This window comes from Caballeronia sp. LZ035, from assembly GCF_031451175.1.
Lineage (GTDB): Bacteria > Pseudomonadota > Gammaproteobacteria > Burkholderiales > Burkholderiaceae > Caballeronia.
This window is the reverse complement of the sequence record NZ_JARUXS010000004.1, coordinates 744,979-800,698: the sequence shown is the minus strand read 5'-3', so window position 1 is coordinate 800,698 and position 55,720 is coordinate 744,979. Positions and strand designations below refer to the sequence as shown.

Here is a 55,720-nt window from a genome sequence, read left to right as displayed (position 1 = left end):
GACACCCTGCCCGCCGTGCTGCGCGAGGAACTGAAGGCGCCCGCGCGACGTCTCGCCACGCATCTGACCGGCTGGCTCGAACGCTCGAAGCTGCCCATCGCGACGCATTTCTTCGTGCCGATGGCGCGGCATGCCGGCATCGGCTCGGCGGGCGAGAACGCGCGGCTGATCGACCGGATCATGGAAAGCGAGGCCTGATGCCGTGCTCGTCGTCATCGACATGCAGGCGCGGTTGCTGCCGCATCTCGACGGCGGCGAGCAGCTGACCGGCCGCGTCGCGACGCTCATGCGCGCGGCGCAGTTGCTCAATGTGCCGGTGCTGGTCACGGAACAGAATCCGCGTGGCATCGGCGGGACGGCGGATGCCTTGCTGGCGCATTGCAGTGCGGGCCGCCGGATCGAGAAACAGACCTTCGACGCCACGCTCGAACCCGCTTTCGTCGACGCGCTCCCGCCCGCGCCCGGGCCGCTGTGGGTCGCGGGCGCCGAAGCGCATGTCTGCGTGCTGCTGACCGTGCTGGGATTGCTGCGGCGGGGTTATTGCGTGGAGTATGTGGCGGATGCCGTGGCGTCGCGCCGTAACGCCGATCGCGCCATCGCACTGGCGCGCGCGCAGCAGGAAGGCGCGCGGCTCACGACGGTCGAAACCACGCTGTTCGGCTGGCTCGGCACCTACGCGCATCCACGCTTCAGGGAGACCCTCGCGCTCATCAAGTGACCGTGCGACCATGGCGTTCTGCTGCTCGCCTGGCCGTTGCACAAAGTCGAAGGAGCGCGCCATGAAGTTCCTGATCCGCCCGGCCTTGTGTGCCGGCTGCCTGCTTGCCGTCCACGCTGCGGCACAGACCCAAGACGGCGCGCCGCCGCAGCCGCAGATGCAAACGCCACCCCAAACCCAAATGCAGACGCAGCCGGAGGTCACGCCTCCGAGCGCCCCGCTCACTCGGGCGCAAGTCCGCGCGGCGCTCGCCCAGGCCCGTGCCGACGGCAGCATTCCTCGTTACGGCAACCCGCCCGGACGTTGAGCGTCACTGACGAAACTGGCAATTTCGCCATCTTCCAGATGATGTGATGTGCCGGATTTACCGGTGCGTGCAGCAATTACGCGCCTCGATTGGCGGCTTCGTACGGTAGGTCCGTAACGGATCGCATGGCACCGTACTTGCTGATTGCGAGCCGTCGCGGAGTCGAACGTTCGATCACGGACGAACGGGCGCACGCCCCGCGCAACCCAATGCACCGCACAGCACTCGAGCACCCGGCGCACGATGTCGCGTTTCGCCGTGGGCGAATGCCTTCACGAAGACCGGGGACTGTGCAGGCATCCTTCCGAACGAGCGAGGAGCATCGAATCGCCATGTCCCCAGCCAATACCCCGTCCCACGACGCCAGCGACACCGCGCAGCAGCCATCGCGGCGGCGCTTCCTGCAGTCGGCCGCTGCGGCCGCCGCCGTCAGCGCCGCGCCGCTCGCACACGCCCAGCAACAGGCCGCCGCACCGGCTCCGGCGCCCCTGCCGCCCGCCGCCGTGCCGACGATGCCCGTCACGCTGACCATCAATGGTCATCCCTACGAACTGCAAGTCGAGGCACGCACCACGCTGCTCGATGCCTTGCGCGAATACGCCGGCCTCACCGGCACGAAGAAGGGCTGCGACCGCGGCCAGTGCGGCGCCTGCACGGTGATGGTTGCGGGCCGGCGCATCAACTCGTGCCTGACGCTCGCGGTGATGCACGACGGCGAGTCCGTCACCACCGTCGAAGGACTCGCGCCCGACGGCGATACGCTCGCGCCAATCCAGCGCGCGTTCATCGAGAAGGACGCCTTTCAGTGCGGCTACTGTACGCCCGGGCAGCTGTGCTCGGCGACGGCGCTGATCGCCGAATACCGCGCGGGCGATGCCAGCGCGGTCACGGCCGACGTCCGCTTCCGCCCCGCGCAACTGTCCGACGACGAGATCCGCGAGCGCATGAGCGGCAACATCTGCCGCTGCGGCGCGTATCCGAACATCGTTGCGGCGGTGAAGTCGGTCGCGTCCGGCAACGCCTGAGGAGACGCACATGGACGCGATCTCCTATCAACGCGCCGCCGACATCGGCACGGCGCTGCAGGCGGCGAGCCAGCCCGGCACGATGTTCATCGGCGGCGGCACCAACCTGCTCGACCTCATGAAAGGCGGCGTGATGCGGCCGATGAAGCTCGTCGACATCACGCACATCGCCGCGCTCGACGGCGTCAGCACGCTGCCCGACGGCGGCCTGCGCATCGGCGCGCTCGTGCGCAACAGCGACGCCGCGAATCACGCGTGGGTGCGCGAGCGCTATCCGCTGCTGTCGCAGGCGTTGCTTGCGGGCGCCTCGGCGCAGTTGCGCAACATGGCGACGGTCGGCGGCAACCTGATGCAGCGCACGCGCTGTTCGTATTTCTATGACCCCGGCTTTCCCCAGTGCAACAAGCGCGCGCCCGGCAGCGGCTGCGCGGCGCTCGACGGCCATAACCGCATGCACGCGATTCTCGGCGCGAGCCGTCAGTGCATCGCGACGAATCCCTCCGACATGAACGTCGCGCTCGCCGCGCTGGACGCCGTCGTGCACGTCACGGGTCCGAACGGCGAGCGGGCCATTCCGTTCGCGGAGTTTCATCGGCTGCCGGGCGAGCGGCCCGATCTCGACACGACCTTGCAGCCCGGCGAACTGATCACTTCGGTCGATCTGCCGCCGCCGCTGTTTGCCGGGCATTCGAAGTATCTGAAGGTGCGGGACCGCGCGAGCTACGCGTTTGCTTTGGTGTCCGTCGCGGCGGCGTTGCAGATGGACGGCAACACGATCCGCCAGGCGCGCATCGCGCTGGGCGGTGTCGCGCACAAGCCTTGGCGCGCCAGCGCGGCCGAACAGGCGCTCGCCGGCAAGCCGCTCGACCCGGCCACGCTGCAAGCGGCCGCCGCGCTCGCCGTGCAGGGCGCACAGACGCAGCGCGACAACGCGTTCAAGGTCGCGCTCGCGCAACGCGCGATCGTGCGCGCCGTTCAACAGGCCGGAGGTGTCGCATGACTGTTATTGGAAAACCGCTCGACCGCACCGACGGCGTACTCAAGGTCACCGGCCAGGCCCGCTACAGCGCCGACAACACCGACGCCAAGCTCGCCCATGCCGTGCTCGTCACGAGCACGGTGGCGCACGGACGTATCGCGTCAATCGATACGAATCGCGCGCAGTCGATGCCCGGCGTGCTGCTCGTGATGACGTATCAGAACGCGATGCGCTTGCCCAACAGCGGCGTCCCCGATGCACAGCCGCCCGCCGTGCGCAAGCTCACGCTGTTGCAAACCAACGAAGTGCGCTACAGCAACGAGCCGGTGGCGGTGGTTGTCGCGGATTCGCTGGAGCATGCACAGGACGCGGCGCGTTACGTCGACGTGCGCTACGAGGCCGCCATGCCCAATGCCGATTTCGGGCGTGCGAAGTCCCAGGCCTATCAGCCGGAGAAAATGATGGGCCGCGCGATCACAACACAGCGCGGCGACGTTGAAGCGGGTCTGCGACAAGGCCCGACCCGTCTGAACGCCGTCTACACGACGCCCTACGAACATCACAATCCGATGGAGCCGCACGCCACGCTCGCCCGCTGGGACGGCCCGAAGCTCACGCTCTACGACGCGACCCAGGGCGTGTCCGGCGCGCGCAGCGCGGTCGCGAAGTTCTTCGGCATCGCCGATGACAACGTGCGCGTGATCTGTCCGTTCGTCGGCGGCGGTTTTGGCTGCAAGGGCTCGGTCTGGTCGCATGTCGTGCTGGCCGCGATGGCATCGAAGCAGACCGGGCGGCCGGTGAAGCTCGTGCTCACGCGGCCGCAGATGTTCGGCATGATCGGCAACCGGCCCTTCACCGAGCAGCGCATCCAGATCAGCGCACGCGACGACGGCGTCATGACCGGCATGCGTCACGACGTGATCTCCACCACCTCGACCTTCGAGGACTGGACCGAAAGCTCGGCGATCGTCACGCGCATGCTGTACGCGGTGCCGAACCAGTCGACCTCGCACAAGCTGGTGAAGCTCGATATCGGCACGCCGACCTTCATGCGCGCGCCGGGCGAGACAAGCGGCTCGTTCGCGCTCGAAACGGCCATCGACGAGATGGCGTATCAGCTGAAGATGGACCCGCTCGCGTTCCGCGTGAAGAACCACGCGAACATGGAGCCGCAGGAGAAGAAGCCGTGGTCGGAGAAGTCGCTGCTGGAGTGCTATCAGCGCGGCGCCGATACCTTCGGCTGGGCACGCCGCCAGAGCGCGCCGCGTTCGATGCGCGAAGGCAATACGCTGATCGGCTGGGGCGTGGCCACGGCGACGTATCCGGCAAACCGCAGCGAGGCGTCGGCGGTCGCGCGCATCCTGCCAGACGGCACCGCGATGGTCGCCTCCGGCACGCAGGATCTCGGCACCGGTACCTACACGGTCATGACGCAGGTGGCCGCCGACGCGCTTGGCTTTCCGCCCGATTACGTGCGCTTCGCACTCGGCGATTCCTCCCTGCCGAAAGCGCCGGTGTCGGGCGGCTCGCAATCGGCGGCGAGCGTGTCGCCGGCGGTGCGGGCGGCGTCGTTGCAGGCGCGCGACCAGCTCATCGCGATGGCGCTCGCGGATCGCGGCTCGCCCGTCGCCGGTCTGGCGCGCGAGGATGTCACGGTGAATAACGGCTGGGTCGTGAGCCTCGCGGATCCCGAGCGGCGCGATCCGGCGGCGGCGGTCATCGCGCGCAACGGCGGCAAGGCCATCGAGGCGATGGCCACGACGCGCCCCGGCGACGAGAAAAAACAATATGCGTTCCACTCCTTCGGCGCGGTATTCGCGGAAGTGCATGTCGATGCCGAACTGGGCATCATCCGCGTGCCGCGCATAGTCGGCGTGTATGACGTTGGCACGCTGCTCAACCAGAAGACTGCGCACAGCCAACTGATGGGCGGCATCGTGTGGGGCGTCGGCTCGGCGCTGATGGAAAAGGGCGAGCTCGATGCACGCTATGGCCGCTATACGAACGCCAATCTCGCGGAGTATCACGTGCCGGTGAACGCGGATATCGGTACGCTCGACATTGCCTTCGTCGAGCATCCCGATCCGCTGATCAATCCGCTCGGCGTGCGCGGCATCGGGGAAATCGGCATTACGGGCGTGGCGGGCGCGCTCGGCAACGCGGTGTATCACGCAACGGGCGTGCGCGTGCGCGACCTGCCGATCACGCTCGATACGCTCCTGCCGTCGACGCAGGCGTGATGGTGTAACGAAATGCGCGGCGGCACCTCGAGCCGCCGCGCATTTTTTGTGCTTGCGGCGCACTTCCATGCGCCGCACAATCGCCGTTCATTTCTCTGAGAGCAGCCGCGATGACCTATTCGTCGAGCGCGACCGGCATCCTGCTGGCGGCGGGACTGGGCACCCGCTTCGATCCCTCCGGCCTTCACAACAAGCTGCTCGCGCCGCTGTCCGACGGCACGCCGGTGGTGTTCCAGTCGGCACGACGGCTGCTGGCGGTGACAGCGGAAGTCATCGCCGTCGTGCGGCCCGGCGCGGAGAAACTGGCCGACGTGCTGAACGAAGCAGGCTGCGGCGTCATCTTCAGCGTCGACGCCGAACGCGGCATGGGCGCCACGCTCGCCGCAGCCGTGCGCGCTACCTCGGCATCCGACGGCTGGCTCGTCGCGCTGGGCGACATGCCGTGGATCGAAGCCGCGACTTACGAAGCCGTCGCCCGCGCGCTCGACGGCGGCGAGCAGTTGGTCGCGCCCGGTTATCGTGGCCAGCGTGGTCATCCGGTGGGCTTCGGTCTGGCGCATCGGGACGCGCTCATGGCGCTCGACGGCGATGCCGGCGCGCGTGGACTCTTCGCCCTGCACGAGCCTTTCATCGTGGAGTCCGACGACCCGAACGTGCTGCGCGACATCGATGTGCCCGGCGACCTCGGAGCCGTCTGAAGCGATGCTGCGCCGAGGTGTGTGCACCCTCTGTCGGGTTGTCTGAAAAGCGCTTGTCCATTCGGCTGAATTGATTCGGACCGTTTATCAAATGGTAGGATCAATTTCAATCGCGCGGCATTCCGGCGGCGCGGCGCACACCTTCATGGAAGGGAGCATCACATGACAATCCGGCGCGAAATGCGGCGCGTGGCAAACGCGTTCGCCTCCGTTTTTTCCATTTATCCGCGTACCGATTACCTGGCCAACCGTCCGCGCAAGTCGCCGGCCGAGATGATGGACGACGCGTGGCAGAGAACCATGTCGGACTTCGACAGAACCTTGAACGGCTATGGTCAGCGTCAGCGAAACCGCTGAGGAGACGCGCATTCGTTACGTCGCGCAAGCGGCTCGGAGCGAGAGGGCTGAGCCGGTGTCTGGACCGGGGCTCGAGTCAGGGCAGATGTCGAGCCCGGCCTCGGTCATGGTCGCGGTCCAGGCACATTCATTTCGCGGCCCGATGCCCTCGCCCGAGTATCTGGCGCAGTATGACCGGATCGTGCCGGGCGCGGGTCGAATGATCGTCGAGGAGTTTCAGATGAACGGTCAGCACACGCGGCACCTGGAGTCCATGAACGCGCGAGGCGCCATCCGCAAGGACGCGCGCGCGCAGTTCATCGCGGGCATCCTCGTGCTGATCGGGTTCGGTCTCGTCTACAAGCTCGCCCAGGAAGCGCATGACGGCGTCGCCATCGCGGTGGCGGTCACGCTGCTCGTCAGCGTGCTCACGGCGTTCCTCACCGGTACGGTCATGAGGGACAAGCATCAAGCGGCCTTCAGCGCGAAACCTGAAGATCAGGCGGTGCAGGTTCCTCAAGCGGCAATCGCAGCGGCATCGTTTGAGTCGCCTGCATCGGACGCCGCCGGCAGATAGCGCTTGCTGACCTCGAGCAAGGTCGCACCAAAGCCTTTTTGCGCACGAAAGTCCAGTCTTGCGCTCGTCACCACGCGCGGCATCGCGCTCCATTCAATCTTTGCGCCGCTCGCCATCAGCGCTTCCACCAGCGCCACGTCCTCGCTCGATTCCAGCGGCGGAAAACCGCCCGCGTGCAGATAAGCCTGTGCCGATACGCCCAGATTTGCGCCATGGACATGCCGATGCCCATCCGCATCCATGTAGGTGCGCCCGAAATGTTCCCGCACGGCGTGGATATGCGGCGACCAGTCGTGTACGCCGATCACGCCGCAGACCGCATCGGCGTGACAGTCGAGCTGCCGCACGAGCCAGTCTTCCGCGACCGTCGTGTCGGCATCCGTGAAGGCCAGCCAGCGCGCGCCCAGGTCGAGCGCAAGCGCCGCACCGTGAGCGCGCGCCCGGCCGACATTACGGGCGTCGATCGCGGTCACCTGCGCACCGTGTGCGAGGGCGATGTCGCCGGTCTGGTCAGTGCAGCTGTCGAGCACGACGATCACGCGCACCGGCTCGCCGGACAGTTGATGACACGTCGCGGCGCGGCATGCGGCCGCCACGCTGGCGCCGATATGCGCAGCTTCGTTGTGGGCAGGAATGATGATGGCCAGCATGACGGCTCCATGGGTTGATCGATGGCGCGACGCTCCAGGCGTCGAATAAAAACAATCGAACGCCGCGACAGATCAATTTCAGCAATGACCGTACCCATGGTTCCTGCCGGTCTGGGCGCGGAGTCGGCAAAGGGCACGATCGTCCCGAGATAGTTGCCATAAGCCAATGGTCATCGCTAGAATACTGTATGGATATACAGTGTTTCTCCGACCCCGTTCGCCGATGAAAAGCGTCACCCTCGATCCGTCGTTTGCCGCGTGGCGCACCGAAGCACGCAATCTCCTCACGGAAGGTCTGCGTCCCGAGGAGGTGCTCTGGTGCGAATCGGACGCGTCGGCCACGGTGTTCGGCACGATTCAGTCGTCGCCCGGCGCCACGGATCCGGACGCGAAGCAGCCGGTCAGGATCGCCCGCGAATTCCTGGCCATGCTGGAGACGGCCGCGTGCTATCGCGTGCCGGATCGCTGGCCGTTCCTGTACAAGGCGCTGTGGCGCTGGACCCAGGGCGACCGCGCCATCGCGTCCCGGGAGGATGCCGACGGCCTGCGCCTGCACCGGATGATCGAAGCGGTCGAGGCCGAGGAAAACACCATGCGCCGCGTGCTGCGCTTCAGGCATCGCGATTCGTCGCTCGGGCCGCCGGAGTTCATCAGCTGGTTCGAGCCCGTGCACGATCTGCTGGAGCATGCCGCCATGCATTTCGCCACCCGCATGGGCAGCGCCACCTGGATGATCGCCACGCCGCACGGCGCCGCCTTCTGGGACGGCGCGCTGCTGCGCGTCGACCGCACGAGCGAGCCGGAAGAAAAGCCGATGGACTTCGGCGACACTGCCATGAGCGGCGAGGCGGTCAGCGGCGACGCCATCGAGGCGCTCTGGCTCGCGTATTACGAGAGCACCTTCGCGCCGGCCCAGGCGAATGCCGCCGAAATGGCCTCGCACATGCCGGTGCGCTACTGGAAAAGTCCGTCGAACGAACGCGCCGACCCCGCGCTGATTGCCCGCGCCGATCCGTACTCGCGGCGCGACGAGCATCCGCGCAACGTGCCGTCCGACATGGAAGTGGCGCTCAATACGGACCGGGAGCCGGTGAAGGGCACGATCCTGACCGCGCCGCCGTCGCTCGACGCCTGCCGGCGCTGCGCGCTCTGGCGCAACGCCACGCAGCCGGTGCCGGGCATCGGGCCGGCCGGCGCGCGCGTGATGCTGGTGGGCGAACAGCCGGGCGACCAGGAGGACCGCGAGGGCAAGCCGTTTGTCGGCCCGTCGGGCAAGCTGCTCGACGAAGCGATCGCCGAGGCGTCGCTCGCGCGCGAGTCGCTCTATCTGACCAACGCGGTCAAGCACTTCAAGTGGGAAGCGCACGGCGACGAACGCGCGCACGTCGCGCCCGCCCAGCGTGAGCGCGAAGCCTGCCGCTTCTGGCTCGACGAGGAACTGGCGCGCATCGAGCCGAAAGTCGTCGTCGCGCTGGGCGCCACCGCGCTGAAGGCGCTCACCGGGCATCGCACGGCGCTGTCGGAGTATCTCGGCAAGACCATCGAGCACAAGGGACGCATCATCGTGCCGACCTATCATCCGTCGTATCTGCTGCGCCTGACCGACGAGAAAGTGCGCGCGGAAGTGCTCGGGACGATTGTCGAGGCGCTGGTGTTCGCGCAGCAGATCGCCGACGGCACCGCGACCATCCGCACGCCGGTCAAGGAACGCGGGCGCTGACACTGCACCCGTTGCGCGAACTCCGGACGCTCAAGTGCAACAGGAAGCAACAGGAGAAACAAGACGAAAGAGCCGTCAACGATCCTGTAAGCCGCGCGTTAATATCGGTGTCGCGTCGCTCCCGGCGCTCACCAGATGGTTACGACCACAACTTACATGGCCGCTCTCCCGCTCCAGGAACTCCACCGTCAACAATCGCTGCTGGCGCTCGTGCCGAAATCGGCCGGGCAGTTGAAGACCGAGCGCGAACGCCTCGTCATCCGCGCGCAGTGGCTGTTGAATCTCACCATCGCCGTGGCGCTTGCCGGTGCGGCGCTCATCGCGTGGCTGCCGTTCTCGCCGGTGCCGCATGAATTCCGCTTCGGCGTGCAGGAAGTGCTTGGGGTCGCCGTGTTCGCGTCCTGCCTGTTCATCCTGCATGAGCGCGCCGAACTCTCGCTGGGCCTCTACGACTACGAACCGGTCGAGCAGACGACCCAGGGCGAGTTGCGCGCGTTGCTGCACCGCGTGCCCGAAGGCACGTCGTACCAGGAAGCACTCGCCGCCGACAACCGCACCTTCGTGACCGGCGAAATAGAAGGCATCCGCCGCCGCGCCGAAGCGTTCATGCCGAAAACCCTGCCCGCCGACGACAGCAACGCCGAAACCTGATTCCGCGCCTCCGCCGCGCAACGCCATTCTGAAAGCCGCCGCCTCGTCATGACGAGGCGGCGGCTTTTTCACGACTGACGCCCGCCTTGACGAGCAACGCGCCTTGACGCGCGCCGTCGCTGCTCCTTCAATACCTGTCAGAACCGCGCCCTCGACGGCCAGACTGTCACGCGCGCCGTTGCACTCCGTACACGTCGCGGCGCGCTTGCATCGGCATTGGCATACGCCGGCCGCACGTACCGGCCCGGGCATGGACGGTGCTTGCCCCGCTCCCGCCACCGCGTCATTGCGGACGATCCAACCAGGCCACGCCACTTGCAGGAGCCAGGATGCGAGCCAATCCCCTTTCCATCATGAGCGACGAACTCATCCCGAGCTTGATGCCCGACACGCCGGGCGCGCCGCACATCAGTTCCCGCGCGGACGTTGCGGCGCTCCCGCCCGACACCGAATACGATGAACTCGCCGCGTTCCATGGCATCGAGGAGAAGCGTCTGGTGTTGCTCCATCCGGGCAGTCACGGCGCGCCGCCGGCCTGGCCCGCCGAGCGTTACGCCGCGCTCGCCGACCAGCTCGCCGCCGATGGCTGGCAAATCGCGATCGTCGGCGATGCGCCCGAGCCCGTGCGCACGGGCGGCGTGCTGGGCGCGATGCAGACAGCCGCGCTGTTCCTGACGGGCGCGGTCGCGCCGCGTGTGCTGCCGCGCCTGATCGCCCATGCGCGCCTGCTGGTGGCGGACGACGCTGCGCTGGCTGCTTCGTCGGCCGCGGCGCCGGTCGCCACGGCCCGCGCGCTCGGCACGCCGCACATCGTGCTGGCGGAGCATCCGCGCGACGCGACCAGCGACACCATCACGGCGCACGCCCGCGCCCTCCTCTCCGACGCGGGGGGCGCGCATCCGGGCGCGCCTTTCACGCTGCACATGCCGGCCGCACCCCAATCCGCGTGACGAAGCCGTCCGCGCGCCGAACCGTCTTTCGAGGCACATCATGAAAATCGACCTGCAGACCAATCCCGTTCCGGATCCTGTCGCGGACCCGAACCGCGATCCGGAAGCCGATCCGCTGACGCCGCCGTCGCCGGGACATCGTCCGGACGAGCCGCAGCATCCGGACGCGCCGCCGGACAAGGACCCGATCCGCCGCTTCTGAACGCGCCGGAGCGTTCCTGGCGTTCCCGGCACGCGGGAACCCGCGGGTTTTCCCCGCCCTCATGACGCCGCCGCGCCTGCCGTAAAGCGGGCATGCGGCGGCATGCGCCGTCGCAACCGACAATACCAAGAGGCGGCAGGCGCACCTATGAACAGAATGACGTTGAACAGGAAGCTCGGCTCGATGATCGCCGTGCTGTGGATCGGCTTGATCGCGATCGGGATCATCGGGGCGTGGCAGAACCGGTCGTCGATGATCGAGGACCGCAAGGAACAGTTGAAGACCCTCGTCAACGAGGCGCATGCCATCACCGCGCACTACGCCGCGCTCGCGGCCGACAAGTCCCTCCCCGAGGAAGAAGCCAAAAAGCGTGCGCTGGACGTGATCGGCGCCATTCGCTACGGCGCGGACGGCTATCTCTCGATCAACGATTCGCATCCGAAGATGGTGATGCATCCGATCAAGCCCGCGATGAACGGACAGGACCTGTCCAGCTACACCGACCCGGCGGGCAACCGTCTGTTCGTCGATATCGTCAAGGCCGGCGATCAGCCCGGCGGCGGCTTCATCAGCTACCTGTGGCCGAAGCCGGGCAACGACAAGCCGGTCGGCAAGATGTCCTACTCGCAACGTTTCGCGCCGTGGGACTGGTACATCGTCACCGGCATGTACATGGACGACGTGCAAAGCGCCTTCTGGGCAAGCGCGCTGCGCTGGCTCGCGATCACGGCCGTTCTCGGCGGCATCGCGACGGCCGCGATGCTGATCGTCCTGCGCAGCATCCGGCGCAACCTCGGCGGCGAACTGGAACTCGCGGTCGGCGCCGCGCACCGCATTGCGCGGGGCGACCTGACGAGCGCCGTCGACGTGCACCCGGACGACACCACCAGCCTGCTGCACGCACTCGGCACCATGCAGCGCGGGCTCGTCGAAACCGTCTCGCGCGTGCGCAACGGCACCGAGAACATCAACGTCGGCGCCTCCGAGATCGCGGCGGGCAACACGGATCTGTCGCAACGCACCGAAGAACAGGCGGCCGCCCTCGTGCAGACGGCGTCGAGCATGGACGAGATGACCGCCAACGTGAAGAACAACGCCGAAAGCGCCGCGCAGGCCGCGCGCCTCGCCGAGCAGGCAGCGGACGTGGCGACGCGCGGCAGCGGCGTCGTCGACGACGTGATCGACACCATGACGCGCATCACCGCCAGCTCGCGGCAGATTGGCGACATCATCGGCGTGATCGACGGCATCGCGTTCCAGACCAATATCCTCGCGCTCAACGCGGCCGTGGAAGCGGCGCGTGCGGGCGAACAGGGCCGTGGCTTCGCGGTCGTCGCGGCGGAAGTGCGCAGCCTCGCGCAGCGTTCGGCCACGGCCGCCAAGGAAATCAAGGCGCTGATCGAGACCTCGACGCAGACGGTCGAACGCGGCGCCTCGCTGGTGTCGAACGCGGGCGCCACGATGGGCGAGATCGTCCAGTCGGTGCGTCGCGTGAACGAGATTCTCGATGAGATCAGCGACGCGTCGCGCGAGCAGAGCGCGGGCATCGAGCAAGTGAACCGCGCGGTGGTCGAGATGGATCAGGTGACGCAGCAGAACGCCGCGCTGGTCGAACAGGCGGCCGCCGCCGCGCATTCGCTGAAGGATCAGGCGGATGTGCTGCGCGAGGCGATCGGCAGTTTCAGGCTGCCTGCCTGAGGCGAATCAAAGGTGTGAAAGGCGCACGACATGTCGTGCGCTTTTTTTTTGCGCCTGACGCGCGGCGCTTGCCCGTGAAAACGCGCTCGAACGCCGCGACGGCGTTCAACGCAAAAACCGGTCGATCACGCTCGCGAGGACATCGAACGCCGGCGCGATGTCTTCATCCGGCACGCACGCATAGCCGATCAGCAGGCCCGATTCCGCCTCCGGCCGATGCGCGTAATACCCCGACAGCGGCCGCACCACGATATTCGCGGCCAGCGCCGCCGCGGCCACCGCGCGATCGTCGACGTCCTTCGGCAGCCTGAGCACCAGATGCAATCCGGCATCGCCACCGGCGATGGCAAGCCTCTCGCCATAACGCGCGGCGATCGTGGCGAGCATCACGTCGCGGCGCTGCCCGTAGAGCACGCGCATGCGCCGGATATGCGACGTGAAGTGTCCCTGCTCGATGAACTCGGCCAGCACCGCCTGCTGCAAAAGCTGTCCCTCGCGATACAGCTCGGCGCTCGCGGTCGCGAAACTCTCTGCGAGCGCTTCCGGCACCACGACGTAACCGACGCGCAATCCCGGAAACAGGGTCTTGCCGAAGCTGCCGACATAGATCACCTGCCCGCCCGTGTCCATGCCCTGCAGCGAGGCGAGCGGACGGCTGCCGTAGCGGAACTCGCTGTCGTAATCGTCCTCGATGATCCAGCAGCGATGCTGGCGCGCATATTCCAGCAGCATGCGGCGGCGCGCGAGGCTCATCACCATGCCGAGCGGATACTGGTGCGACGGCGTGACGAGCATCAGACGCGGCGGCGCGGCGAGATCGGAGGGCGTCGGCGCGATGCCTTCCGCATCGACCGGAATCGCCTTCAGGTCGAGCCCGGACACCTGCAACACGCTGCGCACGCCCCAGTAGCACGGGTCTTCGGTCCAGATGGTGTCGCCGGCGTCGGCGAGCAGGCGCGTGGCGAGATCGATCGACTGATGAATGCCGGTCGTCACCACAATCTGTTCCGGCGTGCAGCGCACCGACCGCGACGTGCGCAAATAGTCCGCGAGCGCATGGCGCAGACCGGCGTGGCCGCCGCCGGGCGCATACGTCAGCAGATCGGGCTGCGGGCGACGCCAGTATTTGGCGTGCAGCCGGTTCCACACGCGCGACGGAAAGCGCGACACGTCCGGTACGCCCGGCATGAACGCGCCGCCTTGCCGCTTCGAGACGCCCGCGCCCGCAATCAGCTGCGCACCGCGTGTTGAAAGCGCCTGCTGTTCGGGCAGGATGACAGACGGCATGGCGGCGGGCGGCGTGTCGTCGAAGAGGATTTCATCGGGCGCGCCGTCGGTGACGAAGGTGCCGCGCCCCGTCGCCGACGAAACGTAACCCTCGATGGCGAGTTGCTCGTAGACCTGCGTCACCGTATTGCGCCCGATGCCCAGCTCCGCCGCCAGCAGCCGTGAAGACGGCACCTTCGCGCCTGCCGCGAGTTCGCGCGTGAGGATGGCCTGCTGGAGCAGCCGGTGCAATTGCCGGTAGACCGGCTGACCATTGCCCCGCTCGATGCGCTGGGCCAGCCAGTCCGACAGCACGCTGGCACGATTCGACATCCGATTGGCCCCTATAGATTTATTGAAATGGCTCTGAACTTAAGGGCCAAATCTTACTATAGTCGTCGCATCATCCCGTAGGCCATCTGGCCTGCCGGACCTTTCCCCTCGCAGCCGAAGCGCCCCATCCGTCCAAGGAGACCCTCGTGAGCACCCCCGTCAAGAACGCAGACCTGCAAGCCCGCAAGAACGCCGCAACCCCGCGCGGCGTCGGCGTCATGTGCGATTTCTACGCGGCGCGCGCCGAGAACGCGGAACTGTGGGACGTCGAGGGCCGCCGCTTCATCGACTTCGCGGCGGGCATCGCCGTCTGCAACACCGGGCATCGTCATCCGAAGATCGTCGAGGCGATCCGCGCCCAGCTCGACTGCTTCACCCATACCGCGTATCAGATCGTGCCTTACGAGTCGTATGTGTCGCTCGCCGAGAAGATCGCCGCCCGCGCGCCCGGCGCCTATCCGAAGAAGACCGCGTTCTTCACGACGGGCGCGGAAGCCGTCGAGAACGCCGTGAAGATCGCGCGCGCCGCGACCGGCCGTCCGGGCGTGATCGCCTTCACCGGTGGCTTCCACGGTCGCACGCTGATGGGCATGGCGCTCACCGGCAAGGTCGCCCCGTACAAGATCGGCTTCGGGCCGTTCCCGTCGGACGTGTTCCACGCGCCATTCCCGAATCCGCTGCACGGCGTCTCGGTGGAAGACTCGCTGCGCGCCATCGAACATCTTTTCAAGGCCGACATCGAAGCCGCGCGCGTCGCCGCGATCATCTTCGAACCCGTGCAGGGCGAAGGCGGTTTCTATCAGGCGCCAGTGGAATTCGTGCGCGCCCTGCGCCGCCTCTGCGACGAACACGGCATCCTGCTCATCGCCGATGAAGTGCAGACCGGCTTCGCGCGCACCGGCAAGCTGTTTGCGATGGAGCACTACGGCGTCGCGCCGGATCTGATGACCATCGCGAAGTCGCTCGCGGGCGGCATGCCGTTGTCGGGCGTGGTCGGCCGCGCGGAGATCATGGACGCAGCCGCGCCGGGCGGTCTCGGCGGCACGTATGCGGGCAATCCGCTAGCGGTGGCGGCGGCGCACGCGGTGCTCGACATCATCGACGGCGAACAGCTGTGCGAACGGGGCGCTGCGCTCGGCGACAAGCTGAAGGCCAGGCTCGAGGCGCTCAAGGCCGACGTCCCGCAGATCGCGGACGTGCGCGGCCCGGGCGCGATGGTGGCCGTGGAGTTCTGCAAACCCGGCACGCATGACGCCGACGCCGCCTTCGCCAAGCACGTGCAGACGCGCGCGCTGGAGCGTGGCTTGCTGCTGCTGGTGTGTGGCGTGTATTCGAACGTGGTGCGTTTCCTGTTCCCGCTCACGATCCAGAACGAAGTGTTCGACGAAGCGCTGGGCATCCTGGAAGACGTGCTGACGGAAACCGCCGGCGCCACGGTTTGACGATCGAAGGCAAAATCGACGTGTACTCCCGATCAACCGAAAAGGATTCGCAGAAATGAGCTTGAAAGATCAACTGAAGGACCCGACGCTGCTGCGTCACGCAGCCTACATCGATGGTGAATGGCAGCAAGCCGACAACGGCGCGACCTTCGATGTGGTGAACCCCGCGACGGGTGAATCGCTCGGCGCCGTGCCGAAGATGGGCACGACTGAAACGCGTCGCGCAATCGACGCAGCAAACGCCGCCTGGCCAGCATGGCGCAAGAAGACCGCGAAGGAACGCGCGGCCCTCATGCGTCGCTGGTTCGACCTGATGACGGAAAACGCCGACGATCTCGCGCTGATCCTCACCACCGAACAGGGCAAGCCGCTTGCCGAAGCCAAAGGTGAAATCGGCTACGCGGCGTCGTTTATCGAATGGTTCGCGGAAGAAGGCAAGCGCGTAGCCGGTGACACCCTCGCCACGCCGGCAGCGGACAAACGCATTGTCGTGACGAAGGAACCGATCGGCGTATGCGCGGCGATTACGCCGTGGAATTTCCCCGCAGCGATGATCACCCGCAAGGTCGGCCCGGCGCTCGCAGCCGGTTGCCCGATCGTCGTGAAGCCAGCCGAAGCCACGCCGTTCTCGGCCTTCGCGATGGCCGTGCTGGCCGAACGCGCCGGCATTCCGAAGGGCGTGCTGAGCATCCTGACCGGCGACCCGAAAGCCATCGGCGAGGAAATGACGGGCAATCCGATCGTGCGCAAGCTCTCATTCACGGGCTCGACCGCCGTGGGCCGCCTGCTGATGGCGCAAAGCGCACCGACCGTCAAGAAGGTCACACTGGAACTCGGCGGCAACGCGCCCTTCATCGTGTTCGAAGACGCCGATGTCGATGCCGCAGTCGAAGGCGCTGTAGCCTCGAAGTATCGCAACAGCGGCCAGACCTGCGTCTGCACGAACCGCTTCTATGTACACGAAAAAGTCTACGACGCGTTCGCGCAGAAACTCGCCGCCGCAGTCGGCAAGATGAAAGTCGGCAATGGCACCGAAAGCGGCGTCGCGCTCGGACCGCTGATCAACGAAGCGGCCGTGAAGAAGGTCGAATCGCACATCGAGGATGCGCTCTCGAAAGGCGCGTCGCTGGTGTCCGGCGGCAAGCGTCATGCGCTCGGCCACGGCTTCTTCGAGCCGACCGTGCTCACCAACGTCACGCCGGACATGAAGGTATCGAAAGAAGAAACCTTCGGCCCGCTCGCGCCGGTGTTCAAGTTCAGCTCCGACGAAGAAGTCGTGCGCATGGCCAACGACACCGAGTTCGGTCTCGCCGCGTACTTCTACAGCCGTGACATCGGCCGCGTATGGCGCGTGGCCGAAGCGCTCGAATACGGCATGGTAGGCATCAACACCGGGCTGATTTCGAACGAAGTCGCACCGTTCGGCGGGGTGAAGCAATCCGGCCTCGGCCGCGAAGGCTCGCATTACGGCATCGATGATTACGTCGTCATCAAGTATCTGTGCATGGCGGTCTGAACCGCACACTGATCAACTCGATGCAGGCAAAGCCTCGGCATTCCCGTGCCGAGGCTTTTTTCTTTGCACGGCCCACAAGTCGCGTCCCGCCGTGCCGCACGGCGTCCCGCGCACTGGCACGGTAGAATCGGTTCCCTATCCCGCACGGGCACTCGTGCCCAACGGCACGGGCATCCAAAGCCCGGGCCCGCTTCATCGATCTTCCAGGGGCGCTATGCGACGCTCGGCTTTCTTCATCCGCTTTATCGGTATCGGCATTCTGTTTCACATCTATGTCGGCGTGCGGCTCATCCCGGACGCGCCGGTCGGCCTGCCGCTCAAAGTGCTGGCTGTGACGCTGCTGGTCGCGTCCGTGATCCTGATTCCCATCGGCATGTCCGCGCGCTCGCTCGAAACCCAGCCGCTCGCCGATCGTCTCGCCTGGTTCGGCCTGACCGCCCTCGGCTTCTTCTCCTCGCTGCTGCTGCTGACGTTCGCGCGCGACGTCATGTTGTTCTGCGTCCACCTCGTCGACTGGCTGCGCGGCGTGCCGGTCGGCTCGCCCACGCTCGTGGCCCGCAGCGCGCTGATCGTTCCGCTGCTGGCCGTGCTGTCTTCGGCGATCGGCTTCTACAATGCGCGCCGTCGCGCGCCGGTCGTCGACGTGGACGTGCCCATCGAGAATCTCCCCGCCGCGCTCGATGGCTTCACCATCGTGCAGATCAGCGACATCCACGTCGGGCCGACGATCAAGAAGCACTACGTCGAGCGCATCGTCGCCGCCGTGAACGGACTCGAGCCCGATCTGATTGCGGTGACGGGAGACGTGGTGGATGGCTCGGTGCCCCATCTCGCCGACCACACCCGCCCCCTGGCCAAATTGAGCGCGCGTCACGGCGCGTTCCTCGTCACCGGTAATCACGAGTACTACTCCGGCGCCGACAAATGGATTGCCGAGTTCCGCCGCCTCGGCCTCAAGGTGCTGCTCAACCAGCATGTGGTGCTGGACCACGACGGCGCCCAGGCCGTGGTGGCGGGCGTGACGGACTTCGGCGCGGGCAGCTTCGACCCCGCGCATCGCAGCGATCCGGCCCAGGCGATCAGCGGCGCACCGGCCTCAGCCGCCGTGCGCGTGCTGCTGGCGCATCAGCCGCGCAGCGCACCGGCCGCCGCCGACGCGGGTTTCACGCTGCAACTGTCCGGGCACACGCACGGTGGTCAATTCCTGCCGTGGAACTTCTTCGTGCGCTTGCAGCAGCCCTTCGTTGCCGGGCTGGTGAAGTTCAACGGACTGTGGGTCTATACGAGCCGCGGAACCGGCTACTGGGGACCGCCGAAGCGCCTGGGCGCACCTTCGGAAATCACGCGGATACGACTGGTTCCCTCGTCAGCGACGTGATCGCTTGACGCTCGGAACGACGTAGAGAGTTAAACAATGGAAAGGTGGACACGCGCCGCAATGTGCGACGCGCGTCCTGCGCTCGGGGAAAGCGCTGCATTCGAACAGGGGTAGAACGAATGCGCCCGACTGACAGGCGGGGTCCCGTCAACCGGTTATGGCAAGTTACGGGAACGTCGAAGTCAGGGCCATACGACTAATCCTAAAAACACGGGCCAAGACCCTTTCTTCCCAGCCGCCGTTCAGGCCAGCGCCGCCAGCACCTGCTGCGTCGAGCGAATCCGGCCAATGCGCGGAAAGATGAAACGACAGGTTGATTCATGCGTCGCGGCGTTGAGATCGCTCATGGCGTCTTCGGCGAAGATCTGCTGATAGCCGCGTTCATGTGCGCCGCGGGCAGTCGAATCCACGCCGATGGCCGTCGCGATCCCGCCCAGCACGATCGTCTCGATGCCGCGCCGCCGCAGATGCGAATCGAGATCGGTGTCGTAGAAGGCGCCCCACTGCCGCTTGGTCACGATGATGTCGGACGGCTGCACGGCGAGTTCCGCGCACAGCTCGCTCCAGCCGGCCGGCTCGGGCGCTTCCTGCGCCTGGCCCGCATCGGTGATCGGCCGCAGGCCGCCCGGCCCGTTCGGAAACGCCACCTTGACGAGCACCACCGGCGCGCCGAGCGCGCGAAAGCGCTCCGCGAGCGCGCGCGCATTGGCCAGCACGCTGGCGGCATCGTGCGGCTGCACGGGCAAGGCAGCGATGCCCGCCTGGAGATCGATCAGCACGAGCGCGGTTTTCGCGGGGGCAAGCTTGAGTTCGGGTGCGTTCATGAAAGGTAGCAAGAAGGAAGGAGGGATTGCACCCGCGAGTTCAGGCGTCTTCCTGCCTGAAATCCAGCGCGGCGCCGTTCAGGCAATAGCGCAGCCCGGTAGGTTTCGGGCCGTCGTCGAATACATGGCCGAGGTGGCCGCCGCAGCGCCGGCAATGCACTTCGTTGCGCATGTGGCCGGCGGCGTCGGCGTGCGTCGCGACCGAGCCGTCGAGCGGTTTCCAGAAACTCGGCCAGCCGGTGCCGCTGTCGAACTTGGTCGCGGATGAGAAGAGTTCGAGCGCGCAGCCCGCGCACCGGTAGGTGCCCTCGCGCCGCTCCTTGAGCAGCGGGCTGGCGAACGGCGCTTCGGTGCCGCCGCGCCGCAGCACACGGAATTGCTCGGGGGAAAGACGGCGGCGCCAGCCTGATGTGCTGTGATCGATCTCGTAGGCCAGCGCGGGCGCGGACCGCGCTGCGCCGCTCGCGAAGAAGCCTGTCATCGCGCCCAGCACATGCCGCTTCGTGCGTTTCATGATTTTCATCCGATGAACGCCCTCTTTTTTGGCGACCTCGTGCCGGCCACGACCGTCGCCCGGTCAGGTCTTGATCCGGTAGCCCGTCTTGAAGATCCACGCGACGATCGCGATGAACACCGCAAGGAATACCAGCGTCATGCCAAAACTCACGCCGACCTGGACGTCGGCGAGTCCGTAGAAGCTCCAGCGAAAGCCGCTGATCAGATACACGACCGGATTGAACAACGCCACGGTCTTCCAGAACGGCGGCAGGATGTTGATCGAGTAGAAGCTGCCGCCAAGGAACGTAAGCGGCGTGACGATGAGCAGCGGAATGATCTGCAGCTTCTCGAAGCCGTCCGCCCAGATGCCGATGATGAAGCCCAGCAGGCTGAAGGTCACCGACGTCAGCAGCAGGAACACGATCATCCAGAACGGATGGTCGATCCTGAGCGGCACGAACAGGCGCGCGGTCAGCAGGATGATGAGGCCCAGGATGATGGACTTGGTCGCCGCCGCGCCCACGTAGCTCAAGACCAGTTCGAAGTACGAGACCGGCGCGGACAACAGTTCGTAAATGGTGCCGGTGAACTTCGGGAAGTAGATGCCGAAGGACGCATTCGCGATGCTCTGCGTCAGCAGCGACAGCATCACGAGACCCGGCACGATGAACGCGCCGTAGCTGATGCCGTCCACTTCCGGGATGCGCGAGCCAATGGCCGCGCCGAACACGACGAAGTAAAGCGAGGTGGAGATCACCGGCGACACGATGCTCTGCATCAGCGTGCGTCCGGCGCGCGCCATCTCGAAACGGTAGATTGCGCGAACGGCATGAAGATTCATTTGGGTTCCCTGACGAGGCTCACGAAGATGTCTTCGAGCGAGCTTTGCGTCGTTTGCAAATCCTTGAAACGTACGCCGGCTTCGTCCACATGACGCAGCAGCGCGATGATGCGGCCCGGTTCGTCGTGGGCGTCGTAGGTGTAGGTGAGTTCGCTGCCGTCCGCCGAGCGCGCGAGACCGTACGGCGCGAGCGGTGCGGGAATGGCGTCGAGCGGGGTTTCGAGTTGCAGCGTGAGCTTCTTCTGGCCGAGCTTGCGCATGAGTTCGCGCTTCTCCTCCACCAGCACGATCTCGCCGCGGTTGATGACGCCGATGCGGTCCGCCATCTCTTCCGCTTCCTCGATGTAGTGCGTCGTCAGGATGATCGTGACGCCGTTCTGCTGCAACTCGCGCACGAGATTCCACATGTCGCGGCGCAGTTCGACGTCGACGCCCGCGGTGGGTTCGTCGAGAAACAGGATCTCGGGTTCGTGCGCCAGCGCCTTGGCAATCAGGACCCGCCGCTTCATGCCGCCCGAGAGCGTCATGATCTTGTTGTCCTTCTTCGCCCACAGCGACAGCGACTTCAACACCTTCTCGACATACGCCGGATTCTTGGGCCGGCCGAACAGCCCGCGGCTGAACGACACGGTAGCCCACACGGTTTCGAACGCGTCCGTGGTGAGCTCCTGCGGCACGAGGCCGATCATGGCGCGGGCCGCGCGGTAGTCCGTGACGATGTCGTGACCGGCCACGGTCACCTGACCTTCACTTGGATTCGCAATGCCGCAGACCGTGCTGATGAGCGTGGTCTTGCCGGCGCCATTGGGCCCGAGCAGCGCGAAGATCTCGCCGCGCCGGATCTCGAGATTGACGTTCTTGAGCGCGCGAAAGCCCGACCCGTAGGTCTTGGACAGATTGGAAACGGTGATGATGGTTGGCATGGCACGGACGATAGCAGATCGTGCGCGATCCGGCTTGGTCGGCCGGGGTCGTCCGTTCGGCCGATGTTCAGCGGCAGTTGCACTGCCTACAATGCACTGCTGATTGCACGGAGCCGACATCATGCTGTTCGAACAGATCCACACCACCTGCCTCAATGAAACGGACGTGCCCTGGGTGCCGTTCACGCCCTACAGTGAGCGCGTGCTGGTCAAGTACTTCAAACTCGACCCGGTTCGCGGCGAGGTCATCGCGCTGATGAAGGCGCCGCCCCGGGGCGAGATGCCGCGGCATCGCCATACCGGTACGGTGATCGTCTATACGGTGCAGGGGCGCTGGAAGTATCGCGAGCACGACTGGGTCGCGGCGCCGGGCAGCATCGTGTACGAGACCGCCGGATCGAGCCATACGCCCGAGGCGCTGCCTGAAGACGCCGCGCAGCCCGATATCGTCACGCTCAACATCATCCAGGGCGAACTGCTCTTCGTGAACGAACGCGGCCAGGTGCTCGCCAGCGAGAACTGGAAGACCGGCTGGGATCGGTATGCGGCTTACTGTCAGGCAAATGGCATCGAAGCCAGGGACCTGACGGCGTTTGGCTAGAACCGCCGGTTTTCTCGCTGGTTAGAATCGAACCCTCATCGAACTCTCCGGCGCACGCCGCGCCATCGACCATTCAGGCTTGCCGGCTGCCCGAGCCGGCGCACACAAAGGGAGCAGCAGCATGAAGATTCAGACCGTCGGCATCGTCGGTGCGGGAACCATGGGCAACGGCATTGCGCAAGTCGCGGCCGTCGCGGGCCTCGAGGTCGTGATGATCGACGTCACCGAGGCCGCGCTCGCCAAGGGCGTCGCCACGCTCACCGGCAGCCTGGAGCGGCTCGTGTCGAAGGACAAGCTGGACGCAGCCGCGCGCGATGCGGCGCTCAAGCGCATTGCCACGTCCACGGACTACGGGCGTCTGACTGACGCCGACATCGTGATCGAAGCCGCGACCGAGAACACCGACCTCAAGAACCGCATCCTGAAGCAGATCGAGGAAGCGGCACGCCCGGACGCGATCATCGCGTCGAACACGTCGTCCATCTCCATTACCGCGCTCGGCGCCACGCTTGCCACGCCTGAGCGTTTCATCGGCATGCACTTTTTCAATCCGGTGCCCTTGCTGCAACTGGTCGAGGTGATACGCGGCGTGCAGACCAGCGACGCCACCGCTACTGCCGTGCGCGCGCTCACGGAGCAGCTCGGCAAGTCGCCGATCGGCGTGCGCAATTCGCCGGGTTTCGTCGTCAATCGCATCCTCGTGCCGATGATCAATGAAGCGTTCTTCGTGCTGTACGAAGGCGTCGCGAGCGCCGAGGAAATCGACGCCGGCATGAAGCTCGGCGCCAATCATCCCATCGGCCCGCTTGCGCTCGCTGACCTGATCGGTCTGGACGTGTGTCTCTCCGTGATGGACGTGTTCCTCAAGGACTTCGGCGATTCGAAGTACCGCGCGTGCCCGCTGCTGCGCGAACTGGTCGCGGCCGGACGTCTCGGCCGCAAGGCGAAGCACGGCGTTTACCGGTACGACTGAGGTCAGGTCGCAGCGGGCAGCCGCGTGCGGTCATGCGCCGCCGTGAAATCGAGCAGCGGTCCGGCGGGCACGATGCCTGTCGGATTGATCGTGCGATGGCTCTCGTAGTAGTGCCGCTTGATATGCATGAAGTTCACCGTGTCCGCCACGCCCGGCATCTGGTAGATCTCGCGCGCATAGTTCGACAGGTTCGGATAGTCGGCAATGCGCCGCAGATTGCACTTGAAGTGCCCGACATAGACGGCGTCGAAGCGCACCAGCGTGGTGAACAGGCGGATATCGGCTTCGGTGAAGCGTGCGCCCGTCAGATAGCGGCGCGACTGCAAGCGTGCTTCGAGGAAATCGAGCGTGTCGAAGAGCGGCAGCACGGCTTCTTCGTACGCGGCCTGCGTCGTCGCAAAACCGGCCTTGTATACGCCGTTGTTGACCGTGTCGTAGATGCGCGCATTGAGCCCGTCGATGTCCTCGCGAAGTTCATGCGGGTAGTAATCGCCGGGCAGTGCGCCGATGCCATCGAAGGCGGAGTTCAGCATCCGGATCACTTCCGACGACTCGTTGTTGACGATCGTCCCGCGCGCCTTGTCCCACAGGACCGGCACGGTCACGCGACCGCTGTAGCCCGGGTCCGCCGTGGTATAGACCTGATGCATGAAGCGCGCGCCGTGAATGGGATCGGGCACCACACCCGGACCCTCCGCGAAGGTCCAGCCGTTTTCGAGCATCAGCCAGTGCACGACTGAAACGTCGATCATCCCCTGCAAGCCCTTGAGCGCCCGCACGATCAACGCGCGGTGCGCCCACGGACACGCGAGGCTCACGTACAGGTGATACCGGCCCGCTTCGGCGCGAAAACCGCCCGCGCCGCTCGGACCCGGCGCGCCGTCGGCCGTGACCCAGTTGCGAAAGGCCGCATCCTTGCGCACGAAGCGCCCGCCCGTGGACGCCGTGTCGTACCACGCGTCCTGCCATTTGCCATCGACCAGAAGTCCCATTTCAAACGCTCCCTGTGTTGTTCCCGCAGCACGGTGCAAGACGCGCGCCGCGGCATCGAGTGGATCAGTTGGACGCGGGCGTGTCGATGAAACGCACGAGTTGCGCCATGGTCACGTCCGGTGCTTCTTCCATCAGCCAGTGTCCGCTGCCGGGCACGACCACGCCCTGCACATTCGTCGCAACGAGTTTCGCCTGGTCGATCAGAAAGGTACCCGAAGCCCGTTCACCGGCGAGAACCAGCATCGGCATCGGCAGCGGCGTCCTGGCGAACGCGGCGAAGTCCTCCGCGTCTTGCGGGAACGCGTGGAAATATTCGAAACCCGCGCGCATGCGGCCGTGGCGTGCGTATTGTGCCGAGTAATAGCGGCGGTCGGCTTCGCTCAGCGAATGCGTGGAGTCGGCGGCAAAGTCGTTCCAGAAGTGCTCGAAATAGACGCGTTCGCGTCCGCGCACCAGTTGCTCCGGCGTGTCGCCGTAAAAATTGAAGTGCCATTTGTCGCGCAGCAGCCAGACCTTCTGCCAGTCGCCGACGCCGGGCAGGAAAGCGTCCATCAGCACGATGCTGTCCACTTCGTCCGGATACTGCGCCGCGTACGCGTAGGCAACCATCAGCCCGATGTCGTGCCCCACCAGCTTCACCTGGCGAAAGCCGAGCGCACGCACCATCGCGTGGATATCCTGCGCGAGCGTCTTCTTGTCGTAGCCGGTGGCGGGCATCGCGGACTCGCCTGCGCCCGGCAGATCGGGCGCCAGCACCACGCGGTCAGTGGCCAGTCGCGTCATCAGCGGCTGCCACATGCGGCTGGTCTCCGTGTAACCGTGCAGCAGCACGACGGGCGTCGCGTCGCCGCTGCCCGCCTGCAGATAGTGCAGCTCGACAGCGTTCGCTTCGATCGTGCGCGAGTGGATCGCGGTCGAGGCGAATGCAGCGGGCGCCAGCGGCAGCAATGCGGCCGCCGCAAGCAGCGCGCCGGCCGTGCGGCGCAAGAAGGGCAGAAATGCGTTCATCGTTCAGCTCCGTCGAAAGAGGGATGACCCAATGACGCCAATCTTCGGCGCTTGGCCCGCTTTTGCCGTACGATGCCGCGGATGAACTCGTTCGATGGAGTCGAACATGTTGTCGGAGGACGAACTCGCACTGCTCGACGCCATCCGCGAAACCGGCAGCCTGTCGCGCGCGGCGGCACGCCTGGGACGGGCGCCGTCGACGGTCTCCCACGCGGCACGGCAACTGGAAACACGCTTCGACGCCCTGCTGTTCGACCGGCGCCGCTACCGCCTGCAACTGACGCCCGCCGGCCACCTGCTCGCCGACGAAGCCGCGCGCCTGATGCTCGACGTCGGGCGGCTCGCGCAGCGCGTCAAGCAGATCGCGAGCGGCTGGGAAGACCGGCTGTGGATCGTGTGCGACGAGATCCTCGAATTCGAGACGATGCTGCCCGTGGTGCAGGCGTTCGACGCGCTCGGCTCCGGCGTCACGCTGCGTCTGACGCACGAGGTGTTGAGCGGCACCTGGGAAGCCCTGCGCGACGGCCGCGCCGACCTGATCGTCGGCGCCACCAACGAGCCCCCCGCCATCCCGGGCTTGCGCTGGTTCGAACTGGGCGTGATGGAGTGGGTATTTGCCGTCGCCGCGCGTCACCCGCTCGCCCAGGCGACCGGCCCGCTCCGGCGCGAGGAGATCGCGGCGCATCGGGCGGTGGTCGTGGCGGATTCCTCGCGTGCCGCCGGACGCGCCTATGGCGTACTCGGCGGCCAGGCGGCGCTCGCGGTGCCCAGTATGCGCGCCAAGATTCTCGCGCAGCGGCAGGGGCTCGGCACGGGCTGGCTGCCGCGCCATCGCGTTGCGACGCTGCTGGCGCGCGGCGAGTTGATCGAGAAAAATACCGCCGATCCGCGCGAGCCCAACGTGCTCTATGTGGCCTGGCGCGGCGATCACGAAGGGCGCGCGCTGCAATGGTGGCTCGAACAATTGCGGCAGCCGCGGCTCGCCAAGCGTCTCGTCGATGGGCTCGACACCTTCGCCTGACCGTTGCCCGAGTTTCACCGTAAAACCTCGTTACATCTTCGGCGCATGGCCCGCGACGGATTTTCGGTGTTCGCTCCGTTCAAGTTCTCGTCACCACTCCAAAAAGACGAGACGCACCATGACAAACCGTTCCTCGCCCATGCGCGCGGCCCTGTCCGCCGCCGTTCTCGCACCGGTTCTGGCCGTTTCATTCGGGGCGCTTCATAGCGGCCCGGTGCATGCGCAGACCGTCATCGTTGCCGCGCCGCCGCCGCCCCGCGTCGAACCCCCGCCGCCGCCTCGCGTGGGCTATGCGTGGGATCCGGGTCACTGGCGCTGGGGTCCGGGCCGCTATGTCTGGGCGCCCGGCCACTGGAGGCCGGTGCGCGTGGGGCATCGCTGGGTTCCGGGACATTGGGCGCAGCGCGGGCCGAACTATTTCTGGGTCGAAGGACACTGGGCCTGAATCTGGCGCTCCGACATGTTTCGCGGCAGCGCATGAACCTGCGCGCCGCGAGCCTATCATCTGACTGAAGGACCGCATCATGCTGAAAGCACTGCTGGCCGCTGTGCTCGTCGCCGTGACGCTCGCCGGGTGCGTCGTGTATCCGGCGCACCCGGCCTACTATCGCGGACCGGTTGTCGTCTACTGACGATGCCGACCACCATGACACGCCAGCCGCCCACCGCGCGCAACAGGAACCGACACGACCTTGAACGAACCCGATCCGGATACCCGCCTCATCGCCCGCGTCGGCAAGCGGGAATCGGGCGCCGTTCGCGAGATTGTCGAGAAGAAGTTGCCGCGCATCGTTGCACTCGCAACACGCATGCTCGGCGACCGCGACGAAGCGGACGACGTGGCCCAGGAAGCCTTCATGCGCATCTGGAACGTCGCGCCGAACTGGCTGCCCGGCGCGGCGCGCTTCGACACCTGGCTGCATCGCGTCACGCTCAACCTGTGCTACGACCGGCTGCGGCGCCATCGGGAGACGACCCTGTCCGACGAACTTCCGGAACAGGAAGACGCGGCGCCGCTGCCCGACGAGCGCATGGAAACAAGCAACACCAGCCAACGGCTCACGGCGGCGCTCGCCCGATTGCCGGCGCGTCAGCGCGAGGCGCTGGTGCTGCAGTACTACCAGGAACTCTCGAACGCGGAGACCGCCGACCTGATGGGCGTGAGCGTCGAAGCGCTCGAAAGTCTGCTGGTCCGCGCGCGCCGTAATCTCAGGACCGCTCTCGCGGACCTTGCCCGCGCTCCGGGCGGACCTGATGACCGTGCCTCGAAGGAGCAACGATGACCCCCGACCGATTCCGTTACCTCACCGAAGCCTACGGGGCGTCTCCGGAACGCTGGCCCGCCGGCGAACGCGACGCCGCCCTGGCCCTCCTTGCCGGCGGCGACGCCGAGGCGCACGCGGCGCTGGCGCTGGCGCGCACGCTCGACGGCATGCTCGACGCGCACGCCGTTGCCGGACCCGCTCCGGCACTCGTGCGGCGCATCATCGCTTCCGCGCCGACCCGGCCTGCGCGCCCGTCCTGGCGAAATCCGCGCCTGTGGTTCTCGGGCGTCGGTTTCGTCGGCGTGGGGGCGGCCGGCGTCGCGGCGGGCGCACTGCTGGTCTCGCTGCTCGCGCCCGTGCCGGCCGAACACGTGCATGGCGGATTCGAACAATCTCTTTCGGGCACCGCGTTCGGCGGCGCTTCTTCCGACTGGAGCGATCAATGAGTGTACGCACGCTGAAGACGCTGGCGGGTGTGTCGATCGTGCTCAACGTGTTCCTGCTCGGTTCGTTGGTGGGCGGCGCGTACTACCTGTCCGGCCCGCTCGTGCAACAGGTCTGCAAGGTGGCGGCGCCACCGCGCGGCATGGGCTTCGCGGCGGCGGATCTTTCCCCGGAGCGGAAAAAGCAGCTGCGCCAGGCGTTGCGGCAGATGCGCCTCGCCAACCAGCCGCTGATACGCGAATCGCGTGAAGGCCGGATCGAAATCGCGCACCTTCTCGCCGCGCAGACGTTCGACCGCCAGGCGCTCGACGATGCCCTCGCCCGCACCCGACAGGCCGATGTCGCCATGCGTGGGCTGACCGAAGACACGGTGGCCAAATTTGCCTCGACGCTCACGCTCGACGAACGCCTGAAGATGGTCGGCGCGATGGAACGCAACGGCCCGCTGCGCAACGTGCCGCCCGAGGACACGCCTCAGGCTCCACGGCAGCCATAACGGCCGCGCACCGCTGATAGCAACCTGCCTCCGGAGACCACCATGAGCCTTGCGCCGCCGCTCACGCCCGCCGCCATCGCGGTGAACCGCTTCGGTCTCGGCGCGCGCCCGGGCGAGCCGCTGCCTGCCGACCCGCGCGGCTGGCTCACGCAGCAGCTCGATCCCGCGCGCGGCGCGTATGCGCCGATGCCTGCCGCGCTGGCCAGCCAGCCGACCAGTGCGGCGCTCGCCGAACGTTTCGCGGAACGCCAGCGCGCCTTGCGCGATGCAGGCGACGCCGACCGGCCCGCGCTGCGCAAGCAGTACGGCGACATGATCCGCGAGGTGTATGTCAGCGCTGTCGATGCCCGCGTGACGAGCGCGCTCACGACCGGGACGCCCTTCGTCGAACGTCTGGTGCATTTCTGGGCGAACCACTTCGCGGTGTCGGTCGACAAGCCGCCGGTGACGCTGCTCGCCGGCTCGTTCGAGAACGAAGCGATCCGCCCTCACGTGCTCGGGCGCTTCGAGGACATGCTGGTGGCGGTGGAACGCCATCCTGCGATGCAGATCTTCCTGGACCAGCCGCGTTCGATCGGCCCCGACAGTCCCGCCGCCGAGCGCGCCGCGCTGCGCGATCCGGCGCGCAAACGCGGCCTCAACGAAAACCTCGCGCGCGAAATCATGGAACTGCATACGCTCGGCGCGCGCACCGGCTATACGCAGGGCGACGTGACCGAATTCGCCCGTGCGCTGACCGGCTGGAGTCTCGGCGCGATGTCCGCGCAGGCGGCGAGTAATCCTGCCGATCCGACACCGCCCGGCCAGTTCACGTTTCGCCCGCGCCTGCACGAACCGGGCGTGCGCACGGTGCTGGGCCGCCAGTACGCCCAGGACGGCGAAGCGCAGCCGCTCGCGGTGCTGCACGATCTGGCCGCGTCACCCGCAACGGCGCGCCACATCGCCGACAAGCTCGCGCGCCACTTCGTCGCCGATACGCCGCCGCCCGCGCTGGTCGAGCGTCTCGCGAAAGTCTTCGGCGATACCGGCGGCGACCTCCTTGCGGTCTACCGCGCGCTGGTCGAAGCGCCGGAGGCGTGGCCCGCGACGCCGACGAAATTCAAGTCGCCGTGGGACTGGACGCTCTCCTCGTTGCGTGGACTCGGCCGCACCAGCTTGCAGAACATGCATGCCGCGCCGCTGCTGAGGCAGCTCGGACAACCGGTATGGCGGCCCGGCTCGCCCGCCGGCTACGACGATGCCGCCGCGAGCTGGGCCGCGCCGGATGCGCTGGTGCGCCGCGTCGAGATCGCGCAACGCTTCGCCGCGCACAGCAGCGCGACGCTCGACGCCCGTGCGCTCGGTCCGCAATTGCTGGCGGGCTCGCTGTCGGAGGCGACGGGCAGCGCGGTGGGGCGCGCCGAAAGCGCCCAGACCGCGCTGGCGCTGCTGCTCGTGTCGCCTGATTTCCTGAGGAGATGAACGCATGCTGACTCGTCGCCGATTTCTCCACTGCGCGGGCGCAAGCGCCGGCGCGATGCTGATCGCGCCGCAACTCGTGCTGGCGTCCGCCGAAACCGAGCGCCGCTTCGTCTTCGTGATCCAGCGCGGCGCGGCGGATGGCCTGAACATCATCGTGCCTTATGGCGATCCGGCTTACGCGACGTTGCGCGGACCACTCGCCATCGATGCCGCGACCGCCAGCAAGCTCGACGGCACGTTCGCGCTTCATCCGTCCTTGCAGAAGACCGCGCAGATGTATCGCGACCGGCAGGCGCTGTTCGTTCACGCGGTTGCCTCTCCGTATCGCGAGCGTTCGCACTTCGACGGCCAGAACGTGCTCGAGACCGGCGGCGCCGCGCCGTATCAGTTGAAGGACGGCTGGCTGAACCGCCTGCTGTCGATGCTGCCCGCGCCGCGTGCCGACGCCGTCGCGCTCGCGCCGACCGTGCCGCTCGCACTGCGCGGGCACGCCGATGTCACCTCGTATGCGCCGTCCGGACTGCCGCAGGCCCCGGACGATCTCATCACGCGCGTCTCGCAGCTCTATGCCGGCGACGCGCAACTGCATCCGTTGTGGGACGCCGCGATGCAGGCGCGCGGCCTCGCCGCCGACGCCGGCGCGCGGCAGGATCCGGCGAGCCTCGGCAAGCTGGCGGCGACCTTTCTGAGCAAGCCCGACGGTCCGCGCATTGCGATGATCGAAACCGGCGGCTGGGACACGCACAGCGCGCAGAACCCGCGTCTCGCCGCGCAGCTGAAAGCGCTCGACACGATGCTCGGCGCCCTGCGCGATGGCCTCGGCACGCACTGGGCCGACACCACCGTGCTGGTGGCGACCGAATTCGGCCGCACGGCCGCGGCCAATGGCACGGGCGGCACGGATCACGGAACGGCATCGGCGGCGCTGCTGCTGGGCGGCGCGGTGGCCGGCGGACGCGTGCTCGCGGACTGGCCGGGACTGGCGAACGCATCGCTGTATCAGGCGCGCGATCTGAAGCCGACCATCGGACTGGATGCCGTGATCGCGCACGCGACGGGCGAAAGCTTCGGCATCGATCCACAACGCGTGGCGGCCACGCTGTTTCCCGAAGGCGGTACGGCGACGCTGCGAGAACACCTGCTCAGAAGCTGACCCGCTCCATTTCCTTCGCACGCGCCACGAAACTGACGCCCGGCAAGGCTGTGACAAATTTTTAGTAGTATGGATTGAGCTGCCGTTATGATGGCGGCGGCTTTTTTACGCTCAAGCTTTTTTACGCTCGAGCTTGCCGGATCGCCGGCTTTCGCTTATCGCTCGATCATCTCGGGCGCACACGTTCACGGCTTCGTCCGCACGCCCCGCGCTCCCGTCCAATTCCCTCCTCATACCCATCATGTCCACCACGCCCAACCCCGCCAATACTCCCCCGCCGCGTCAGCCCGTGGACATCGCCCGTATCCTGCTCGTCATCACGATACTCACGGCGCTCACCGTCGGCAGTCTCTATGTCCTGCGCCCCTTCCTGCCGGGACTCATCTGGGCCACCACCATCGTCGTGGCGACCTGGCCGCTGATGGTCGCGGTGCAGCGCCGCGTCGGCAATCGCCGCTGGGTGGCGACAAGCGTGATGCTGCTCATGCTCCTGATCGTCATCGTGCTGCCGCTCTATGAAGCCATTTCAACGCTGGCACTGCACGGCGGCGAAATCATGGCCGCCATCAAGACCCTGCCCTCCTACGCGCTGCCGCCGCCGCCCGGCTGGATCCACGACGTGCCGCTCGCCGGCGAACGCATCGCGAAAGAATGGCAGATGCTCTCCGACGCCGGCCCCGGCGGCCTGCTTGCCAAGCTCGAACCCTACGTGACCGTCGCCGCGCGCTGGATGCTTTCGCACGCGGCCGTGGTCGGCGTGTTCGTCGTGCACATGGTCATCACCGTGATCATCTCGGGCATTCTGTACATGAACGGCGAAGCAGCCGGACGCTTCATCACGCGCTTCGCGACGCGCATCGCAGCTCAGCGCGGCGCCGAAGCCGTCAAGCTCGCCGGCCTGGCCATTCGCGCGGTGGCGCTCGGCATCGTGGTCACGGCCGTCACGCAATCGGCGCTGGGCGGCATCGGCCTCGCGCTCGCGGGCGTGCCCGCCGCAGGCATCATCACCGCCGTCATGCTGATGCTGTGTCTCGCGCAGATCGGGCCGCTGCTGCCGCTGCTCGGCGGCGTCGCCTGGCTGTTCTGGCACGGCGCGCATGTCGCGTCGATTTTGTTGCTCGTGTGGTCGATCATGATCGCGATGCTCGACAACTTCCTGCGCCCCATCCTGATCCGGCGCGGCGTGAACCTTTCCATGCTGCTGATTCTGTCCGGCGTGCTCGGCGGCATGTTCGCGTTCGGCATCGTCGGGTTGTTCATCGGTCCGGTGATTCTTGCCGTGACGTCGACGATCCTCAACGCGTGGATCAACGAGCAGCCGCCGCTGCCGCAAGTCGAAGCGATGCGCGGCGCCGCGACCGCAGGCGATCTCGCGGACGCAGCCAGAAGGCGTCCCTGAGACCGATGAAAAAAAGCGGCGAAGCCTTCAGGGCTCCGCCGCTTTGCTGCACCCCGTGCTGCACGCCGCGCGCGTTTATTTCACGCCGGTCAACGCCGAAGTCGCGATCGACGGCACCGAAATGTTGTTGGCCTTCGCGTACTGCACGGCCTGCGTGAGCGTCTGCACCAGCGACTGCAACTGCCCCGGCGCGGACTGCGCAATATACGTCGCGGCCTGCGCGGTACCCGGATTCGAACCGGCTTGCAGCAGCGACGACACGTTCATCGAGTTCTTGACCGCGCCGAGACCGGATTGCAGGCCCGCGTACTGTTGCACGCCTTGACCGAGCGATGCGAGGCCGTCGCTGAAGGTCTGCTTGCTGGCGGCCGTCGGCGGCGTGGCCGAGTTATTCGAGAATGCCTGCATCAGCGATTGGGACACGCTCTGCTGCGTGCCGCCGAGTTGCGACAACACGCTCGTGCTCGGCGCGCCGCCGGCCGTTGCACCCGAGAGCAATCCCGCCGCCGACTGCGCCTGACTCGCGGCGCTCGACATGCCCATCGCCGACGCCAGGCTCGACTGCCCCGTCAACACTTGCTGATTCGCGCCGAGATAGTTCTGCACGAGCGAGCCGAGCGCCGAAGGCTGCGCGGCCTGGTTCGACGTCGCGCCAGCGACATCCGACTTGGCGCTGCCGAAGCCGAATTGCTGCAGATTGAGTTGCGCGTAGGATGCGGCCGGGGCCAGCAACGAGAATGCAATGCCCGATGCAATGATTGCGCGGCGCGATGCGGGTTTCGACATGATCCGTCCTCCTGTTCAATGGGTCCGATGCTGAATCAGGGCGATTCGACCATCGGTCCGGAGGACGGTTCGGCGCAGAAACATTTGCTTGCGAAAATCGTCGGGGGAATGCGTTTTGCGCGGGTTATCCAGCGAGCGCGCCGCGTAATGCCGACACGGCGCGCTTGAACGTTTCAACCTGCCTTGCTGGTTTGACGCAACTCCGGGAAATCCTCTTCCCAGAACTCGAATTCGCCGCGCGCACCGTCTTCGGTGCGCGCCGCTTCCTGGCGACGCAAATCGACACGGCGGATCTTGCCCGAGATGGTTTTCGGCAAGTCGGCGAATTCGAGCCTGCGAATGCGTTTGTAGGGCGCCAGGCGCTCGCGCGAAAACGCGAACACACTGCGCGCGAGATCCGGGCCGATGGCATAGCCATGACGCAGCGTGACGAACGCCTTCGGCACCGCGAGGCGCAGCGGGTCGGGACTCGGCACGACCGCCGCTTCGGCAATCGCCTCATGCTCGATCAGCACGCTCTCCAGTTCGAACGGGCTCAGCCGGTAGTCCGACGACTTGAACACGTCGTCTGCCCGGCCGACATAGACGAAATAGCCGTCGCTGCCGCGCAGCGCCACATCCGAAGTGCGATAGAACCCGCCGCGCATCGCGGTCTCCGTGGCCTTCGGATTGTCTGCATAGCCGGTCATCAGGCCGAGCGGCGGCGGATCGAGCGCCAGCGCAATTTCGCCCTCTTCCGTCTCCACCCCGTCCGGATCGAGCAGCGCAACGCGATAGCCCGGCAGCGGCCGGCCCATCGAGCCGGGCACGAGCCGCTGTCCCGGCGTGTTGGCAATCTGCGCGGTGGTTTCCGTCTGGCCGTAACCGTCGCGGATCGACAGGCCCCATGCGGCCTGCACGCGCTCGATGATTTCCGGATTCAACGGCTCGCCCGCGCCGACGATCTCGCGCAACTTCACCGCATACGACGCCAGCGGCTCCTGCACGAGCATGCGCCAGACGGTCGGCGGCGCGCACAGCGTGGTGACTTCATGCTCGACGAGTACGTCAAGCGCGCGAGTGGCGTCGAAACGGCTGAAGTTGTAAATGAACACGCAGGCCCGCGCGTTCCACGGCGCAAAGAAGCAACTCCACGCATGCTTCGCCCAGCCGGGCGAGCTGATGTTCCAGTGCACGTCGCCGGGTTGCAGGCCGATCCAGTACATCGTCGACAGATGACCCACCGGATAACTCTGATGCGTATGCGCGACGAGCTTCGGTTTCGAGGTCGTGCCCGACGTGAAATACAGCAGATACGGATCGGCGGCATTCGTTTCGGCATCCGGAGCAAACTCCGGCGACGTTTCGTAAGCGGCATCGTGATCCAGCCAGCCTTCGCGCACGCCGCCCACCGCGATGCGCAGCCCCGGCACGTCGATACCGTCGAACTTCGGCGTATCGGCGGCATCGACGATCACATGCTGCACGCGCCCAAGTGCGATGCGATCGCGCAGGTCGGCAGGCGCGAGCTGCGTCGTCGCGGGCAGGACAATGGCGCCGAGCTTCATCGCGGCGAGCATGACGTCCCACAGTTCGACGCGGTTCGGCAGCATCAGCAGGATGCGCTCGCCCCGCGCGACACCCAGCCCGCGCAGATGATTCGCGACGCGCGCCGAACGCTCGCCCATCTGCGCGAAAGAAAGGCGTGTCGCGCTGCCGCCTTCATCGACGATATGCAAGGCCGGCGCGTGATTGTCGCGGGCCATCGGGTCGAAGTAGTCGAGCGCCCAGTTGAAGCGGTCGAGCAATGGCCACTTGAAGTCGCGATAGGCCGTGTCGTAATCGGTGCGATGCGCAAACAGAAAATCTCGTGCTTCGATGAAAGCCGTGGCGTCGTTCATTGCGTCTCCGTGATTTTTATAGGGGCACCGCTCAGACGTTGCGCGCGATCACCATCCGCTGCACCTCGCTCGTGCCTTCGTAGATCTGGGTGATGCGTGCATCGCGATAATGCCGCTCCACCGGATAGTCCTCCAGATAGCCATAGCCGCCGTGGATCTGGATGGCATCGGAACACACGCGCTCCGCCATTTCCGACGCGAACAGCTTCGCCTGCGACGCCTCCGACAGGCACGGCACGCCTTCCGTGCGCATCCGCGCCGCGTGATGGATCAGGAGGCGCGCGGCGTTGATCTGCGTCTGCATGTCGGCCAGCTTGTTGGCGACCGATTGATGTTCATGGATCGGCCGGCCGAACTGCACGCGCTCGCGGGCATAGGCGCGGGCCGCATCGAAGGCCGCGCGGGCGATGCCCAGCGCCTGCGCCGCAATGCCGATGCGCCCGCCCTCCAGATTCGACAGCGCAATCTTCAAACCCTCGCCGCGCTGGCCGAGCAGATTGGCAGCGGGAATCGCGCAGTCGTCAAAGGTGATCGGGCAGGTGTCGGACGCGCGAATGCCGAGCTTGTGTTCCGGTGCGCCGACATTGAAGCCCGGCGTGTCCTTCGGCACGATGAACGCCGAGATGCCGCGCTTGCCCTGTTCCGGGTCCGTGACCGCGAAGACGATCGCCACGCCCGCGCGCCCGCCATTGGTCACGAACTGCTTGCTGCCCGACAGGACCCACTGGCCGTCGCGTTCCACCGCGCGCACGCGCAGGTTGTTGGCTTCGGAGCCGGCCTGCGGCTCGGTCAGGCAGAACGCGCCGATCACTTCGCCGCTCGCGAGCTTCGGCAGCCATTCGGCTTTCTGCGCGTCGGTGCCGTAAGCGAGGATCGGGCCGCAGCCGACCGAGTTGTGCACGCTCATCAGCGTCGCGCACGAGGCGCAGCCTGAGGCGATCTCTTCCATCGCGAGGGCGTAGGCGGTGTAGTCGCTGAAGGTGCCGCCCAGCTCGGCCGGCACGATCATGCCGAGCAGGCCGAGTTCGCCCAGTTGCCGGATGACGCTGTCAGGCAGCGCGCCTTCGCGGTCCCACTGGCCCGCATTGGGCGCGAGGACTTCGGTCGCGAACTGGCGCGCCGCGTCGCGAATCATGCGCTGCTCTTCGGTGAGGAATGGGTCGATCATGGTTCTGTGTCTGAAAGGACTGGGGGTCGATGCCGAGCCGCGCGGCATCGATCGTGTAAGCTTGCTGGCCGCCAATGCTGGCAGACGCCGGCGGTCATCCGTTCGAGTCTAGGCAATCGCCGGACCCTGGCCGATGCCCGAAACGATCACGCTTACTGAGCGCTTTGGCCACCTAGTGACAACCCCAAGTCCCGACAAGCCCATCGAACACGTTGAGCACGTCGAACACGTCGAGCGCGATTCGATCGCCGTGAGTCTCGTCGACGCCGCGCTGCGCTGCGCCGAGGCGCGCGGCGTCGCGCGCGACGGCTTGCTGGCCGCGGCGGGCATCGCACCGGCGATGCTGGCCTCGCCGCGTGGGCGTGTGTCGCCGGAGCAGTACGGCAAGTTGTGGCACGCAGCGGCCGACGCCCTCGACGACGAGTTCTTCGGCCAGGACGCCCATCCGATGCGCCGCGGCAGCTTCGTGCTGATGTGTCATGCGGCGCTCTCCGCGCGCGACGGCACGCAGGCGCTGACGCGCATTGCGGATTTCATGCGGCTGGTGCTCGACGAACTGCGCTTCACGCCCGACATCGACGGCACACGCGTGCGCATCTGGCTCGACGACCGTGGCGATGCCCGCACGATGTTCGCCTACGCGACCGGCTTCATTCTCGTATACGGGCTGCTGTGCTGGCTGGTCGGCCGGCGCATTCCGGTGCTGGCCGCGCATTTGCGCTGCCCCGAACCCGAGGCCGGCGACGAGTACCGCCTGATGTTCTGCGAGGACATGCGTTTTGGCGCGGCGCGTTCGTTCGTCGATCTCGATGCCGGATGCGCGACGCTGCCCGTCGTGCAGACGCGCGCGACGCTCAAACGCTTCCTGCGCGCGGCGCCGGCCAACTTCATCGTGAAGTATCGCAATCCGGATTCATTGACGGCGCGGATCAGACGCCATCTCCGGGAGACGCCGCCCGCCGACTGGCCGGAAGCGGAACCACTGGCCGCCGCGCTCAACATGGCGGAAGCGACGCTGCGCCGCCGGCTGAAGCTGGAAGGCTCGACCTACCGGGCGATCAGGGACGCGCTGCGGCGCGATCTCGCCATCGCGCGTCTCGCGCATACGCGGGAGACGATTCCGCAGATCGCCGACGCACTCGGCTTTGCCGAACCGAGCGCATTCCGGCGGGCCTTCAGGAAGTGGACGGGCGTACGCCCCGCGGACTACCGCCGGGGACGCTGACTGCGGGGGCGTGGCGGGACTGCTATATTGAATTTTCGCCTCGCCTCATCGGCCTGAACCGACGACCCGCACGGAGCGCACCATGACGAAGCCCAGCCGCGACGAACCTGCGAAGCAGGACCTTCCCGACGAAGATGCCTTGCTCGACGAGGCGCTGGAAGAGAGCTTTCCGGCAAGCGATCCCATCGCGGTTCATCCGGAACCGAGACGCCGCGACGAGGACAAGCAACAGTAGAAAATCAATCGCCCGTTTCGGGTTCGTCGGGCGCGGTGAGCAGCGTCACGAGCTTCTCGACATGCTGATGCAGCAGCTTGACGTGCTTGTCGATCTGCTCCAGGCGTCCGGTGAGATCCGCCTTGGCCGCTTCGCTCATGCGGTCGGAGGCGATGAGTTCGTCCACTTTCGGCTGCATCGAATCGACCTGCAATAACCCGAGCTGCCGTTCGAGGCGGCGCAGGTCCTGTGACAACAGCTCGCGGTTCTTGCGAAACAGCAAGTCACGCCGGTTGTTCTCCGCCTGCTGCTGCGCGAGGTCGGCGACCCGTCGCGTCGCCTCGGTCTGGGACAAGAGCGGTTCCGGGCCGCGCAGCACCGAGCGCTTCGGCGCCGGATGCGCGGTGCCGCGAAATACGGCCATCGGGGTTTCTTCATCGAGCGCGCGCTGCACGTCCGCCGGCACTTCGGCCGGGCTGTGGCGTTCATCCATCCAGTGCGGCGGCAGACCCGCCACCAGCTCGATGCCGCGCACGAATTCCTCATTGAAGTCGCGCTGACCCGCGACGATGAGCTTCATGAACGACGGCGAGAAGTTCATCATGCGCGCGAGGCGTCCGGCGCCCCCCGGCGAGCCGACCAGCACGCTCAGATTGGCGCGCCAGACGACAAACAGCGTTTCGTCGAAATCTTCCATGAACAGGCTCCAGGCAGACCGAGGCTCGACTCCGCCATCGGTGTAGCGCGCGGAGTGCGCGCGCATGCAACTCCGGTTCCCGATTACGCTGGCGCGCCGTGCATGGCGCGCCGTCACATCCCGCATCAAACACCATACTGGCGCCATCGGCAAGCCCGGCGGTGTGCGCGGTCTGGCCGGACGCGGCGCGGCTGCCACACCGCGGTGCGCGGCAGCCGGCCCGCCACGCTTACGCTTCGTTGCGCAGATAGCCTTCCTTGCTCGGGTCGCGCATACGGAAGGACACGAGGAACGAGATGAAGCACATCACCGTGACATACCAGAAGAAAGCGGATTCGTTGCCCGCCGACTTGAGCCACAGCGCGACGTATTCGGCCGAGCCGCCGAAGATCGCGTTGGCGACCGCATACGACAGGCCCACGCCCAGCGCACGCACTTCCGGCGGGAACATCTCCGCCTTGATGAGACCGCTGATCGACGTATAGAAGCTCACGATCGCCAGCGCCACCACGACCAGCACGAAGGCCATCACCGGACTCGTGACGCCCGACAGCGCATGCAGCAGCGGCACCGTGCCGAGCGTGGCGAGGCCGCCGAACCAGAGCATCGAGGTACGCCGGCCGATCCGGTCCGACAGCGCGCCGAACAACGGTTGCAACAACATGTAGACCAGCAGCGCGGCGGTCATCACGTTGCTGGCCGTCTTCGCATGCATGCCGGCCGTGTTGACCAGATACTTCTGCATATAGGTCGTGAACGTGTAGAAAATCAGCGAGCCGCCCGCCGTGAAGCCCACCACGGTCATGAACGCGGCCTTGTGCTGCATCAGGCCGGCCAGTGTGCCGGCTTCCTTGCGATCGCGCGTTTCGGCGGTCGAGGTTTCATCGAGCGAACGGCGCAGGTACAGCGAAATCAGCGCCGCGCACGCACCGATGAAGAACGGAATGCGCCAGCCCCAGGCCTTGAGTTCGTCGGTCGAAAGGAAGAACTGCAGCACCACCAAGACAAGCAGCGCGCCGAGCTGGCCGCCGATCAGCGTCACATACTGGAAAGACGCGAAGAAGCCACGCCGGCCGCGCAGGGCCACTTCACTCATGTAGGTCGCGCTGGTGCCGTATTCGCCGCCCACCGACAAACCCTGGAACAGCCGGGCAATCAGCAGCAGGAACGGTGCCCACGCGCCGATGCTCGCGTAGGTCGGCAGGAAGGTGATGACGAGCGAACCGCCGCACATCATCAGGACCGAGATCATCATGGCGTTGCGTCGGCCGTGCTTGTCGGCGATACGGCCAAACAGCCAGCCGCCGATGGGACGCATCAGGAAGCCCGCCGCGAACACGCCTGCGGTGTTCAGCAGCTGTACGGTCGGATTGCCGCCCGGGAAGAACGCCGCCGAGAAATACAGCGCGAGGAACGAGTAAATATAGAAGTCGAACCACTCGACGAGGTTGCCCGACGAAGCGCCGACGATCGCAAAAACGCGGCGCCGCGTGTCCTCCGCGGTGTAGGCAGGAAAGTCATTCATGTCGTGTCTTGATCTCTTGGTCGTTGTGCAAATGACGCGTCCCAGGGCTCGTGACCCCGGTGCGGAATGCTCCTGACGGCATTCGGGCGCCAGTTTATACGACGATCCGCACCGTGGCGCGCGCCGGGCAGGCGGGCAAACGCCCATTGCGGACGGGTCGAACGGCGCGTTCGCGCGCTTCGCGTCATGCGCACGACGGCCGTTGAAAGCGCCTGCAGGCTTGTGGCAAAGGCATTCGAGCGGCTTGCAGAAGTATGTTTCGCGGCTTTCAGACAATGACTCGACTGCATCCCACATGTCGGTTTAGGTAATTACCCTTATTCGAGACTTTATCTATCATTTATCGATAAAGTCTCGGAACCCAGAGACAGTTACACGAGGTCTGCATGAATCCACACGCTCCGCTTGCCCTCGACGCCGCGCTGGCGTCGAAATTCGCCCAGGTCGCGCTCGGGCACCTGACGCGCGAGTATCCGAACAAGCTCGATCACGTCATGGCCGACGCAGCCGACGTGCAAAGCCCGCGCGCGTTGCATCCGATCTTCTATGGCAGCTTCGACTGGCATTCCTGCGTTCACGGCTACTGGCTGATCGCGCGTCTGCTCGATCGCTTTCCGGATCTGCCCGAGGCGCCGCGCATCCGCGCCGTGATCGACGAGCATTTCACCGAGGCGAACGTCGCGGCCGAGGTCGCTTATCTGCAGCGCCCCGCCGCGCGCGGCTTCGAGCGGCCCTACGGCTGGGCGTGGCTGCTCGCGCTCGCGGGCCAGTTGCGGTCGATGACATCCGCCGATGGCCGACGCTGGGCTCATACGCTGCAACCGCTCGCCGATGCGTTCGTTGCGCGCTTCGTGGAATTCCTGCCTAAATCGACCTATCCGCTCAGGGTCGGCACGCACTTCAACATGGCGTTCGCGCTGACGCTCTCGCTGGGCTATGCGCGCGTGGCGCAGGACGCGGACTTCGAACGGTTGCTGAGCGCGACTGCACTGCGCTGGTTCGAGAAGGACGAAGCGTGTCAGGCGTGGGAACCGGCCGGCGACGAGTTTCTCTCGCCCTCGCTGATGGAAGCCGTGCTGATGAGGCATGTGTTGCCGGAGGGGCGCTTCGTCGGCTGGTTCGACCGGTTCCTGCCGCAGATTGCCGCGCGCGAGCCCGCGACGCTGTTCACGCCAGCCACCGTCACGGACCGCAGCGACGGCAAGCTCGCTCACCTCGACGGCCTCAATCTGAGCCGCGCGTGGTGTCAGCGGACGATCGCGCGCGCCCTGCCTGCGGGCGATGCGCGCGCCGCCGTGCTGAACGCGAGCGCGGACGAGCATCTCGCGTCGGGGATTGCGCACGTCGCGGGGGATTACATGGGCGAGCACTGGCTCGCGACCTTTGCGCTGCTGGCGCGCGAAGCCTGAGAAGGCTAGTCCAGCGCGGCTGTCAGAGGTTCAAACGCGCGGCTGGAACGCGATCACGCTCATGCCTGCGAGCGCGATCGCCGCGCCGGCGAGGTCCCACGCGGTGGGCCGGATGCGATCGACGGCCCATAGCCACATGATCGCCACGCCGATATACACACCGCCGTACGCCGCGTACACGCGTCCCGCCGCCGCGGCGTGCAGCGTCAGCAGCCACGCGAACAGCGCCAGGGACAGCGCGCCCGGCACGAGCAGCCAGGGCGAACCGCCGTGCTTGAGCCATCGATACGGGAAGTAACAACCGGCGATCTCGGCGACGGCCGTAATGACATACAGCGCGAAGGTTTTCATGTCGCGCATTATCGGCTTTGAAGCGAGGTTGCGTCGCGGGCGGGCGCTACGGACAATGACGCCTTCCCCACGAATCCACGAAACGCGCGCATGAACGCGCGTTCGACCGCTGTGCAGACAACTTCGCAAGATTCAGGCGGCGAGCCGGCCGCGCTGCCCGTGCATTGGCACAAACGCGTACTGACGCTGGCGTTTCCCATCGTCCTCGCGAACCTGACGCAGCCGATTCTCGGTGCCGTCGATACAGCCGTCGCCGGTCATCTCGACGGGCCTCAGTATCTCGGCGGCGTCGCGCTCGGCGGCCTGGTGTTCAGCTTCGTCTTCTGGGGTTTCGGCTTCCTGCGCATGGGCACGACAGGCCTGGTCGCGCAGGCCTTCGGCGCGCACGACGACGCGGCGTTGCGCGCCAACGTCCTGCGCGCGATGGTGCTGGCGTTCGCGATCGGCATGGCCGTGCTCGCGTTGCAGTTGCCGGTCATCCGCTATGCGCTCGCCGCGCTGGGCGGCAGCGCAGCCGTTCAGGACACAGCGAGCGCCTACAGTCACGCACGCATCTGGGCCGCGCCGTTCGCGCTCGGCAACTACGTCGTGCTTGGCGCGCTCCTCGGCTGCCAGCGCGTGCGGCTCGCGCTGGTTACGCAGATCTTCATCAATCTGGTGAACATCGTTGCGGTGTTGCTGTTCGTGTATCGCTTCGGCTGGGGCATCGCGGGCATCGGCGCGGCCACGGCTTTCGCCGACTTCTGCGGCTTCCTGCTCGGCGTCGCAATTTTGTGGCGCTTGCGGCCGCGCGGGCTTGAAGCGCTCGCCTGGCGCGTGCTGCTCGACGGGCATGCGTTGAAGCGTCTGGTGGCGATCAACCGGGACATCTTCGTTCGCACGATCTGCCTGCTGGGTTCCTACGCGTGGTTCGCGCATCTCGGCGCGCGACAGGGCGATGCCGTCCTCGCGGCCAACGCCGTGCTGCTGAATTTTCAAACCTTCATGGCGTTCGGTCTCGATGGCTTCGCGCATGCCGCCGAGGCGCTCGTCGGCGCGGCGGCCGGCGCGCGCGACCGGCATGCGTTTCGTCAGGCCCTGAAGGTCACGATGTTGTGGTCGATCATCGGCGCGGCGGGATTTTCGGTCGTGTATGCGCTAGGCGGCGAGTGGATCATCGGCAGGCTGACGGATCAGGTAGTCGTGCATGCGGCCGCCTTGCGCTATCTGCCGTGGGCGGCGGTGCTGCCGGTGGTGTCGGTGGCGGGGTTTCTGCTCGATGGCGTGTTTATCGGCGCTACGCGTACGCGGGAACTCATGAAGGCGATGGCGGTGTCGCTCGGGGTGTTTCTGCTGGCGGCGTGGGGGCTGGCGGGGACGCTCGGGAATCACGGGTTGTGGCTCGCGCTGGTGGTGTTCATGGTGGCGCGAGGGGTGACGTTGGGGGTGCAGGTGCCGGGGGTGGAGCGGAGGGTAGGAGGCAACGCGCTGGATTAACGCCTTGTGCGGAATGACGGCAACCAGGCTTCCATCCTTGTTTCCGCGACGCCTAGGTTACTGTCCAGTTCAAGCCCCGCAAATTTGACTTGGATACGACTTTCGGATGGGCATCGACTGCGCGCAGCAAGCGACGCAGTTTCTGCTTGATATCGGCAGGATCCACGATCGGACGATGGTTCTGCGGTTGTTCGAGATGCGCAATCACACTGAGCGAATCGCACGCCAGAATAGCTGTCGCCAGTTGACGTTCCGAGTCGTCGTTGGCGCGAAGCTTAGCCGGCAGCATCGCAGCCAGGGTGTGCAGTACCTTCGTTGCGATCGCTTCAGGCAGTTGAGAGGGCTTCTCCGCATCCGGATGCCGATAATCTTTGACTTCGATGAGGAAAGCCTCATTCGTGTCCGTTATCGCCAAGACATCGACGGCTTTAATGCCCTCTCCTTGCCTGGCGAAACCCGAACGGTAAAACGACCACTCGTCGTACTTGCTGGCTTGCCACGTTTGAGGAAAAGTAAATATCAAACCATCGACGTTCAAAGTCGGCATGCATGGTCCCTACAACGCGAGATATCGATCTGATTGCTGCAAAGTCTCTTCCAGCGCCGTGATGTCGCCGATGTCATCGAGCGATGGCCCTTGCACGACTTCAACGCCTTCCGCCCGCGATTGCAAACCGAAATACCGGGCCTCCAACGCGGGCTCCTTGTCGTCTGCCAGAAGGATCTCCAGTTCGCGCAGCAGGAACAGGCTGTGAGTCGCAATGAAGACCTGGATGCCGTTGGCGCACAGTGCCACGATCGTGCGCGCCACCTGCTTGATCAAGCGCGGATTCAGGTTGGCTTCCGGTTCGTCCCAGAACAAATAACCCTGGTCAAGCAAAGCTCCCGTGGCGATCAGACGCGCAAGCATGCCCAACTTGCGCAGGCCCTCGGCGACCAGCGGCATTTCCGTGCGCCCATTGGGCGTGCGCAGATAGAAGCGCCCGTTCTTGTCGAGTTCGATGAAGCCGTCCATTGCTTTCTCGAGCGGATCAAGCAGGCGTTGTATATCCGTTTCTCTCGGACCTCGCTGCAACAACGCTCCCAGCAAGACGCAGGTATCAAACCATGTTTCCTCGAACTCCAGATAGTGGTTTTGATAGACCGAAACGAAATTCGGATAAATCGTCAGCAATTCACGCGTCGGCAGATAGGTGGGAGCGGTGCCCAGCCACTGCTTCGGCAGTTGCGTGACGCTGACTTCCGATTTGCTGTTCGTCGCGAAACCAAAGTCGATGTCCAGCCCGGTGTCGGCAAAACTCAACTGGACATCGCAACGTTCCCGCCCTTGCTTCCGGCGCGCCAGCCGGCCAAGCGACTCCGGACGAAACACGTTGACCAGTTTGTCGGCCAGACGCGTCTGCAGGATGGTCTTCGTGGGCGCCGATGCCGCCTGCCCCTTGATGCCCTCCTGCCAGCTGGCCGCAAGTACCGAATAGGCCAGCTTCAGGAGATGGGTTTTGCCTGCACCGTTCTCGCCGACAAACACATTGAGATGCTTCCCGAACGCCAGATCGGCTTGAGGGAGCACCGTGAAATTTTGAATTTTCAGTCGTTTCAGCATGAACGGTCTCGCATGGATCCCAGCACGGTGGATCCATCACCAGCAGGGGATGGCCCGACGTCGGTCCGCACAGGCTGCGTCAGCCATTTTCAAAGCGGACAGGCGCGGACTCAGGCCGCATTGTATCTGCGTCGGTTCCGAGTCAATACGATGCGAGGGAGACGCGTCCACGCGACACGCGATTGCGAGCGGGGAAGTCTTTCCCACGTTCAGTGATTCGTCGGCGTTCCAGCCAACCCCTCCAGCAACGCCCGATGAAACCCCTCCGGATCCTGCATCTGCGGCGCGTGCCCCGCATCCGGGAACTCCACCAGCCTCGCACCCGGAATCCGCTCCTTCGCCAGCTTCGCCAATTCCGGATACCGCCCCAGCGTCGGCCGAACCTCCGGAGGCGCGAACTCCTTTCCAATCGCCGTCGTGTCCTTGTCGCCGATCATCAGCAGCGTCGGCGTCTTCAGCTTGTCGAACTCATACACCACCGGCTGCGTATAAATCATGTCGTACAGCAGCGCCGAATTCCACGCGACGATCTCCTTCCCCGGTCCGCGATACATCCCCGCGAGCATCTGCACCCACGGTTCATAAGCGTCGCGCCATTGCCCTGCGTAATACGTGTTCTGCTCATAGCGACGAATACCGTCGGCGCTCGTCTTGAGCTCACGCGCATACCAGTCGTCGATGGACACCGAAGGCACGCCCTTCGCCTTCCAGTCCTCGAGCCCGATCGGATTCACCAGCACAAGCTGCTCCGTCTCCTGCGGATACATCAGCGCATAGCGCACCGCGAGCATGCCGCCGGTCGAATGCGCGATGAGCGTTGCACGCGGCACGCCGAGCGCGGTCAGCAACGCATGCGTGTTGCGCGCGAGCTGCTGGAAGCTGTACTGGTAACGCTCGGGCTTGGTGGACTTGCAGAAGCCGATCTGATCCGGCGCGATCACGCGATACCCCGCGCCCGTCAGCACGTCGATGGTCTGCTTCCAGGTCGCCGAACAGAAGTTCTTCCCATGCAGCAGCACCGCGGTGCGGCCGTTCGGATGCGGCGGATGCACGTCCATATAGGCCATGCGCACCACTTGCCGTTGCGACGTGAACGCAAAGCGCGCGACCGGATACGGATAGTCGAAGCCTTGCAGTTCCGGACCGTAGGCCGGGCCGTCGTTGCTGCCCGACGGCGCGACTGCCGCTTCATCGGCAAGAGCATGAACAGGAACGACGCACGACAGCGCGACACACGCCATGAACGACACCAATACAGAGCGGAAGACGGACGAATTCATGTTCGCTGGATGACCTGACGGGTTGATTTCGAGGCCGACGCATTCTAGCGCGCCGCCCCTGCGCACGCCGGACGCACCCCGCGCGCCGCATCCTGCGCTTATACTTTGGCCCGCTTTCCGCACCCGTCCGCGGTGCATCAACCCGGCACACTACCCGCATGCAATTCCGCTTCAAGGCACTCGCCGCCGCGCTCGGCCTCGTGTGCATCAGCGCCGTCGCGAGCGACTGCCCGCAGTTCAGTCCCGGCGGCCATGAGCCCGTCGTCGTCAACGCGAAGATGCGCGCGGCGACCCAGGAAGTCTGCTACACCGATTTCGCGCTGCTCCATTCCGGTGTCACGCACGGACCGCTGTGGTCGGCGGAACACCTGACGGCGCAAGGCATCGACGAGGCAAAGAACAACACGCGCACCAACCGCTTCTTCGTCGAGAAGCGTCTGCCGCCCGGCGCCAGCGCGCAACTCGCCGACTACAAGAAAAGCGGCTTCGATCGCGGCCACATGAGCCCGGCCGGCGACCGCGCCAGCAAGAAAGGCATGGCCGAGTCGTTCTCGCTCGCCAACATCGTGCCGCAGGACCCATCGAACAACCGGCGCATCTGGGCGCGCATCGAGGAAGCCGTGCGCCGCTTGACCGAGCAATCCGGCGAAGCCTACGTCGTCACCGGGCCGCTGTTCTCGGGACGCCAGTTGCAGACGATCGGCGAATCGCGCGTCTTCGTGCCGACGCAACTCTACAAGGTGGTCTATCTGCCGCAGCGGCAGATCGCCTTCGCGGTCGTGGTGGACAATGCCTCCACCGAGACCTACACGATGAAAACCGTCCGCGAGCTCGAAGCCATGAGCGGCCTCGCGTTTCCCGGCATCCCGGACGGCCTCAAGGACAAGCGAATCGGAGGACTGAAAGGTGTTTAAGCCATTTGCGAACGATACCGACGCCCTGAACATCGCCGGCGATGCCATCAACATCGTCAACGGCACGACCCGCGTGACCCTCAGCGGCGACCTGACGATCACGCGCGACAAGGCCGGCCTCGCCAACGCGCTCGCGCTCTACAAGGCGCTGGGCGCCATCGTCGAGACGCTGCAAGGCGATGCATCCTTACCCGCGAAACTTCCGGATGAACCGGACACGCCCGCCGGCAAGGCCGACAATCCGTTCATCTGAGCCGCCAGGCGCCGCACACGAAAGCGGCGCGGAGAACCGAAGTGATCGAATGTCATGTCGGCCCGAGTCCGCTCGGGCCCATCCTCTACCGCGCCGAGCACGACGCCCTGACGGGCCTGTTCTTCATCGGGCAAAAGCACTTTCCTGCCCACGCGCGCGAGGTCACCTTGTCGGACTCCCCGCCGGTATCTCGCGCCATCGCGGCTGCCCAGGAACAGATCGCCGACTATTTCGCGGGACAGCGCGCGAGCTTCGACGTGCCGCTGCGGCTCGGCGGCACCGAGTTCCAGCGGCGCGTCTGGGAACTGCTGCAACAGATTCCCTTCGGCGACGCCTGGACCTATGGCGATCTCGCCCGCCGCCTCGGCTTGCCGCCTGGCGCCGCGCGCGCGGTCGGCGGCGCGAACGGCCGCAATCCCGTCGCGATCATCGTGCCGTGCCATCGCGTGATCGGCGGCGACGGGGAACTGACCGGCTATGCCGGCGGCGTCGAACGCAAGCGTCACCTGTTGACGCTCGAAGGCGGACCCGGGCGCGAGCAGCTCGCGCTGTTCTGACTGCGGCCATGTCCGAAAACCGTGCCTTGAATCGGGCCATGCACTGCGGACACCGGGCGCGGAAAATGCGACTCACGAACATCTGTGTCCGGGACATTTGCGCGAATTTCGCAAAGTCGGCGCTACGGCCGAAGGGCCCGCAACACCCGCACAGCCGCGCCACAGCAGGCTCGCCACGCACATGCAGCCCGCGCACGTGTCATGGCCAGCGGACATTTCTTGACAAGAGTCAGCCATAATCGCGTTCGCCCAACGCCGATGCCCAAGTAAAAACGACACTCCATGACTCAAGACGCCCACCAGCCCGCCGATTCCTCCGCCCCCGACCCCGACCGCAATGGCAACGTCACGACCGGCGTCACCGGGCTGGACGATATTCTCGGCGGCGGGCTTGTCGAAGGCGGCCTGTATCTGATCGAAGGCATGGCAGGCGCGGGCAAGACGATCCTGTCGTCGCAAATCGGCTTTCACCGCGTCGCGCAGGGCGACATGGTGCTGTACATCACGCTGATCGCGGAGTCGCACACCAAGCTGCTGTCGCATCTGAAGCCGCTGTCGTTCTACGACGCCGATGCCATCTCCGACCGCATGCTGTTCGTCTCCGGCTATCACGAGCTGATGCGCGACGGCCTGTCCGGCTTTCTGTCGCTGATCGCCGCGACGATCAAGACGAGCCGCCCGCGCTTCATGGTGATCGACGGTTTCCGCAGCGCCCGCGAGTTCAGCTCGACCGAACTCGAACTGTCGCAGTTCATTCACGAGTTGTCCGCCTTCGTCAGCGCCGCGCGCTGCACCACGCTGATTCTCGCGCCGCTCTCCGGCAACGAACCGCATCCCGAACACACGCTGGTGGACGGCCTGATCGAGCTGAACCGCTACAACACCGGCATGCGGCGCGCGCGCGAGATCGAGGTGCACAAGCTGCGAGCCCGCGATCATCTGCTTGGCAAGCACTTCTTCAAGATCACCGAGCGGGGACTCGTGACGTTCCCGCGCATCGAGGCGACCGCGGCCGACGATGTCGACATTCCGGACTTCAAGAGCCGGCTCGGTTTCGCGTTCCCGGATTTCGACCAGATGCTCGGCGGCGGCGTGGTGCGCGGTTCGACCACGACGCTCGTCGGTCCTTCGGGTGTCGGCAAGACGCTGATGTCGCTCAAGTTCCTGCAAGCGGGCATCGAGCGTGGCGAGCGCTGCGTCTACTTCGGCTTCTATGAATCGCCGTCGCGGCTGATCGCCAAGGCGCATTCGGTGGGCATCGATCTCGCGCCGGCGCTCCAGGACGGCCGGCTCACGATCCACTGGCATCCGGCCGTGGAACTGGCCATCGACGAACTCGCCAACGAGTTGCTGACCGCCGTGAAAGACGCGAAAGCATCACGCCTCGTAGTGGACGGCATAGACGGCTTTCATCAGTCCGCCAACCGCGTGGAGCGCTTCGGGCTGTTCCTGAACGCGCTGTCGCACCGCCTGCGCGAAGCCGGCGTGACCACGGTCATGACCGAGGAGATGCCGCTCTACGGCGAGACGCGGCAGCCGTCCACGCTGCGCGCCTCCGCGATGACCGAGAACATCGTGTTGCTGCGCTACATCGAGGCGAATTCGTCGCTGTACCGCATGGTGTCGGTCATCAAGCAGCGCGAAGGCGCGCACGATTCCGCCATTCGCAGGCTCACCATCGACGCACGCGGCCTGCACATCAGCGACGGCTTCATCGGCCCGACAGGTCTCTTGTCCGGGCATCCGTCGGCCGGGCCCGCGCTTTCCGTGTCCGATCCCGGCGCGCGTTCATGAAAAAAATCCTCGTCGTCGACGACGAATTCGACATTCTCACCACGTGGCGGCTCGTACTCGAAATGGAGGGCTACGAGGTGTCGACCGCGTCGAACGGACGCACGGCGCTCGACGCCGCGCGCTCCAGCGCGCCCGCGCTCATCATCACCGACTGGATGATGCCGCACATGAACGGCGTCGAACTCATCGACGCACTCGCCGCCAGCGACGAACTGGCCCACGTGCCCGTCATCCTGATGAGCGCCGCGGCCCACGCGCCCGCGATCACCCATCCGCACGCGCAGTTCCGCCGCAAGCCGTTTTCCATCGACGACCTGATCGACACGGTTCGGGGGCTGATCGGTCCGGCGTGACTGCGCTGGGCACGAACCGTGCTGCTGACATGCGTTCCCTCGTGGCGGAATGCACGAGGGTTTTCTTGGGAACCGCTCAACCGAATGGAGGCACCATGGTGCAGGATCAGATTGAAGGTGCGGCGCAAAAGGTCGCCGGCAAGGTGCAGGACGCGGTCGGCGCGCTGACGGGCGACGAACAGATGCAGGCCGAAGGCAAGGTGCGCCAGGCCTTTGGCAATCTGCAGGAAAGCTATGGGCAGACAGTGGATCACGTGCGCGTGGCCGTGGCCAGCCAGCCGATTCAGGGCGTGCTGATTGCCGCCGCCGTGGGCTTCGTGCTCGGCGCGTTGTGGAATCGCGATCGCTGATGCATTCGGCGCGTTCGCCCCGCGCCGAAGAGATGGACACGCAAGCCGGTGCCTCGTTGCACCGGCTTCGTTTTTTCAGGGCGTCTCGCGCGCGATGCCGGCAAACGACACGCTCCGCGCGCAGCTGATGCCCAACACAGTGCAAGCGATTGCCAGCACAACGTGCGTGCCGTCGATGGTCAATGCCGTGGCGAGCCCCGCCGCTGCCAGTGCGCTCAACAGACTTGCAACGGGTACGCCGAACGCAAGCGCCAGATGCGCGCCAATCAGCATCAGCATCGCGACGGCCATCAGCACCGCGAGCCCGCCGGGCTGCGCGCCGAGCGCGTAGGCGAGCGCTGCACACATGCCGGCCATTGCGAGGTGAAGCGGCGCGCGCCATCGCGTCGAGTCCTGCAAGCCAAGGCAAGCCGCGAGTACACCGCCCACGCAGATCGCAAGCGCGCCATCCGGCAGCTGCGCGGCAACAAAAGCGAACGTGATCAGCACGCTGTGCAGCGCGACATGCGGCCGTCGCCAGCCGATGATCGCCAGCACGAGCAACGCGCCCGCCAGTAGATCTGACATGCCGCGCTCCCTCAAGCCGCCAGCATGTTCGACAACGTGCCGATGCCCGCAATCGACACCTCCACGCGCGCCCCGTCCTTGATCGAGCCGACGCCGATCGACGTGCCGCACGCGATGACATCGCCGGGTACGAGGGTCATGTCCTGCGACAACAGGCTCACCTGCTCCGCGGGCGAAAAGATCATGTCGTCGAGCGGATAGTTCTGCCGTTCGACGCCTTCGAGCGTCGTCACCACGTTCGCCGTGCGCCAGTCGAAGCCGTTGCCCGGCGTGACGATCGCGGGCCCGAGACAGGTGAACGTGTCGAAGCCTTTCGAGCGGCACCATTGCGCGAAGTTAGGATCTTCCTGCAACAGCTCGATGGCCGTCACGTCGTTGACGCAGGTATAGCCGAAGATCGCCGACTCGGCTTCCTCCACCGACGCGCCGCTCACCGTCCTGCCAATCACGATGCCCAGCTCGCCTTCATACGCGATCTTGCCGTGATAGCTGCGCGGCCGGCGGATCGACTCGTGCGGCCCGATGACCGACATCGGCGGCTTGATGAGAAACAACGGATGCTGCGGCGGCGGCTTGTCGAGCTTGCGCGACAGCGCGTAGTAGTTGTTCCACAGGGCGATCACCTTGCTCGGCTGGCATGGCGCGAGCAGCGTGAGGTCGTCGACGGCCCAGGTGATCTCGGTCGGGCGCGGCTGATCGAACATCGCGCCGTCATGCTGCACCACGCGGCCCGAATGCGGGTCGAGCGTGCCGAAGCCGATGCGTTCGTCCGCATCGCGGAAGCGAATCCAGTGTGTCATGTCTGTCTCCCTTGGAAAAAGGAGCGCGGGCATGCGTGGCCCGCGCTCTCTCGTCCCCTCCTCCATGCTCCTTAGATGAGACCCGCGCCGCGCGCCCACTTGTACTTCGCCCCGAGCACCGCGACCGGCAGCTCAGTGGAATACGCATAGGCCGGCACGCCGTGCTCGTACAGATACTCGGCGGCTTCCTCCACCTGTACGTCGCCCGCGAGCGATGCGACGATCGGCTTCTCGATGCCGCGCGCCTTCATCTCCTCCTTCACCTCGATCACCAGCTTCGCGAAGACCATCGGCGGCGTGATGATGGTGTGCCAGTAACCGAGGATGATCGAATGGATGCGGTCGTCTTCCAGACCGAGGCGGATCGTGTTCTGGTAGGTTGCAGGCGGTTCGCCGCCCGTGATGTCGACCGGATTGCCCGCCGCGCCGAACGGCGGAATGAACTTGCGGAAGGCTGCGTCGAGATCGTCTGGCATGGTCATCAGCGAGAGACCGTTGTCGACGCACGCATCCGACAGCAACACGCCCGAGCCGCCCGCGCCGGTGATGATGACAGTGTTCTCGCCCTTGGGCGTCGGCAGCTTCGGAATGCCGCGCGCGAATTCGAGCAGGTCGCGCAGCGAACGCGCGCGGATCACGCCGCATTGCGCGAACACGTCTTCGTAGATCTTGTCGTTGCCCGCGAGCGCGCCCGTGTGCGAACTCGCCGCGCGCGCGCCGAGGCTCGTGCGGCCGGCCTTCAGCACCACCACCGGCTTCTTCTTCGACACGCGCCGCGCGGCTTCGGCGAAAGCGCGTCCGTCTTTCAGGTCCTCGCAATGCTGCGCGATGATCTCGGTGTTGTCGTCCTGTTCGAAGAAGGTGAGCAGATCGTCTTCGTCGATATCGCTCTTGTTGCCGAGACCGACGATCGCCGACACACCCATCTTCGCCGAGCGCGAGAAGCCGATGATCGCCATGCCGATGCCGCCCGACTGCGACGACAGCGCCGCCTTGCCCTTCACGTCATAGGGCGTGCAGAAGGTTGCGCAGAGGTTCTTGGGCGTGTAGTAGAAGCCGTAGATGTTCGGGCCCATCATGCGGATGTCGTACTGGCGCGCGATCTTGACGATCTCCTCCTGCCCTTCATGATTGCCGGTCTCCGCAAAGCCCGACGGAATCAGCACCGCGCCCGGGATCTGCTTCTCGCCCACTTCCACCAACGCCTGCGCGACGAACTTCGCCGGAATCGCGAACACGGCGACATCGATCACGCCGGGCACGTCCTTCACGCTGCGGTAGGCCTTGCGGCCCATGATCTCATCGGCCTTCGGATGGATCGGATAGATGGCGCCCTGATAGCCGCCGTTGATGAGGTTCTTCATCACCGAATTGCCGATCTTGCCGTCCTCGTTCGACGCGCCGATCACCGCAACCGCATCCGGCTTCATGATGCGGTTCATCTGCGTGACGATCTGTTCCTGCGTCGGACGGTAACGCGGCGCGGCGGGCCCGAAGTCCATCACGATGCGCACGTCCGCCGCCACCGCGCCAGTCGGGCTCGCGAACACCGGATTCAGGTCCATCTCCGAGATCTGCGGGAAGTCGTCGACGAGCTGCGAGACGCGCTCGATCAACGTGATGAGCGCCTCGCGCTGCACCGGCTCTGCGCCCCGCACGCCGCGCAGCACTTCGGCGGCCTGGATGCCGTCGAGCATCGATGCCGCTTCGTCACGCGTGACCGGCGCGAGGCGGAAGGTAACGTCCTTCAGCACTTCGACCAGCACGCCGCCCAGACCGAACGCAATCAGCTTGCCGAAGGACGGATCCGTCACCGCGCCGATGATCACTTCCTGTCCCGCGCCGACCATCTGCTGGACCTGCACGCCGATGAGCGTCGCGTCGGGCGCGTACTTGCGTGCGTTCGAGATGATCGTGTCGAAGCCGGCCTGTGCTTCGGCCTCGTTCTTCACGCCGACCAGCACGCCGCCCGCCTCGGTCTTGTGGAGAATCTCCGGCGACACGATCTTGAGCACCACCGGAAAGCCGATGAACGAGGCGAGCTTCGCTGCATCTTCCGCGGACTTCGCCACGCCTTCCTGTGGCACGGCGATGCCGTATGCATCGCAGACGAGCTTGCCTTCGGGCGCCGTGAGCGAAGTGCGGCCTTCGGCTTTCACGCGATCGAACACTTCGGCGACGCGACGCTTCGCATCGGGCGCGTGCAGCGGGACGACATGCGTGACGTGCGACGCGACGTCGCTGCGTTCCTGGACAACCGTGCTGTTCATTTTTTCGTGTCTCCGTCTGATTCAGGCGTGCAGAAGTCCGCGCCGCCTTCTTTCGAAGGCGGACGTCGGTGCAGGTTGGAAGAACTTAGATCGCGCCGAGGCTCTTCAGCGTGGCGATCTGGTCAGGCGTGTAGCCGAGTTCGCCCATGACTTCGTCGGTGTGTTCACCGAGCAGCGGCGAGCGCACGACTTCGGTCGGGCTGTCAGAGAGCTTGATCGGGTTGCCGACCGTGAGGTACTTGCCGCGCACCGGATGATCCACTTCCACCACGGTGCCGGTCTTGCGCAACGACGGCTCTTCGGCGATTTCCTTCATCGAGAGAATCGGGCCGCAGGGAATGTCGTGCTTGTTGAGAATCTCCATGGCCTGGAACTTGGTCTTCGACATGGTCCAGCGCTCGATCTCGTCGAAGATATCCTTCAGGTGCGGCAGGCGTGTATTGGGCGTCTTGTAGTCCGGATGATCGATCCATTCCTCGCGGCCGATCACCTTGCAGATCTCGCCCCACACCGGCGCCTGCGTGATGAAGTAGATGTACGCATTCGGATCCGTTTCCCAGCCCTTGCACTTCAGGATCCAGCCGGGCTGACCGCCGCCCGATGCATTGCCCGCGCGCGGCACCGCCTCGCCGAAGCTGCCGTTCGGATACTGCGGATATTCCTTCATGACGCCAGTGCGTTCGAGGCGCTGCTGATCGCGCAGCTTAACGCGGCACAGGTTCAGCACGCCGTCCTGCATCGCGGCGAGCACGCGCTGGCCGCGTCCGCTCGTGTTGCGCTGATACAGCGCCGTGACGATGCCAAGCGCCAGATGCAGCCCCGTGCCCGAATCGCCGATCTGCGCGCCGGTGACGGTGGGCGGGCCGTCGTCGAAACCGGTCGTGGAAGCCGCGCCGCCCGCGCATTGCGCGACGTTTTCGTAGACCTTGCAGTCTTCATACGGTCCCGGTCCAAAGCCTTTCACCGACGCCACGATCATGCGCGGATTCAGTTCCTGGATGCGCTCCCACGTGAAGCCCATGCGGTCGAGCGCGCCCGGTGCGAAGTTCTCGACCAGCACGTCGCATTGCTTGACGAGCGTCTCGAGCACCTTCTTGCCTTCGGGATTCTTCGTGTCGATGGTGATCGAACGCTTGTTGTGGTTCAGCATCGTGAAGTAGAGGCTGTCGGCGTCGGGGATGTCGCGCAACTGCTCCCGCGTGATGTCGCCCGCGCCCGCGCGCTCCACCTTGATGACGTCCGCGCCGAACCACGCGAGCAACTGCGTGCAGGTCGGTCCCGACTGGACGTGCGTGAAGTCGAGAATCTTCACGCCATCCAGCGCCTTGCCCGATGTGTTCACTTTCACCGTCATGGCTTGTCTCCCAAACTCAATCGATGTTTATAGGTTCGACGTTTATTTGTACATCGTCTGCGCCATCGTGCCGGGCGCGTACACGGTCGGATCGACCCAGATGTTGATGACCGCGCTCTTGCCCGTCTTCGCGACCGCTTCGCGCGCCCGTTGCAGCGCGCCGGCAATCTTCGACGCTTCCCGCACTTCCTCGCCGTAGCCGCCGAGCATCTCGGCAAAGCGGCCGTATGGCACGTCCGACAGCAGGTTGCCCACGTTGCCGCGCTCGTCGCCGTACTTGGCGAGCTGGCCGTAGCGGATCTGGTTCA

58 protein-coding genes and 1 pseudogene (2 of these 59 running past the window's edge) are annotated in these 55,720 nt (G+C 65.9%); 37 read left to right on the top strand and 22 right to left on the bottom strand.

Going from position 1 to position 55,720, the window contains the following annotated elements; all coding sequences use genetic code 11:
• The 9 genes from QCE88_RS34090 to QCE88_RS34050 form a co-directional block, all read left to right on the top strand.
• On the top strand, positions 1–198 hold the final stretch of the coding sequence (locus QCE88_RS34090) for an inositol monophosphatase (RefSeq protein WP_309909823.1). 1,116 nt of this gene lie to the left of the window's left edge; only the last 198 of its 1,314 coding nucleotides appear in the window; the start codon falls outside the window, past its left edge; it ends in the stop codon at positions 196–198.
• A 4-nt stretch (positions 199–202) separates the two neighbouring features.
• Entirely contained in the window at positions 203–718 is a 516-nt protein-coding gene (locus tag QCE88_RS34085; RefSeq protein ID WP_309909822.1) for an isochorismatase family protein, read from the top strand.
• Between the two features lie 61 nt (positions 719–779).
• The gene (locus QCE88_RS34080) at positions 780–1,025 is read left to right on the top strand and encodes a DUF4148 domain-containing protein (RefSeq protein WP_309909821.1); all 246 of its coding nucleotides are present in this window, start codon (positions 780–782) and stop codon (positions 1,023–1,025) included.
• 332 nt (positions 1,026–1,357) lie between these two features.
• Positions 1,358–2,050: a 2Fe-2S iron-sulfur cluster-binding protein gene (locus QCE88_RS34075; RefSeq protein WP_309909820.1), complete on the top strand. Its 693-nt coding sequence runs from the start codon at positions 1,358–1,360 to the stop codon at positions 2,048–2,050.
• A 10-nt stretch (positions 2,051–2,060) separates the two neighbouring features.
• Positions 2,061–3,050, top strand: a complete 990-nt coding sequence (locus tag QCE88_RS34070) for a xanthine dehydrogenase family protein subunit M (protein ID WP_309909818.1) — start codon at positions 2,061–2,063, stop codon at positions 3,048–3,050.
• Entirely contained in the window at positions 3,047–5,269 is a 2,223-nt protein-coding gene (locus QCE88_RS34065) for a xanthine dehydrogenase family protein molybdopterin-binding subunit (RefSeq protein WP_309909817.1), read from the top strand. The genes QCE88_RS34070 and QCE88_RS34065 overlap by 4 nt, the downstream gene beginning before the upstream one ends.
• A gap of 110 nt (positions 5,270–5,379) precedes the next feature.
• Positions 5,380–5,967 carry a nucleotidyltransferase family protein gene (locus QCE88_RS34060; protein WP_309909815.1) on the top strand — a complete coding sequence of 196 codons (588 nt, stop codon included), beginning with the start codon at positions 5,380–5,382 and terminating at the stop codon, positions 5,965–5,967.
• A gap of 162 nt (positions 5,968–6,129) precedes the next feature.
• On the top strand, positions 6,130–6,324 hold the full coding sequence (locus QCE88_RS34055; protein WP_309909813.1) for a hypothetical protein: 195 nt from the start codon (positions 6,130–6,132) through the stop codon (positions 6,322–6,324).
• An 85-nt stretch (positions 6,325–6,409) separates the two neighbouring features.
• Positions 6,410–6,880 carry a DUF2335 domain-containing protein gene (locus QCE88_RS34050; RefSeq protein WP_309909811.1) on the top strand — a complete coding sequence of 157 codons (471 nt, stop codon included), beginning with the start codon at positions 6,410–6,412 and terminating at the stop codon, positions 6,878–6,880.
• On the opposite strand, the gene QCE88_RS34045 is transcribed toward QCE88_RS34050, so the two are convergent.
• Positions 6,820–7,530: a glycosyltransferase gene (locus tag QCE88_RS34045; RefSeq protein WP_309909808.1), complete on the bottom strand. Its 711-nt coding sequence runs from the start codon at positions 7,528–7,530 to the stop codon at positions 6,820–6,822. The two genes, QCE88_RS34050 and QCE88_RS34045, sit on opposite strands and share 61 nt — an antisense overlap.
• A 223-nt stretch (positions 7,531–7,753) precedes the next feature.
• Between QCE88_RS34045 and QCE88_RS34040 the strand changes: the two genes are divergently transcribed.
• The 5 genes from QCE88_RS34040 to QCE88_RS34020 all read left to right on the top strand — a co-directional run bounded on the left by QCE88_RS34040 (position 7,754) and on the right by QCE88_RS34020 (position 12,751).
• Complete coding sequence (locus QCE88_RS34040) at positions 7,754–9,250, top strand: UdgX family uracil-DNA binding protein (RefSeq protein WP_309909807.1); 1,497 nt, start codon at positions 7,754–7,756, stop codon at positions 9,248–9,250.
• Between the two features lie 156 nt (positions 9,251–9,406).
• Complete coding sequence (locus QCE88_RS34035) at positions 9,407–9,901, top strand: hypothetical protein (protein WP_309909806.1); 495 nt, start codon at positions 9,407–9,409, stop codon at positions 9,899–9,901.
• A 329-nt stretch (positions 9,902–10,230) separates the two neighbouring features.
• Positions 10,231–10,851 carry a glycosyltransferase family 9 protein gene (locus QCE88_RS34030; protein WP_309909804.1) on the top strand — a complete coding sequence of 207 codons (621 nt, stop codon included), beginning with the start codon at positions 10,231–10,233 and terminating at the stop codon, positions 10,849–10,851.
• Positions 10,852–10,891: 40 nt separating this feature from the next.
• Entirely contained in the window at positions 10,892–11,053 is a 162-nt protein-coding gene (locus QCE88_RS34025; protein WP_309819430.1) for a hypothetical protein, read from the top strand.
• 156 nt (positions 11,054–11,209) lie between these two features.
• Positions 11,210–12,751: a methyl-accepting chemotaxis protein gene (locus tag QCE88_RS34020; RefSeq protein ID WP_309911004.1), complete on the top strand. Its 1,542-nt coding sequence runs from the start codon at positions 11,210–11,212 to the stop codon at positions 12,749–12,751.
• A 105-nt stretch (positions 12,752–12,856) separates the two neighbouring features.
• On the opposite strand, the gene QCE88_RS34015 is transcribed toward QCE88_RS34020, so the two are convergent.
• Entirely contained in the window at positions 12,857–14,350 is a 1,494-nt protein-coding gene (locus tag QCE88_RS34015) for a PLP-dependent aminotransferase family protein (RefSeq protein ID WP_309909802.1), read from the bottom strand.
• A gap of 146 nt (positions 14,351–14,496) precedes the next feature.
• Between QCE88_RS34015 and gabT the strand changes: the two genes are divergently transcribed.
• The 3 genes from gabT to QCE88_RS34000 all read left to right on the top strand — a co-directional run bounded on the left by gabT (position 14,497) and on the right by QCE88_RS34000 (position 18,686).
• On the top strand, positions 14,497–15,792 hold the full coding sequence (gene gabT / locus QCE88_RS34010; protein WP_309909800.1) for a 4-aminobutyrate--2-oxoglutarate transaminase: 1,296 nt from the start codon (positions 14,497–14,499) through the stop codon (positions 15,790–15,792).
• A gap of 55 nt (positions 15,793–15,847) precedes the next feature.
• Positions 15,848–17,308 (top strand): NAD-dependent succinate-semialdehyde dehydrogenase, encoded by a 1,461-nt coding sequence (locus QCE88_RS34005; protein WP_309909798.1) that lies wholly within the window; start codon positions 15,848–15,850, stop codon positions 17,306–17,308.
• Positions 17,309–17,522: 214 nt separating this feature from the next.
• Entirely contained in the window at positions 17,523–18,686 is a 1,164-nt protein-coding gene (locus tag QCE88_RS34000; protein ID WP_309909797.1) for a metallophosphoesterase, read from the top strand.
• 242 nt (positions 18,687–18,928) lie between these two features.
• Here QCE88_RS34000 and QCE88_RS33995 read toward each other — a convergent pair whose 3' ends face one another.
• Genes QCE88_RS33995 through QCE88_RS33980 form a run of 4 tightly spaced genes read right to left on the bottom strand, consistent with a single transcriptional unit; the run spans position 18,929 to position 21,772 of the window.
• Entirely contained in the window at positions 18,929–19,510 is a 582-nt protein-coding gene (locus tag QCE88_RS33995) for a hydrolase (protein ID WP_309909795.1), read from the bottom strand.
• Between the two features lie 40 nt (positions 19,511–19,550).
• Positions 19,551–20,033, bottom strand: a complete 483-nt coding sequence (gene msrB / locus QCE88_RS33990; protein WP_409018266.1) for a peptide-methionine (R)-S-oxide reductase MsrB — start codon at positions 20,031–20,033, stop codon at positions 19,551–19,553.
• Positions 20,034–20,087: 54 nt separating this feature from the next.
• The gene (locus QCE88_RS33985) at positions 20,088–20,849 is read right to left on the bottom strand and encodes an ABC transporter permease (protein ID WP_309838583.1); all 762 of its coding nucleotides are present in this window, start codon (positions 20,847–20,849) and stop codon (positions 20,088–20,090) included.
• Positions 20,846–21,772: an ABC transporter ATP-binding protein gene (locus QCE88_RS33980; RefSeq protein WP_309909793.1), complete on the bottom strand. Its 927-nt coding sequence runs from the start codon at positions 21,770–21,772 to the stop codon at positions 20,846–20,848. Before QCE88_RS33980 ends, QCE88_RS33985 begins: the two co-directional genes overlap by 4 nt.
• Positions 21,773–21,893: 121 nt before the next feature.
• Between QCE88_RS33980 and QCE88_RS33975 the strand changes: the two genes are divergently transcribed.
• Positions 21,894–22,373, top strand: coding sequence for a 2,4'-dihydroxyacetophenone dioxygenase family protein (locus QCE88_RS33975; protein WP_309909791.1), 480 nt, complete (start codon positions 21,894–21,896; stop codon positions 22,371–22,373).
• A gap of 121 nt (positions 22,374–22,494) precedes the next feature.
• Complete coding sequence (locus QCE88_RS33970; protein WP_309909790.1) at positions 22,495–23,346, top strand: 3-hydroxybutyryl-CoA dehydrogenase; 852 nt, start codon at positions 22,495–22,497, stop codon at positions 23,344–23,346.
• Between the two features lie 2 nt (positions 23,347–23,348).
• Here the strand turns inward: QCE88_RS33970 and QCE88_RS33965 are convergent, their stop codons facing one another.
• Both QCE88_RS33965 and QCE88_RS33960 read right to left on the bottom strand, forming a co-directional pair.
• Positions 23,349–24,338, bottom strand: a complete 990-nt coding sequence (locus tag QCE88_RS33965; RefSeq protein ID WP_309909789.1) for a glutathione S-transferase family protein — start codon at positions 24,336–24,338, stop codon at positions 23,349–23,351.
• Positions 24,339–24,402: 64 nt separating this feature from the next.
• Complete coding sequence (locus QCE88_RS33960; RefSeq protein ID WP_309909787.1) at positions 24,403–25,347, bottom strand: alpha/beta hydrolase; 945 nt, start codon at positions 25,345–25,347, stop codon at positions 24,403–24,405.
• Positions 25,348–25,453: 106 nt separating this feature from the next.
• On the opposite strand from QCE88_RS33960, the gene QCE88_RS33955 reads away from it, so the two are divergent.
• From QCE88_RS33955 to ydiK, 8 genes and pseudogenes are all read left to right on the top strand, one after another.
• Positions 25,454–26,368 carry a LysR family transcriptional regulator gene (locus tag QCE88_RS33955; protein ID WP_309909786.1) on the top strand — a complete coding sequence of 305 codons (915 nt, stop codon included), beginning with the start codon at positions 25,454–25,456 and terminating at the stop codon, positions 26,366–26,368.
• Between the two features lie 118 nt (positions 26,369–26,486).
• Complete coding sequence (locus tag QCE88_RS33950; RefSeq protein ID WP_309909785.1) at positions 26,487–26,813, top strand: YXWGXW repeat-containing protein; 327 nt, start codon at positions 26,487–26,489, stop codon at positions 26,811–26,813.
• A gap of 244 nt (positions 26,814–27,057) precedes the next feature.
• Positions 27,058–27,651 (top strand): annotated as a pseudogene (locus tag QCE88_RS33945) (RNA polymerase sigma factor); the annotation flags it as partial.
• Positions 27,648–28,079 (top strand): hypothetical protein, encoded by a 432-nt coding sequence (locus tag QCE88_RS33940; RefSeq protein WP_309909783.1) that lies wholly within the window; start codon positions 27,648–27,650, stop codon positions 28,077–28,079. The pseudogene QCE88_RS33945 and the gene QCE88_RS33940, both read left to right, overlap by 4 nt.
• Positions 28,076–28,573, top strand: coding sequence for a periplasmic heavy metal sensor (locus QCE88_RS33935; protein ID WP_309909782.1), 498 nt, complete (start codon positions 28,076–28,078; stop codon positions 28,571–28,573). Before QCE88_RS33940 ends, QCE88_RS33935 begins: the two co-directional genes overlap by 4 nt.
• 42 nt (positions 28,574–28,615) lie before the next feature.
• Positions 28,616–30,034: a DUF1800 domain-containing protein gene (locus QCE88_RS33930; RefSeq protein WP_309909781.1), complete on the top strand. Its 1,419-nt coding sequence runs from the start codon at positions 28,616–28,618 to the stop codon at positions 30,032–30,034.
• Between the two features lie 4 nt (positions 30,035–30,038).
• Positions 30,039–31,187 carry a DUF1501 domain-containing protein gene (locus QCE88_RS33925; RefSeq protein ID WP_309909780.1) on the top strand — a complete coding sequence of 383 codons (1,149 nt, stop codon included), beginning with the start codon at positions 30,039–30,041 and terminating at the stop codon, positions 31,185–31,187.
• 241 nt (positions 31,188–31,428) lie between these two features.
• On the top strand, positions 31,429–32,586 hold the full coding sequence (gene ydiK, locus QCE88_RS33920) for an AI-2E family transporter YdiK (RefSeq protein WP_309909778.1): 1,158 nt from the start codon (positions 31,429–31,431) through the stop codon (positions 32,584–32,586).
• Between the two features lie 75 nt (positions 32,587–32,661).
• On the opposite strand, the gene QCE88_RS33915 is transcribed toward ydiK, so the two are convergent.
• The 3 genes from QCE88_RS33915 to QCE88_RS33905 form a co-directional block, all read right to left on the bottom strand.
• Positions 32,662–33,372 (bottom strand): hypothetical protein, encoded by a 711-nt coding sequence (locus tag QCE88_RS33915; protein WP_309909777.1) that lies wholly within the window; start codon positions 33,370–33,372, stop codon positions 32,662–32,664.
• Between the two features lie 173 nt (positions 33,373–33,545).
• Positions 33,546–35,252, bottom strand: a complete 1,707-nt coding sequence (locus tag QCE88_RS33910; protein WP_309909775.1) for an AMP-binding protein — start codon at positions 35,250–35,252, stop codon at positions 33,546–33,548.
• 31 nt (positions 35,253–35,283) lie between these two features.
• Entirely contained in the window at positions 35,284–36,417 is a 1,134-nt protein-coding gene (locus QCE88_RS33905) for an acyl-CoA dehydrogenase family protein (RefSeq protein ID WP_309911001.1), read from the bottom strand.
• A gap of 136 nt (positions 36,418–36,553) precedes the next feature.
• Here QCE88_RS33905 and QCE88_RS33900 point away from each other — a divergent pair, with 136 nt between their 5' ends.
• A complete protein-coding gene (locus QCE88_RS33900) occupies positions 36,554–37,645 on the top strand; it encodes an AraC family transcriptional regulator (protein ID WP_309909773.1) in 1,092 nt (363 codons plus the stop codon).
• Between the two features lie 82 nt (positions 37,646–37,727).
• The gene (locus QCE88_RS33895; RefSeq protein ID WP_309909771.1) at positions 37,728–37,880 is read left to right on the top strand and encodes a hypothetical protein; all 153 of its coding nucleotides are present in this window, start codon (positions 37,728–37,730) and stop codon (positions 37,878–37,880) included.
• Positions 37,881–37,884: 4 nt separating this feature from the next.
• On the opposite strand, the gene QCE88_RS33890 is transcribed toward QCE88_RS33895, so the two are convergent.
• Positions 37,885–38,556 carry a hypothetical protein gene (locus QCE88_RS33890; RefSeq protein ID WP_309909770.1) on the bottom strand — a complete coding sequence of 224 codons (672 nt, stop codon included), beginning with the start codon at positions 38,554–38,556 and terminating at the stop codon, positions 37,885–37,887.
• 229 nt (positions 38,557–38,785) lie between these two features.
• Positions 38,786–40,081: an MFS family transporter gene (locus QCE88_RS33885; RefSeq protein WP_309909768.1), complete on the bottom strand. Its 1,296-nt coding sequence runs from the start codon at positions 40,079–40,081 to the stop codon at positions 38,786–38,788.
• 386 nt (positions 40,082–40,467) lie between these two features.
• On the opposite strand from QCE88_RS33885, the gene QCE88_RS33880 reads away from it, so the two are divergent.
• Positions 40,468–41,490 carry a DUF2891 domain-containing protein gene (locus QCE88_RS33880; RefSeq protein ID WP_309909766.1) on the top strand — a complete coding sequence of 341 codons (1,023 nt, stop codon included), beginning with the start codon at positions 40,468–40,470 and terminating at the stop codon, positions 41,488–41,490.
• A 30-nt stretch (positions 41,491–41,520) separates the two neighbouring features.
• Here the strand turns inward: QCE88_RS33880 and QCE88_RS33875 are convergent, their stop codons facing one another.
• On the bottom strand, positions 41,521–41,841 hold the full coding sequence (locus QCE88_RS33875) for a YnfA family protein (protein WP_309909764.1): 321 nt from the start codon (positions 41,839–41,841) through the stop codon (positions 41,521–41,523).
• A 90-nt stretch (positions 41,842–41,931) separates the two neighbouring features.
• On the opposite strand from QCE88_RS33875, the gene QCE88_RS33870 reads away from it, so the two are divergent.
• Entirely contained in the window at positions 41,932–43,317 is a 1,386-nt protein-coding gene (locus QCE88_RS33870) for an MATE family efflux transporter (protein WP_309909763.1), read from the top strand.
• Positions 43,318–43,369: 52 nt separating this feature from the next.
• On the opposite strand, the gene QCE88_RS33865 is transcribed toward QCE88_RS33870, so the two are convergent.
• From QCE88_RS33865 to QCE88_RS33855, 3 genes are all read right to left on the bottom strand, one after another.
• Positions 43,370–43,864, bottom strand: a complete 495-nt coding sequence (locus QCE88_RS33865; protein ID WP_309909761.1) for a hypothetical protein — start codon at positions 43,862–43,864, stop codon at positions 43,370–43,372.
• A gap of 9 nt (positions 43,865–43,873) precedes the next feature.
• The gene (locus tag QCE88_RS33860; RefSeq protein ID WP_309909760.1) at positions 43,874–44,920 is read right to left on the bottom strand and encodes an AAA family ATPase; all 1,047 of its coding nucleotides are present in this window, start codon (positions 44,918–44,920) and stop codon (positions 43,874–43,876) included.
• A gap of 209 nt (positions 44,921–45,129) precedes the next feature.
• Entirely contained in the window at positions 45,130–46,200 is a 1,071-nt protein-coding gene (locus QCE88_RS33855) for an alpha/beta hydrolase (RefSeq protein ID WP_309909759.1), read from the bottom strand.
• Between the two features lie 158 nt (positions 46,201–46,358).
• Between QCE88_RS33855 and QCE88_RS33850 the strand changes: the two genes are divergently transcribed.
• The 6 genes from QCE88_RS33850 to QCE88_RS33825 all read left to right on the top strand — a co-directional run bounded on the left by QCE88_RS33850 (position 46,359) and on the right by QCE88_RS33825 (position 50,421).
• On the top strand, positions 46,359–47,114 hold the full coding sequence (locus tag QCE88_RS33850) for a DNA/RNA non-specific endonuclease (protein ID WP_309909758.1): 756 nt from the start codon (positions 46,359–46,361) through the stop codon (positions 47,112–47,114).
• On the top strand, positions 47,107–47,367 hold the full coding sequence (locus QCE88_RS33845; RefSeq protein ID WP_309909756.1) for a hypothetical protein: 261 nt from the start codon (positions 47,107–47,109) through the stop codon (positions 47,365–47,367). Before QCE88_RS33850 ends, QCE88_RS33845 begins: the two co-directional genes overlap by 8 nt.
• 41 nt (positions 47,368–47,408) lie before the next feature.
• Positions 47,409–47,924 (top strand): methylated-DNA--[protein]-cysteine S-methyltransferase, encoded by a 516-nt coding sequence (locus tag QCE88_RS33840; protein WP_309909754.1) that lies wholly within the window; start codon positions 47,409–47,411, stop codon positions 47,922–47,924.
• Positions 47,925–48,206: 282 nt separating this feature from the next.
• Positions 48,207–49,718 (top strand): ATPase domain-containing protein, encoded by a 1,512-nt coding sequence (locus tag QCE88_RS33835; RefSeq protein WP_309909753.1) that lies wholly within the window; start codon positions 48,207–48,209, stop codon positions 49,716–49,718.
• Positions 49,715–50,071 carry a response regulator gene (locus QCE88_RS33830; RefSeq protein ID WP_309909752.1) on the top strand — a complete coding sequence of 119 codons (357 nt, stop codon included), beginning with the start codon at positions 49,715–49,717 and terminating at the stop codon, positions 50,069–50,071. The genes QCE88_RS33835 and QCE88_RS33830 overlap by 4 nt, the downstream gene beginning before the upstream one ends.
• Before the next feature lie 95 nt (positions 50,072–50,166).
• On the top strand, positions 50,167–50,421 hold the full coding sequence (locus QCE88_RS33825; RefSeq protein ID WP_309909751.1) for a CsbD family protein: 255 nt from the start codon (positions 50,167–50,169) through the stop codon (positions 50,419–50,421).
• 75 nt (positions 50,422–50,496) lie between these two features.
• Here the strand turns inward: QCE88_RS33825 and QCE88_RS33820 are convergent, their stop codons facing one another.
• The 5 genes from QCE88_RS33820 to QCE88_RS33800 form a co-directional block, all read right to left on the bottom strand.
• Positions 50,497–50,988: a hypothetical protein gene (locus tag QCE88_RS33820; protein WP_309909750.1), complete on the bottom strand. Its 492-nt coding sequence runs from the start codon at positions 50,986–50,988 to the stop codon at positions 50,497–50,499.
• 11 nt (positions 50,989–50,999) lie between these two features.
• Complete coding sequence (locus QCE88_RS33815; protein WP_309909749.1) at positions 51,000–51,788, bottom strand: fumarylacetoacetate hydrolase family protein; 789 nt, start codon at positions 51,786–51,788, stop codon at positions 51,000–51,002.
• Positions 51,789–51,859: 71 nt separating this feature from the next.
• Positions 51,860–54,058, bottom strand: a complete 2,199-nt coding sequence (locus QCE88_RS33810; RefSeq protein WP_309909748.1) for an acetate--CoA ligase family protein — start codon at positions 54,056–54,058, stop codon at positions 51,860–51,862.
• 85 nt (positions 54,059–54,143) lie between these two features.
• Positions 54,144–55,412 carry a formyl-CoA transferase gene (frc, locus tag QCE88_RS33805; protein WP_309909747.1) on the bottom strand — a complete coding sequence of 423 codons (1,269 nt, stop codon included), beginning with the start codon at positions 55,410–55,412 and terminating at the stop codon, positions 54,144–54,146.
• Positions 55,413–55,454: 42 nt separating this feature from the next.
• Positions 55,455–55,720 carry the final stretch of a thiamine pyrophosphate-binding protein gene (locus QCE88_RS33800; RefSeq protein ID WP_309909745.1) on the bottom strand. The gene runs 1,501 nt beyond the window's last position, so 266 of the gene's 1,767 nt are visible here — the last part of the coding sequence; the start codon falls outside the window, past its right edge; it ends in the stop codon at positions 55,455–55,457.

Coding starts and splice junctions, on each gene's coding strand:
- QCE88_RS34080 (WP_309909821.1), top strand. CDS start 780: ATGAAGTTCCTGATCCGCCCGGCCTTGTGTGCCGGCTGCCTGCTTGCC.
- QCE88_RS34075 (WP_309909820.1), top strand. CDS start 1,358: ATGTCCCCAGCCAATACCCCGTCCCACGACGCCAGCGACACCGCGCAG.
- QCE88_RS34070 (WP_309909818.1), top strand. CDS start 2,061: ATGGACGCGATCTCCTATCAACGCGCCGCCGACATCGGCACGGCGCTG.
- QCE88_RS34065 (WP_309909817.1), top strand. CDS start 3,047: ATGACTGTTATTGGAAAACCGCTCGACCGCACCGACGGCGTACTCAAG.
- QCE88_RS34060 (WP_309909815.1), top strand. CDS start 5,380: ATGACCTATTCGTCGAGCGCGACCGGCATCCTGCTGGCGGCGGGACTG.
- QCE88_RS34055 (WP_309909813.1), top strand. CDS start 6,130: ATGACAATCCGGCGCGAAATGCGGCGCGTGGCAAACGCGTTCGCCTCC.
- QCE88_RS34050 (WP_309909811.1), top strand. CDS start 6,410: ATGTCGAGCCCGGCCTCGGTCATGGTCGCGGTCCAGGCACATTCATTT.
- QCE88_RS34045 (WP_309909808.1), bottom strand. CDS start 7,530: ATGCTGGCCATCATCATTCCTGCCCACAACGAAGCTGCGCATATCGGC.
- QCE88_RS34040 (WP_309909807.1), top strand. CDS start 7,754: ATGAAAAGCGTCACCCTCGATCCGTCGTTTGCCGCGTGGCGCACCGAA.
- QCE88_RS34035 (WP_309909806.1), top strand. CDS start 9,407: ATGGCCGCTCTCCCGCTCCAGGAACTCCACCGTCAACAATCGCTGCTG.
- QCE88_RS34030 (WP_309909804.1), top strand. CDS start 10,231: ATGCGAGCCAATCCCCTTTCCATCATGAGCGACGAACTCATCCCGAGC.
- QCE88_RS34025 (WP_309819430.1), top strand. CDS start 10,892: ATGAAAATCGACCTGCAGACCAATCCCGTTCCGGATCCTGTCGCGGAC.
- QCE88_RS34020 (WP_309911004.1), top strand. CDS start 11,210: ATGACGTTGAACAGGAAGCTCGGCTCGATGATCGCCGTGCTGTGGATC.
- QCE88_RS34015 (WP_309909802.1), bottom strand. CDS start 14,350: ATGTCGAATCGTGCCAGCGTGCTGTCGGACTGGCTGGCCCAGCGCATC.
- QCE88_RS34005 (WP_309909798.1), top strand. CDS start 15,848: ATGAGCTTGAAAGATCAACTGAAGGACCCGACGCTGCTGCGTCACGCA.
- QCE88_RS34000 (WP_309909797.1), top strand. CDS start 17,523: ATGCGACGCTCGGCTTTCTTCATCCGCTTTATCGGTATCGGCATTCTG.
- QCE88_RS33995 (WP_309909795.1), bottom strand. CDS start 19,510: ATGAACGCACCCGAACTCAAGCTTGCCCCCGCGAAAACCGCGCTCGTG.
- msrB (WP_409018266.1), bottom strand. CDS start 20,033: ATGAAAATCATGAAACGCACGAAGCGGCATGTGCTGGGCGCGATGACA.
- QCE88_RS33985 (WP_309838583.1), bottom strand. CDS start 20,849: ATGAATCTTCATGCCGTTCGCGCAATCTACCGTTTCGAGATGGCGCGC.
- QCE88_RS33980 (WP_309909793.1), bottom strand. CDS start 21,772: ATGCCAACCATCATCACCGTTTCCAATCTGTCCAAGACCTACGGGTCG.
- QCE88_RS33975 (WP_309909791.1), top strand. CDS start 21,894: ATGCTGTTCGAACAGATCCACACCACCTGCCTCAATGAAACGGACGTG.
- QCE88_RS33970 (WP_309909790.1), top strand. CDS start 22,495: ATGAAGATTCAGACCGTCGGCATCGTCGGTGCGGGAACCATGGGCAAC.
- QCE88_RS33965 (WP_309909789.1), bottom strand. CDS start 24,338: ATGGGACTTCTGGTCGATGGCAAATGGCAGGACGCGTGGTACGACACG.
- QCE88_RS33960 (WP_309909787.1), bottom strand. CDS start 25,347: ATGAACGCATTTCTGCCCTTCTTGCGCCGCACGGCCGGCGCGCTGCTT.
- QCE88_RS33955 (WP_309909786.1), top strand. CDS start 25,454: ATGTTGTCGGAGGACGAACTCGCACTGCTCGACGCCATCCGCGAAACC.
- QCE88_RS33950 (WP_309909785.1), top strand. CDS start 26,487: ATGACAAACCGTTCCTCGCCCATGCGCGCGGCCCTGTCCGCCGCCGTT.
- QCE88_RS33940 (WP_309909783.1), top strand. CDS start 27,648: ATGACCCCCGACCGATTCCGTTACCTCACCGAAGCCTACGGGGCGTCT.
- QCE88_RS33935 (WP_309909782.1), top strand. CDS start 28,076: ATGAGTGTACGCACGCTGAAGACGCTGGCGGGTGTGTCGATCGTGCTC.
- QCE88_RS33930 (WP_309909781.1), top strand. CDS start 28,616: ATGAGCCTTGCGCCGCCGCTCACGCCCGCCGCCATCGCGGTGAACCGC.
- QCE88_RS33925 (WP_309909780.1), top strand. CDS start 30,039: ATGCTGACTCGTCGCCGATTTCTCCACTGCGCGGGCGCAAGCGCCGGC.
- ydiK (WP_309909778.1), top strand. CDS start 31,429: ATGTCCACCACGCCCAACCCCGCCAATACTCCCCCGCCGCGTCAGCCC.
- QCE88_RS33915 (WP_309909777.1), bottom strand. CDS start 33,372: ATGTCGAAACCCGCATCGCGCCGCGCAATCATTGCATCGGGCATTGCA.
- QCE88_RS33910 (WP_309909775.1), bottom strand. CDS start 35,252: ATGAACGACGCCACGGCTTTCATCGAAGCACGAGATTTTCTGTTTGCG.
- QCE88_RS33900 (WP_309909773.1), top strand. CDS start 36,554: ATGCCCGAAACGATCACGCTTACTGAGCGCTTTGGCCACCTAGTGACA.
- QCE88_RS33895 (WP_309909771.1), top strand. CDS start 37,728: ATGACGAAGCCCAGCCGCGACGAACCTGCGAAGCAGGACCTTCCCGAC.
- QCE88_RS33890 (WP_309909770.1), bottom strand. CDS start 38,556: ATGGAAGATTTCGACGAAACGCTGTTTGTCGTCTGGCGCGCCAATCTG.
- QCE88_RS33885 (WP_309909768.1), bottom strand. CDS start 40,081: ATGAATGACTTTCCTGCCTACACCGCGGAGGACACGCGGCGCCGCGTT.
- QCE88_RS33880 (WP_309909766.1), top strand. CDS start 40,468: ATGAATCCACACGCTCCGCTTGCCCTCGACGCCGCGCTGGCGTCGAAA.
- QCE88_RS33875 (WP_309909764.1), bottom strand. CDS start 41,841: ATGAAAACCTTCGCGCTGTATGTCATTACGGCCGTCGCCGAGATCGCC.
- QCE88_RS33870 (WP_309909763.1), top strand. CDS start 41,932: ATGAACGCGCGTTCGACCGCTGTGCAGACAACTTCGCAAGATTCAGGC.
- QCE88_RS33865 (WP_309909761.1), bottom strand. CDS start 43,864: ATGCCGACTTTGAACGTCGATGGTTTGATATTTACTTTTCCTCAAACG.
- QCE88_RS33860 (WP_309909760.1), bottom strand. CDS start 44,920: ATGCTGAAACGACTGAAAATTCAAAATTTCACGGTGCTCCCTCAAGCC.
- QCE88_RS33855 (WP_309909759.1), bottom strand. CDS start 46,200: ATGAATTCGTCCGTCTTCCGCTCTGTATTGGTGTCGTTCATGGCGTGT.
- QCE88_RS33850 (WP_309909758.1), top strand. CDS start 46,359: ATGCAATTCCGCTTCAAGGCACTCGCCGCCGCGCTCGGCCTCGTGTGC.
- QCE88_RS33835 (WP_309909753.1), top strand. CDS start 48,207: ATGACTCAAGACGCCCACCAGCCCGCCGATTCCTCCGCCCCCGACCCC.
- QCE88_RS33830 (WP_309909752.1), top strand. CDS start 49,715: ATGAAAAAAATCCTCGTCGTCGACGACGAATTCGACATTCTCACCACG.
- QCE88_RS33825 (WP_309909751.1), top strand. CDS start 50,167: ATGGTGCAGGATCAGATTGAAGGTGCGGCGCAAAAGGTCGCCGGCAAG.
- QCE88_RS33820 (WP_309909750.1), bottom strand. CDS start 50,988: ATGTCAGATCTACTGGCGGGCGCGTTGCTCGTGCTGGCGATCATCGGC.
- QCE88_RS33815 (WP_309909749.1), bottom strand. CDS start 51,788: ATGACACACTGGATTCGCTTCCGCGATGCGGACGAACGCATCGGCTTC.
- QCE88_RS33810 (WP_309909748.1), bottom strand. CDS start 54,058: ATGAACAGCACGGTTGTCCAGGAACGCAGCGACGTCGCGTCGCACGTC.
- frc (WP_309909747.1), bottom strand. CDS start 55,412: ATGACGGTGAAAGTGAACACATCGGGCAAGGCGCTGGATGGCGTGAAG.